Genomic DNA, 57,671 nt, shown 5'->3' on the forward strand with positions numbered 1-57,671 from the left:
AACTTGAAGCGATAGATACGAGAAACAATCCGACCATTGTAAAACACATTCCGATAATCAGCGAATACGGTTTAGAATTTTTATCGGTATACATTCCCACAAACGGCTGAAGAATTGAAGCAACCATTTGATAAGTAAGCGTGATAATTCCGATTTGCGTAAAACTCAAACCAAAATTGTCTTTAATGAGCGGATAAATTGATGGAACTACAGCTTGTAAAAGATCGTTAATCAAATGCGAAAAGCTGATTATAAATAAGATTGAATACGTGGTTTTTTTAATGACTTCTGGTTGTACTTTAACGGTTTCCATGAGTTATTTTTAGGTTTTTAAATGGTTTCAAAATAACAGCTGTATTATTTTTTACAAAATTGAAACAAATAACAATGTCAAAATTGCTATATTTGGACAATGAATAGTCAATATCGGACATATAGAATGGCAACGGATTTTGGATATCAGGTTGATTCCTCAATCCCAGTTGTTGGTTATACCGAAATGGTAACCAACGAAATGTGTATCTCGCACTCGCATCCTCGCGGTCAGCTTATCTATGCGACACGTGGCGTTATGAATGTTGTGGTAGGAAATCATATCTGGGTCGTGAATCCGTTGCAGGGTTTGTGGCTTCCGGGCGGGGTAGAGCATCAGGTTACTTTTCAGAAAGACGTTAATTATTACAGTGTTTTCATCGATCCGTCGGTGATGAAAGGACTGCCAGAAATGAGTTTTTCGTTTGATATTCCGATGTTTTTAAAACAGTTGGTTTTCAAAATTATTTCCTTTGGAACAAGCGGAAATTTAACCGAATCGCAATTAAGAGTCATTGGCGTTTTCTTAGACGAATTGGCTTTGATTGAACCAAGTGCCACATTTTTACCCACAACCAACAACGAAAGACTCCAAAAAGTAGTCGAACTTTTAATGAACGATGTTGCCAGTAAACACACCATCGATCATTACGCCGAACTTTCTTTTATGAGCAGTCGAACTTTGTCCCGTTTGTTTATAAAAGAATTGGGAATGAATTTCAGCGACTGGCGCACGCGTTTGAAATTATTGGAAGCAATTAAAAGATTAGGAGAAAAACAATCCATAAAAGAAATCGCTTTAGATTTAGGCTACGAAACAGCAAGTGCTTTTATTTTTATGTTCAAAAAACATTTAGGAAAAACACCTTCTAATTATATTTTGGAAGATGAGAATGAGGCGGAAAGGTTGATTGCTTAGATTATAGTTTTTATATAAAATAACCACAGTCATTGTCATTTTGACGAAGGAGAAATCTTCGCAAGTAACTCCGCAACGAAAGTCCAATCTTTGGCGAGCTTCTCGCGGGGATTTCTCCTTCGTCGAAATGACAAAAATGTGCAAACTGACTTTAAATTTCAGGCTTATAGAAGTTTTTTAGATTTTTAGTTCTTGATTATAATCAAAATCCGTTTTTGATCCGCGTCTTCGCGATAGCGAATCCGTGTCATCCGCGTACCATAAAAATCGTAACATCATTTTTTTTAGTACTAAAAAAGTGATAACTGATAATTTTTCCCTTAAAAAATTATCAATGATTCGTATTTTTTGCGAAATAACAGGATAGTGCAGGTTGTGAAATGTAAAAATAACACTTATCTTTAGTCCCAAAATAAACTCACTATGCTAAACCGCCCTTCCATTTTTAAGATTTTGTTTCTTTTTACTGCTCTTTTTTTCTGTTCGTTAGTATCGGCGCAGGAGAAACCGAAAAAAGCAACATGGATTTGGTATCCAGGCGATTTTGAAGTTTGGTTAAGTAATAAAATGCAGGTAAGACGTACAGAACGCGAAGCCGTATTTCCTCCGCTTTGGCAATATTACAGTTCGTATCCTTTAGTAACTTTTCAAACAGAAGTAGATATTCCGAAACCAGATGAAGTAAAAATTTACTCAGAAGGACCTTTTCAATTACTTTTAGATGGCGTTCAAATTTACGGACAGCCAAAATCGTTGGCAATTCCAGCTGGAAAACATAAAATTTCTTTTAAAGTTTACAATCAGGAAGTATTGCCAGCAATTTATATTGAAGGTAATTACGTTAAATCAGACGCTTCTTGGAAAGTAACCAACGAAGATAAACTTTGGATTGACGAAGCCGGAAAAGCACAACAATCTGGTACGCCTTGGGTTCCTGTTGGTTCATGGAATTTTGATTCGCCGGAAACTAAACCTTCAGAATTTAAATTGACAACGAAACCTTTATTCGCTAAAAAATCAGAGAAAACTGGAGCAGGTGAATTGGTAGATTTCGGAAAAGAAACTTTTGGTTATGTTAAAATTCACGGTTTAAAAGGCAAAGGAAAAGTAGCACTTTATTACGGAGAATCTCGAGAAGAAGCTCAGGATACTGCGAAATGCGAAACCTTAGATCATTTATCTTTTGATGGAAAACAGCCAGAAACCTATACACACGATGGATCAAAAGCTTTCCGTTATGTTCAGGTAAAAGCAGATGCAGGAATAAAATACGATTCGATTTCGATGCTTTACGAATATCTGCCGTTAGATTATCGTGGTTCATTCAAATCTTCAGACCAATTATTGAATAAAATTTGGGATGTGTCGGCTTACACGATGCATTTAACTTCACGCGAATTTTTTATAGACGGAATTAAACGTGATCGTTGGGTTTGGTCTGGAGACGCTTATCAAAGCTATTTGATGAATTATTATTTATTCTTCGATTCGCCTTCGGTTGAAAGAACGTTGCTAGCGCTTCGCGGAAAAGATCCTGTAACGGCTCACATTAATATCATTATGGATTATTCGCTGTATTGGTTTGTGGGAGTTTACGATTATTATCTGCATACTGGCGATACGAAATTCATCAAAACTTTTTATCCAAGAATGAAATCGCTGATGGAATTCTGTTTAGAAAGAAGAAACAAAAACGGATTCTTAGAACCATTAGAAGGCGACTGGGTTTTTATTGACTGGGCAGACGGATTACCAAAAACTGGCGAAGTAAGTTTTGAACAAATGCTTTTGGCAAGAAGTTTAGAAGCGATGGCAGTTAGCGCTAAAATTGCAGGTCAAAACGAAGATCAAAAACAGTATGAAAAATTAGCTTCTGACTTAAAAACTTCATTATTCGATGTGTTTTGGGATAAAAAAGAAAACGTCATGAAGCACCAGCGTATCAACGGGAAAATGCAGAATATTGTAACCAGATACGCTAATATGTTCGGTATTTTCTTCAATTATTTTAATGAAGAACAAAAACAAAGTGTAAAAAATAAGGTCTTGTTGAATAAAGATGTTCTTCAAATTACAACGCCATACATGCGTTTTTATGAGTTGGAAGCTTTGTGCGCAATGGACGAACAAAAGTTTGTTTTAGATGAAATCCGTGATTATTGGGGCGGAATGTTAAATCAGGATGCTACATCATTTTGGGAAAAATACGATCCAAAACAAAGTGGAAAGGAACATTTAGAAATGTATGGTCGACCTTACGGGAAAAGTCTTTGTCACGCATGGGGAGCAAGTCCGATTTATTTATTAGGGAAATATTATTTAGGCGTAAAACCAACCGCTCCGGGTTATTCAGAATATGAAATCAAACCCAATCTAGGTGGCTTAAAATGGATGGAAGGAAAAGTGCCAACACCAAATGGAGAAGTTGCCGTGTATTGCAGTACCAAAGAAATTAAAGTAAAAGCAGGAGAAGGAGAAGGGAAATTAATTTTTAAAAGTGTCAGCAAACCCAAAACAAACTCAGGAACAATTACAGAATTAGCAAAGAATAAATATCAGTTGATTGTAAAACCGAATGTGGAGTATAAGGTGAGTTATAAGGCTATTTAAGTTCTTAGTTTTTTAGTAATTAGTCTTTAGCGCTTAGTCCTTAGTTTTTAACGTCCAGTTTTTCATTTCTCCTTTCAGTAGAAATGACAAAAAAATGCTCAAAAAAATATAAAACCAATGTTTTCAAAAAATAACCAATACAATTTCAAATTAAAAACCGCTTTTCTAGCGCTGTTTCTTCTATGCCTACAAACAAACGCACAAACAGCATGGAAACCAGCTTCATTCGAAATTGTAAAATCCAATTACAAGACTTTCAAAACTACACAATACGCACATGTATTTTCAGGAAGCAAACACAACATTGTTCGTGTCGCTCCCGAATTGCAAGGTTTAACTGGAATTGCACTTCCTTTAGATAAATATAAAAATGGAACAAATGCTCCATTACAATTAAAGTTTAAAGAAGCTGTAACGGTTTTAGTTGGTGTTTTTCAGGATAAAAATTCGGAATATCTTCAATCTGAAAATATTAAAAATAGCAAGTTAATTTTAGAGAATGGAGTAACTATTACTGGTTTACCTCCCGTAAATATTTATGCCGTTTCTTACTCAAAAGGAACTCAAAACATCAATTTCGGAAAAGGTTTGTTTGCGATTTTAGGAGTTGTTAAAGCTTCTGAGAAACTAGAAAAAAGAGACGCCAAATTTCCAGATGGAAAACTTTGGAACCCGACTTTTATTGTGGAAGGATTTTCAGATGAAAAACGTCTTTTTGAAGTTATTGGAGGAGAAAATAAACCTGTTATCGACGAAGGGATGTCTGGAACGGAAGGAATTCAGGGAGGTTTTGAAGGCGGACGCGTGGTAAAAGTCGGCGATACCTATCATATGTTTCCAACGGAAAGAGCGGGAGAAAAAGGTGTTGATTATTATTACGACCGTGTAAAAACCAAAATCGGACATTGGACAAGTAAAGATGCAATTCACTGGAAAAGAGAATCGACAATATACCAAGCAAGCGGAGTTTACGCCGTAACCGAAGACGATAACCCTATGAATGATCGTCGTGCTGCAATCTGGTCGTATATGCCTGTTTTTAATGAAAAAGCAAACAAATGGTACGGCTATTATTTGGCGTATACCGTAAGTAAAGAAATAGAACCAAATCATTCTTTCGGAAGAATCTGGCGTTGTGAATCGACTGTAGAAGGGATCAACGGAATCGGCGGGCCTTATAAAGATATGGGAATTATTATGGAACCGGGATTGGATTCTCAACCTTGGGAAGGACGTCAGGGAGTTGCTTCCTTTTTTCCGTATCAAGTAGGCGACAAATTCTTCGGATTTTACAGCGGTGCGTATCCGTTTAATTCGTGGGCAGATTATCCGAAGAAATCAGGAAAAGGCTGGTTTGTGGCTTTAGCCGAATCTAAAAGTTTAGAAGGGCCTTGGTTGAGGATGAACAAAGGCTTGGAACCAATTAAAACCATGCATCCGCTTTTTGTTGAAAATCCAATTGTTAGTCAATTACCAAACGGAATGTACATTGCGATTTTCGACGGAGGTCCAGACGGCTGGGGACATCATTTACCAAACATGATAGCCTATTCATTATCAGCAGACGGTGTAAACTGGGCAGAAGCGCATTATCTTCCAATAGAAACTAAAGTGAATAAATGGTGGGATATTATGAGAACGCCTTTGTGTTTAATCCCCGAAGGAAATGATGTTTACACGATAGTGTATAATGCCATCGATCTAAAAAGAAGATTTCACCCAACAGGAATGGTAAAAGTAAAATTGAACAAGGATGTAATGGAGGATAGATTAGCTGAGTTGAAAAAATAGAACGCGGATGACGCGGATTTACTTCGTAAAAACGCTGATCTACGCTGATTTTTATTAGTTATAATAAAATAAAGTTTCCCGCAGATTTAGCAGATCAAGCAGATAAAAATATCAGCGAAATCTGCCAAATCTGCGAGAGAAAAAAAATCCGTAATAATCCGTGTCTTTACGAAGTAAATCCGCGTCATCCGCGTAAAAAATATACACAAAGAATATGAAAATTAAGTATTTAATTATTGCTGTAACTGCATTGTTATTAACAAGTTGTGCCACCAAATACAAGAAAAGAGAAATTACCAACAGCGTAATGCAGGAAATTTATGAGGAAATAAAAACACCTTATAAATACGGATTGGTGATGGTGCCAACAGACAACTCTTATAAAATGGATTGCCCAAGTGTATTCAGAAAAGACGGAAAATGGTACATGACGTATTTGATTTACGACGGAAGAGGTTACGAAACCTGGCTGGCGGAAAGTGATAATCTTTTAGATTGGAAACATCTAGGAAAAGTAATGTCCTTTTCAGAAAATGAAAAACACTGGGATGTCAATCAAAAAGCAGGATATATTTCGTTGCAAGATATGACTTGGGGCGGAAGTTACGAATGGGAAAAATACGAAGATAAATACTGGATGAGTTATTTTGGCGGAGATAGTAAAGGTTATGAAGCAGGCGTTTTGTCAATCGGAATGGCGTATACGAAAGAAGCACCGACAAAACCACATGAATTTCAAAGATTAGAAAATCCTGTTTTGACGCCAAAAGATAAAGATGCCAAATGGTGGGATAACAGCACGATGTACAAAAACAGTGTGATTCGTGATAAAGATAAAGTGACAGGACACGATTTCATCATGTATTACAATGCCCGTGGTGACAGTATTAACCCTGCAAAAGGAGCTGAGCGTATTGCAATGGCAGTATCAAACGATATGAAAAATTGGAAACGGTATGGTGATAAACCTTTAATCAATCATCATAAAGGAATTTCGGGAGATGCTTATATTCAGCGTATCAATGATACTTGGGTGATGTTTTATTTTGGCGCTTTCTGGACGGGATGGAATCAAGGTGCATTTAACCGTTTTGCTGTTTCAAATGATTTAGTAAACTGGACGGATTGGAAAGGAGACGATTTAGTTAAATCATCTGAACCTTATGATGATTTGTTTGCGCACAAATCTTTTGTAGTAAAACACGATGGCGTTGTTTATCATTTTTACTGCGCGGTTAACAAAGCAGAACAAAGAGGAATTGCGATTGCAACTTCTAAAGATTTAGGAAAAAGTAAATTGAATTTTGTGGCTCCGCCTGAGAAAAAGGAGAAGAAAAAGAATTAAGAAAATAGAGCAAAGAATATAGAATAAAGATCATAAAGATTGTCGACCATTGTTTGTGTCCCGAAGCTTCGGGATAGTGCGATTTCTCCTTTCAGTCGAAATGACAAAAAACTAAAAATAAAATAATGTTTCAACCAACTCAAAATAATCACTTTTCAAAGTTTCGATTTTCGATACCAAAATCAGTATTCACATTTTACATTTTACTTCTAACATTTTATGCAAACGGACAATCCGTAACAGGAGAGCCAGCAGGAGTTCCAGAATTGCATAAAAAATATCAATATGCACCTTGGGAAGATCCAACGATTACAAGCATCAACAGACAGCCTTCAAGAGCAACTGCGTATTCATACACAAGTGTTGAAGACGCTTTAAAAGGCGACAGAACCAAAAGCAGAATGCAGATGCTGACAGGAGATTGGGATTTTAAATATGCCATTAATTTGAAAGAAGCTTCAAAAGATTTTTATCAAAACAAGGTTTCAGGTTGGGATAAAATCGAAGTGCCTTCCAATTGGGAAATGAAAGGATATGATAATCCAATTTACAAAAGTGCCGTTTATCCGTTTCGACCAATAAATCCTCCTTATATTCCGAAAGATTATAATGGAGTTGGTTCTTATCAAAGAAGTTTTACCGTTCCAGAAAACTGGAAAGATATGACCGTGACTTTACATTTCGGAGCCGTAAGTTCAGGTTTTGAAGTTTGGTTAAACGGAGAATTTTTAGGATATGGAGAAGACAGTTTTCTACCTTCAGAATTCGATATTACGCCTTATTTGAAAACAGGAGAAAATGTAGTTTCTGTTCGCGTAATTCGTTGGACAGATGGTTCTTATTTAGAAGATCAGGACCATTGGAGAATGAGCGGAATCCAGCGTGAAGTTTTCATTATGGCTGAACCAAAATTACGTATTCAGGATTTCTTTGTTCAGACGAAATTAGACAAAGAATACAAAGACGCGATTTTCAAACTACGACCAAAAGTAGAAAATTTGACTGGAGAAAGAGTCCAAGTTAAAGATTATACGATGAACGTTCAGTTGTACGATGCCAATAATACGGCAATGTTCAAAGAACCACTACAAAGACCTGTACTTGATTTAATCAACGAAAGTTATCCTCGTCTGGACAATGTTCGTTTTGGATTCTTCCAAGAAAACATTAAAAATCCAAAGAAATGGAGTTCAGAAGAACCGAATTTATATACGATGGTCATTTCCATAAAGGATAAAAATGGAAACGTTACAGAAGCCAAAAGTTGTAAAGTTGGTTTCCGTTCGATTGAATTTTCGAAAGAGAATGGTAAAATGCTCATCAACGGAAAAGAAACTTATGTTTATGGTGTAAACCGTCACGATCATCATCCGACAAGAGGAAAAGCGGTTACGAGAGAAGATATCAAACAAGATATTACTACGATTAAAAAGTTTAATTTCAATTTTATACGTACAAGCCATTATCCAAACGATCCTTATTTCTACGAATTATGTGATCAATACGGAATCATGGTAATGGATGAAGCAAACCAAGAAACACATGGAATTGGTGGTAAATTAAGCAACGATCCGCTTTGGACAAACGCTTATATGGAAAGAATGATTCGAATGGTGGAAAGAGATAAAAACCATCCATCAGTCGTAATGTGGAGTTTAGGAAACGAAGGCGGAAAAGGACCAAATCACTCTGCCATGTCGGGCTGGGTTCACGATTTTGACATCACGCGTCCGGTACATTATGAACCAGCGCAGGGAAATGCAAAATTAGACGGCTATATCGATCCGCTTGATCCGAGATATCCAAAAACAATTGATCATGCTTACCGATTTGAAAATCCGCAAGATGATTCGTATGTCGACATGGTCAGCCGTTTTTATCCAGGCGTTTTCACACCGAAATTTTTAGTAGATCAAAAGAAAGATACACGTCCGATTATTTTTGTGGAATATTCACATGCCATGGGGAATTCAGTTGGAAATTTAAAAGAATTATGGGATGAATTCCGCTCGCTTCCTAGAGTGATCGGAGGCTGTATTTGGGAATTTAAAGATCAGGGAATTGTAAAATTCGACTCAAGATCAGGACAAAATTATTTTGCGCATGGAGGAGATTTTGGCGAAAAATACCATGACGGAAATTTCAATACAAAAGGAATTGTAGATTCTTACGGAAAACCAAAAGGTTCTCTTTTTGAAAATAAATGGGTGTATCAGCCAGCGGTTTCGACTTTAAACGGAAATCAGTTAGAAATTAAAAATCGTCAGGCGGTTAAATCTTTAGAAAGTTATATTCCGGTTTTAAAAATTTTAGAAAACGGAAACGTAATCAAAACTCATATTTTAAAACCATTAAAAGTTGAGGCTGGACAATCTACAACTTTGGATATCAGTCAATATCTTCCAAAAATGAAAAATGATGCAGAATATCTTTTGAATATTGAATTTCAGCTTTCAGCAGATGAACTTTGGGCTTCAAAAGGTTATGCTGTCGCGGAAGATCAGTTTGTGTTGAAAAAGAAAGAAATTTTGGTTTTAAATACCAAAAAAGGATCGTTGAATGTTTCTGAATCAGATTCAGATTATACTATTAAAGGAAAAAGTTTCGATATAAAAATCAACAAAACAAATGGAGCTTTGAGTTCATACATTTTCAACGGAGAAGAACAGGTTTTTGCACCGTTACTTCCTAACTTCGTAAGACCGCTTACGGACAACGATAAACGCGGATGGAAATCGCAAAAGTTGTTGAAACAATGGTACAAAGCAAAACCAAAATTGGTGAATGTGAAAATCGACAAATCGGCTTCTGAAATTAAAGTTATAAGCGATTACGAAATTATAAAAGACAGTGCGAACGTAAATGTAGTGTACAATATCAGTCCAGATGGGGTTATAAAAGTAGATTACAGTTTAAAAGCTTCAGATAAACTGCCAAACATTCCAAAAATCGGAATGCAAATGGGAGTTCAAAGAAAATTCGATCAGATTTCGTGGTACGGAAAAGGAGAATTAGAAAATTACAGCGACAGAAATTTCGGTTCGTTTGCAGGGAAATATTCGCTTCCAATTAATGATTTTATCGAGCATTATCCAAAACCACAGGAAAACGGAAATAGATGTGATGTAAGATGGATGGCATTAACAACTCCGCAGAAAAATCAAGGTTTTATAGTCGTAAATGACAATAAACTTTTGAGCATGAGTGCATGGCCTTATACGCAGGAAAATTTAAGTGCATCAGGTCATACTTATGATTTAAAAGATCCTGGATTTTTGACACTAAATATTGATTTAATTCAAATGGGTGTAGGAGGAAATGACAGTTGGACGATTGTAGCGCAACCAATTGAACAATATCAGATTAAATCAGGAAATTATCAGTATAGCTTTTATTTAATGCCTTTCAGTGGTTCAAAAAATCAGTTGGAAAGTAGTTTGAAAAAGTTTAAGTATTAAATTAATTAATAATTAAAAATTGAGAATTAAAAAATAAAGATACAGTTTGTCATTTCGAGGAACGAGAAATCACGCGCGCGATTCGCCACAGATTGAAGACAAGCTTTGAGGAGCTTCTAGTGTGATTTCTCGTTCCTCGAAATGACAAAAATGCGTGCATCGATATTAAACCCGGCAGGTTTTTAAAACCTGTCGGGTTTAATAGGAGAAAAAAATCTCTTATATCTGCCAAATCTGCGAGAGTAAATTTTTCCCGCAGATTTGGCAGATCAAGCAGATTATCAGAATTATAAAAGATCAAAATTGAATTAAAAATAAAAATGTTCAACAAAAAACACCTCTTTTTTATCCTTCTTTTCGCAAGTTTCGTCTCTGCGCAGGAAGTTCATAAAAAAGAAACCAATTTTCAGCCCACATTAGAATCCTCCAAAACCTGGGTGTATTGGTATTGGATGAAATCGGCCTATTCTAAAGCTGGGATCACAGCCGACTTAGAAGCCATGAAACAAAACGGAATTGCAGGTGCTTATTTAATGACAATTAAAGGCCCGGCAAATCCGCCGTTGATTGACCCGCCGATTTTACAACTGAGTCCAGAGTTTTGGGATATGATTCATTGGGCGTTTAAAGAAGCCGATCGTTTGGGGTTAAAACTCGCTTTTCATGGCGCAGACGGATTTGCGGTTGCTGGCGGTCCGTGGATTACACCAGAAATGTCGATGCAGAAAGTAGTTTGGTCAACCAATGAAATTTTAGGAGGGAAGAAAATCACTTCAAAACTGCCAGTTCCAGAGCATTACAAAGACTATTATAAAGACATTGCGGTTTTTGCAGTTCCAATTAAGGAATATCAAATCACTTCGCAGATTCAATTGCCAAAAGTAACGACATCAAATTATACAGATGCCTCGTTTTTGGCAGATCCTAAAAAAGACGAAAATTTCAAATTTGCCGATGCTGGCTGGATTCAGTACGAATTTGAAAAACCTTTTACCTGCAAATCAATTGTAATTGAAACTAAAGGAAGAGATTATCAGGCTCAGCGCCTGATTGTGCTAGTGAGCGATGATGGAATAAATTTTAGATTCCACGAAAGACTAATTGCGCCACGTCACGGCTGGCAGGACATGGATTTCCCAAATACACACACAATTACACCAGTAACAGCAAAATATTTCCGATTTGTGTATGATCCAAAAGGAACAGAACCAGGAGCAGAAGATTTAGATTTTGCGAAATGGAAACAGAATTTGAAAGTGAGTAAAATTACACTCTCGAATCAGTCTTTAATTAATAACTACGAAGGAAAATCAGGTGCAATCTGGCGTTTGACTCCACAGACTTCAGAGAAAGAAATTCCGAATATAGAAACATTTAAAAAATCGGAAATTATTAATATTTCGGGTTTTGTTGATGGGGATGGAAATCTAAACTGGAAAGCTCCAAAAGCGAAATGGAAAATTATCCGAATGGGACATACTTCTACAGGACACGAAAATGCGACGGGTGGAGCAGGAAAAGGTTTGGAAGTAGACAAATTTAATCCCGAATTAATTCGTTTTCAATTGGATCATTGGTTTGGAGAAGCGGTTCGTTCTGCTGGGCCGGAACTGGCTTCAAAAGTCTTGGAAATCCTGCATTTTGACAGTTGGGAATGCGGAAGCCAAAATTGGTCTTCGGTTTTTAGAGATGAATTTAAAAAGAGACGCGGTTATGATTTGGTAGAATATCTGCCAGTTATGGCGGGAATTCCGATAGAAAGTGCCGATTTCTCAGAGAAAGTTTTATACGATGTTAGAAAAACTATTGCCGATTTAGTTGCTGATAATTTTTATGGAACAGTTGCTCAAATTGCAAAAGAATATAACGTTAAGTTAAGTTCTGAAAATGTCGCGCCAACCATGATGAGCGATGCATTATTACATTATAAATATGTCGATTATCCGGGTGGTGAATTTTGGCTGAAAAGCCCAACGCACGACAAACCTTTTGATATGGTTGATGCCATTTCGGGCGGACATATTTATGGAAAAGATATTATTCAAGCAGAATCTTTTACGGCTTTACGAATGGATTGGGATGAACATCCCGGAAATCTAAAAACCACGGCAGACCGTAATTATGCTTTGGGAATCAACCGTTTATTTTTCCATGTTTTTGTTCATAATCCGTGGACGGATAGAAAACCAGGAATGACATTAGACGATATCGGAACTTTTTTCCAAAGAGACCAGACCTGGTGGAAACCCGGAAAAGCATGGTTTGATTATTGTCAAAGAGTTCAGTTTCAATTGCAAAAAGGAAAACCTGTAATCGATTTGGCGGTTTTTATTGGCGAAGATTTTCCGTCGCGTTCTTTTGTGCCGGATCGTTTGGTGCCTTTTATTCCGAATGTTTTTGGAAAAGAAAGACTCGAAAGCGAGAAAATCCGTTTAGAAAATGGAGGTCAGCCAACGGCGAAAATGCCAAAAGAAGTGACGTATTCTAAAAATATTACTGATTTATCACAATGGATTAATCCGTTAAACGGTTATCAATACGATTCTTTCAATTCTGATGTTTTAATCAATAAAGCTAAAGTTATAAACGGAAAAGTAACTTTCGAAAATGGAATAGAATACGGCGCTTTATTGTTTCCGGGAAGTCATAAAATGGCGCCGAACAAAATTTTGTCTTTGGCTTCCGCCGAAAAAATCCTGCAATTGCTAAAAGACGGCGCAACGATTTTTGTTGAGGATAAACCAACAATTCAGCCAGGTATTCAATCGGAAGAAAATCAAAAGAAATGGCAGAATGTAATTGATGAAATCTGGAATAATACCAACTCGTCTTCATGGAAAATCGGAAAAGGAAAGGTTGTTAAATTACCGTATTTAGGAGATGATTTTGCTTCGATCGGAATTACACAAGATGTTTATTTTCCAAATCTAAACAGAGCTGATTCTGAAACAATTGCTTGGGCTCATAGAAAAGCAGAAAATGAAGAAGTTTATTTTCTTTCGAATCAAAAAGAGCAAAAAAGAACTTTTGATGCTTCTTTCAGAATAGCTGGAAAAGTTCCTCAATGGTATAATCCAGTTACCGATAAAACTTCGGCTTTAGCCAATTGGAAAATAGAAAACGGCAGAACAATTGTTTCAGTAACTTTAGAAGCTAACGAATCTGGTTTTGTGCTTTTTAAAGAAGAAGCGAAAGAAGTTTTAGTTAATAAAAAAGAGTCTGAATTTGAAAAAGTTCAGGTTTTAGATGAAAACTGGGAAATGCAGTTTGATACTGAATTTAAAGGTCCAAAAGAAGTTGTAAAAACCAACAAGCTTTTTGATTGGAGTACTTCAGAAAATGATCAGATCAAGTATTATTCTGGAACTGTCGTGTACAAAAAAGAATTTGTTTGGAAAGGAAAAGACACCAACAAAATCTGGTTAGATTTAGGTGAAATTGCGAATATCGCTGAAGTTTCCATCAACGGAAAAGATTGCGGAACGCTTTGGACTTTCCCATTTAAAACAGATATTTCAAAAGCATTACAAAAAGGAAAAAATACAATTGTAATAAAAGTAACGAATACATGGGCAAATCGTTTAATGGGCGATCAAAAACTCCCAAAAGAAGAGAGATTAACGTGGACAACGGCGCCATTTAGATTGGAAGGAAATCCGTTGTTGAAAGCGGGATTGTTGGGGCCGGTTACGATTTTAAAAGAGAAATTATAGATATGTCGCTCCTCTGGAGCTTTTGTATGATGGTGATTTTTGTTCTATAAATATTTCGTCCCTCTGGGACTTGTTAAAAAAGCTCTGGAAGAGCGAAATATTTATAGAGAATAATAGTATAAGATTAGTTAAGCTCCAGCGGAGCGACACATTTTAATTAGAATAAAAAATAAGATCAATTGCCTCCAGCTTTAGCTGGAGGTTTAGGAATAACACAAGAATTGGGCTTTAGCCAAATGCGAAGTTTGGCTAAAGCCTAATAGAGAAAGAAACATTTAACCTCCAGCTAAAGCTGGAGGCAATTAAAAAAATAGAATAGACACAGATTAAAGAATTTTTACAGATAAACAATCCTCTTTAATCCTTTAATCTGTGGCAAAAAAACAAAATGATAAAAATGAAAAAATCAATCATTGCAATTTTAACGGTTTTTCTAAGCCTCCAAATCAATGCAAAAATAAAACTGCCAGCAATTTTTTCCGACAATATGATGCTACAGCAAAAATCAAATGCACCTATTTGGGGCTGGGCAGAAAGGAACGCGAATATCACTATTAAAACATCTTGGGATTCTAAAATTTACAAAGCAAAAGCTGATGCTTCGGGTAAATGGAAAACCGAATTGCAGACACCAACTGCAGGCGGACCTTTTACCATTGAAGTGACGGAAGGAACTGAAAAAATAACCATCAAAAATATTTTAATCGGCGAAGTCTGGCTTTGTTCCGGACAATCCAATATGGAAATGCCATTGAAAGGATTTCAAGGACAGCCGGTTAAAAACGGAAACGAAATCATCGTAAGATCAACCAATAAAAACATTCGATTGATTACGATTCCGCGTGCGACGGTTTTAGAACCAAAAGAGGATTTTGAAGGAAAATGGGAGGAAGCTTCTCCAAAAGCAACTTCTAATTTTAGTGCGACGGCTTGGTATTTCGGATCGCTTTTGCAGGAAGTTTTAAATGTTCCGGTGGGACTGATTCACGTTTCGTACGGAGGTTCGAGTATGGAAGCTTGGATGAACAAAGAAATGCTGAAAGATTTCGCTAGCGCTAAAATTCCGACTACAAAAGAAGAATTGGCAAAAGACCCAAATCGTGTTCCGACGACTTTGTTTAACGGAATGCTTTCGCCAGTTATTGGTTACGGAATCAAAGGCTGTATCTGGTATCAGGGCGAATCGAATTACGAACGAGCAAATGAATATACGGCTCTGATGAAGAAAATGGTAAGTAGTTGGAGAACGCTTTGGAATCAGGGAGATTTTCCGTTTTATTTCGCTCAGATTGCGCCGTTTAATTATGCTTCGTTTCATCCAAAAGATTATTTAGAAAAATACAATTCGGCTTATTTGCGAGAGGCGCAATTTAAGGCTTCAAAGGAAATTCCGAATTCGGCAATGGCGGTTTTAATGGATGTTGGGGAAGAAAATAACATTCATCCAATGGACAAGGAAAAAGGAGGAAACCGACTGGCTTTTCAGGCTTTGGCAAGAACATACGGAATTGAAGGTTTCGAGTTTGAAAGTCCGAAATACAAATCAATGGAGATAAAAGACGGCGCTGTAACGGTTTCTTTTGATGATGTTGCAAATGGAATTACGTCTTATGACAAAGAAGTTTTAGGTTTCGAAATCGCTGGTGAAGACAAAGTTTTTTATCCGGCAAAAACAGTCGTAAGAAGAAAATCTGTGGTTTTGACTTCTGATAAAGTCGCCAAACCAGTTGCGGTAAGATATTTATGGAAAGACTTCGCGAAAGCGGAATTATTCAGCGCGGGAGGTCTGCCGATTTCTTCTTTTAGAACGGATGAATGGTAGCACGCGAGTACTCCTGCAAGGTTTCCAAAACCTTGTAGGTGTTAGTTAATCTTGGAACTTAAAAATGATACCTACAAGGTTTTGGAAACCTTGCAGGAAACGTAAAAAATGAAAAACATACTACTTCTATTTTCTTTCTTCGTTACGCTTTGCCTAAAAGCGCAAATCCCTGTACTCGATACTTACAATCAAGTTTGGACGACTCAAAGCAATAATTCATCTGAATCTATGCCTTTGGGGGGCGGTGATATTGGTATGAATGTCTGGGTAGAGAAAGGTGATTTGTATTTCTATTTTTCGCGAAGCGGGACTTTTGATGAACATAATACGTTGCTGAAATTAGGTCGCGTGAAAATCACTTTAACTCCAAATCCGTTTGAAGGTAAAGACGGTTTTCGTCAGGAATTGAAACTGAAAGACGGTTATGTTTTAGTTGGACAAAATGATACGAAAATCAAACTTTGGGTGGATGTTTTTAAACCGATTATTCATGTTGATTTAGAAAGTAAAAACTCGTTGAAAATGACGGCTTCTTATGAAAGCTGGCGTTATCAGAACCATCATTCAAAAGGAAAAGAAAATAATGCGAATTCTTATAAATGGGCGACTCAGGGAGATTTATTTATTTTTAAAGATTCGATTGCTTTTGAAAATAACGGACTTAAATTCTACCACAGAAATCGTGAACAAACCGTTTTTGATGTGGCAGTAAAACAACAGAAAATGGAATCGGTTAAAGAGGAAATGATGAACCCGATTGCCAATCTGACTTTCGGCGGATTCATGAAAGGCGATAACTTAAAACCAGACGGAACGTATCTTGGAAAATATCAGGATGCAGATTTTAAAGGTTTTAATTTAACTAGTGTAAAACCTTCAAAAAAACATTCATTAGAAATTTACTTAAACACCAGCCAATCTAATTTTTCGACCTGGAATAATGGATTGAAAAATTTAGTTACTTCAAATAAAAACACAACCAAACAAGCCGAGAAAAACACAACAAAATGGTGGAATAATTACTGGAACCGCAGTTTTGTTTTTACACAGAAAAATCAATCGATTGAGAAAGATTCCGTTTATCAGATTGGACAGAATTATCAATTGTTTCGATATATGCTCGGATGCAATGCGTACGGGAAATATCCAACAAAATTCAACGGCGGACTTTTTACTGTTGATCCCGTTTACACCAATAAAGAACTGAATTTTACACCCGATTTCAGAAATTGGGGAGGAGGAACGATGACGGCTCAAAATCAGCGATTGGTTTATTTTCCGATGGTAAAAAGCGGTGATTTTGATATGATGAAATCACAATTGGATTATTACTTATCAATTCAAAAAAATGCCGAATTACGCAGTAAAATTTATTGGAAACACAATGGGGCATCTTTTACAGAACAATTAGAAAACTTTGGATTGCCAAATCCAGCCGAATACGAATGGAAACGCCCCGCAGATTACGATCCGGGAATGGAATACAATGCATGGCTGGAATACGAATGGGACACGGTTTTGGAATTCTGTCAAATGATGTTACAGCAGAAAGAATATGCAAAAGAAGATATTCAAAAGTATAATCAATTTATCATTAGCTGTCTTCGATTTTTCGATGAACATTATCAATATTTAGCCAAACAAAGAGGCAGAAAAGCGTTGGACGGAAACGGAAAATTAGTTCTTTATCCGGGGTCTGGAGCTGAAACTTATAAAATGGCGAATAATTCGAACAGCACGATTTCTGCTTTACAAGTCATTACAGAACAGCTTTTAAACCTTTCGCAGAAAGAATTGTCAAAAGAAGATATTGATTATTTAAAGGCGTTTCAAACCAGAATTCCGCCTTTGAATTTTGGACAGATTGACAATCATAAAGTTTTAGTTCCGGCAAAATCATGGGAACGCGTAAATAACTCAGAAGTTCCGCAATTGTATCCTGTTTATCCGTGGGGAATTTACGGTGTTGGAAAACTAGATTTAGAAACGGCTTTAAATACATGGAAATACGATTCTGATGCCATTAAATTCAGAAGTCATGTGGGATGGAAACAGGATAATATTTTCTCTGCCAGATTAGGTTTAACCGAAGAAGCAAGAAAATACAATCTGTTGAAAATGGCAAATTCAGAAAGACGTTTCCCTGCATTTTGGGGACCTGGATTTGATTGGGTTCCAGATCATAATTGGGGAGGTTCAGGAATGATCGGTATGCAGGAAATGCTTTTGCAGGAAGCAGAGGGTAAAATCTATCTTTTTCCGGCATGGCCAAAAGATTGGAATGTTCATTTTAAATTACACGCTACCCAAAACACAACTGTTGAAGCTGAGCTCGTTAATGGAGAATTAAAGGTTTTAAAAGTGATTCCGGAAGAAAGAAAAAAAGACATTATAAACCTGATTGGAAAATCAGAAACAGAAAAAATTACCATAAAATGATTAAGAAATTAGTAAGCTCTTTTGCTTTGGCATTGCTTTTGGCTGCAAACGGGCAGGCACAAAATGCTGATAAGCAGATTGTAAAAGTCGATTTTGACTTTTTTCAGAGAAGATTAGAAGAAGTTCACGATCCAAGTTATGAAGCCTGGGTAATTAATGAAGGCAAAGAAGATCAAAAAGCTTTTAACGGAGTGAGTTTTCAACTTAAAGGAAACTTTACTTCAAAGTGGTATAAAGTCGGAATGAGCGCTCCTTTTTATAACAGATTAGGAAGTGACGGATTGGTTACAGCTGAAAATTTAGAATTAAAAATAAGCGGTTTAACGGCAGGAAAACATACGCTTTTAACTTTTCATAATGCATTTGATGTGATTAACGGAAAAACTTTTTCTCCGATAAAAATCTTAGTAAACGGGAAACTTCAGGAAACGGTAAATGCAAGTCAGAGAGCCAATGCAAAGGTTGATGCTTCGATGGCTTATATTACTTTCAATGCAGAAAAAGGAAAAGACGTAATTGTTCGTTTTGAAATTGATCCGACAAACAATCTAGATATCGTAAAACAAATTGTGATTAATGGTTTTGAATTAGATACGCCAAATTTGATGAATCAGGCGCGAACTCCACAACCAGCAAACCGAGACGAACATGTTGAAGTAACCAAAAATGTGATTTTAAAATGGGATGCTTCAAAAAACGGTACCGCTCATAAATTGTATTTTGGTTTGGATAAAAATGCAGTAGCCAATGCAACAGAATCTTCAAAAGAATTTAAAGGAAAATTGACTGATAAAAGTTTTTCCGTTTCTGATTTGTACAGCGGTTCAACATACTATTGGAGAGTGGACGAAGTCGATAATAACGGTCAGGAAACTTTAGGAAATGTGTGGTCGTTTAAACCTGCTCAACTGGCTTTTCCGGGTGCAGAAGGTTACGGACGTTATGCTGTGGGCGGACGTGGTGGAAAAGTAATTGAAGTAACAAACTTAAACGATGACGGCCCGGGAAGTTTACGCGACGCCGTGAATCAGGAAATCGGCCCGAGAACAATTGTTTTTAATGTTTCGGGAAATATTAAACTGGCTTCGAGATTGGTTGTAAATCAGCCTTATGTTACTATTGCGGGACAAACGGCTCCAGGCGAAGGAATCACGGTTACTAGAGCGCCTATCGGACTGACTGGAAACGATGGTGTAATCCGCTTTTTGAAAGTGAGAATCGGCGGCGGTAAAACGTTTGACGGAATGGGATTAACGGGCGCCGATTATAGTATTATCGATCATTGTTCAATCAGCTGGACGATTGATGAATCGTTTAGTTCGCGCGGTGCGCATCATATTACGTTACAGCGCACTTTAATTTCTGAGGCTTTAAATGTAGCAGGACATGACAAATACGAAGCTGGAAAAATGCACGGATATGCTGCTACAATTGGCGGAGATATCGGAAGTTTTCATCACAACTTATTGGCTCATAATGAAGGTCGTAACTGGAGTATTGGTGGTGGTTTAAGTGGTGATGGATTTTACACAGGAAGATTGGATATTCGTAATAACGTAGTGTACAACTGGGGAAAAAGAGCCACTGACGGCGGTGCTAACGAAGTGAACTTTGTCAATAACTATTACAAACCAGGTGCTTCAACCAAAATTTTTGTGGCTTTGAATGCACAGCACGAAGGTGTTGGAAAAGGAATGCAGCGTTATTTCTTTGATGGAAATGTGATGCCGGGTTATTTTGATGAAAAAACACAGGATAAAGGACGAAAAATGACCGTTACCAATAAAGAAATGGTAGAATACGAAACGTTCGTAAAGAAAGCGTTTTTTGAGTCTTTCGTGGAAACACAATCGGCAAATGGAGCGTATAAAAATGTACTTTCGGATGTTGGGGCAAATCAGCCGTTTTTTGACAAACATGATAACCGAATTATTGAGGAAACTAAAAAAGGAACTTTTACGTATAAAGGAAGCAAAAGCGGTTACGGCGGTATGATCGATAACGAAGAAGATGCAGGAGGATGGCCGAATTTTCCGTCTGAAACTCGTCCAACAGATTGGGATACTGATCATGACGGTTTACCAAACTGGTGGGAAAAAGCTTTTGGTTTAAATGAAAATTCACCAGCAGGAGATTTCTCAGATGCGAATTCAGATACTGATAAAGACGGATTTACGCAATTGGATAATTATTTAGACTGGCTCGCTCAACCTCATTATTTTATCAATTTAAAAGATAAAAAGTCGTTAGCTGTTGCAGATTTTTTCAAAGGTTACGACAACAAACCAGTCTATACTTTCTCTGAAGTTAAAAATGGGAAAGCGAGTTTAAAAGGAAAAGAAATTCAGTTCACGGCTTCAGATAAAGGTTTTGCATCTTTCGTAGTAACTGTAAAAGATGCAGACGGAGATTCAATGAGTCGAAGCGTTAATTTCTTTGTTAAGTAAAATATATTAAACCATATAAGTCATGTAAGAATTTATAAGCTTGACTTAATAGAAATCAAAAAAATCATATAAGATTGATTAAATCAACTTTCAAATTAGAAAAGTTAGTTTAAATGAACTTATATGACTTATATGGTTCAAAACAATTATAAAATGAAAAATTTATTAAATGTTTCCTTGAGTTTGTTTTTAGTTAGCGCTGGAGTTGTGGCTCAGAATAAAGGTTTGGTTGCGAATTCACAAAGTCCGTATTCAAAACTTCAAAGTGTTGGACTTCAGGACGTAAAATGGACGAACGGATTCTGGAAAGAACAATTTGATGTAGAAACCAAAAATACGCTTCCGTATATGTGGGATTTGTATCATAGTGAAACTTCGCATGCATATCAAAACTTCGAAATTGCAGCAGGATTAAGCAAAGGAACTTTCAAAGGGCCTTCGTTTCATGATGGTGATTTCTACAAGATTTTTGAGGGAATGGCTGCGACTTATGCCATCACAAAAGACAAGAAACTCGATGCCGAAATGGATAAAGCGATTGCGCTTTTCGCAAAAGTACAGCGCAAAGACGGTTATATTCACACACCAGTTTTGATTGATGAACGCTGGGGAACTTTAGGTCCCGAAGAAGTGAAAAAGCAATTGGGTTTCGAGAAATACAATATGGGACATTTAATGACTGCAGCTTGTATTCATTATCGCGCGACTGGAAAAATCAATTTTCTGAATATTGCCAAAGGAGTTGCCGATTTCTTATATGATTTCTACAAAAAAGCTTCGCCGGAATTAGCAAGAAATGCCATTTGTCCGTCTCATTATATGGGAATTGTCGAAATGTACAGAACGGTAAAAGACCCGAAATATCTAGAATTGGCGAATAATCTAATTGACATTAAAGGAACGACAAGCGACGGAACCGACGATAATCAGGATAGAGTTCCGTTTAGACAACAGACAACGGCCATGGGACATGCCGTAAGAGCGAATTACCTGTACGCGGGTGTTGCCGATTTATACGCCGAAACTGGAGAAAAGAAATTATTAGACAATTTAGAATCTATTTGGGATGATGTAACGTATCGCAAAATGTACATTACTGGAGGCTGTGGTTCTTTGTACGACGGAGTTTCGCCAGACGGAACTTCTTACGATCCAACTGTCGTGCAGAAAATTCATCAGGCGTACGGAAGACCTTTTCAACTGCCAAACGCAACGGCTCATACAGAAACCTGTGCCAATATTGGAAATGTGTTGTGGAACTGGAGAATGCTTCAGATTACAGGAGATGCTAAATATGCTGATATTGTGGAGTTAGCACTTTACAATAGCGTACTTTCGGGAATGGATTTGGAAGGAGAAAAATTCTTGTATAACAATCCGCTGAACGTTTCGAATGATCTGCCGTTTCACCAAAGATGGGGAAATGTGCGTGAAGGTTATATTGCGTTATCAAATTGCTGTGCGCCAAACGTAACGAGAACAATTGCGGAAGTTGGAAATTACGCTTACAATCTTTCAAAAGAAGGTTTGTATGTGAATTTATACGGAAGCAACACTTTGAATACAAAAACAGAAAACGGAGAAGCTTTAGAAATCGAACAACAAACCAATTATCCTTGGGACGGAAAAATCACTTTAAAAATCGTAAAAGCGCCAAAAGATTTACAGGCTTTCTTTTTAAGAATTCCGGGTTGGAGTCAGAATGCTGAAGTTTCGGTTAATAATTTAAAAATTACAGATCAGATTGTTTCGGGAACATATTTGAAATTAAACCAGAAATGGAAAAAAGGAGATGTTATCGAATTGAATATGCCAATGCCCGTTGAATTGATGGAAGCCAATCCGTTGGTTGAAGAAGTTAAAAATCAGGTAGCTGTAAAAAGAGGACCTTTAGTTTATTGTTTAGAATCGGATCAGCTTCCTGCTAAAATTAGTGTAAATGATGTGGCTTTAAAATTAAATTCTAAATTTACCACTAACAACTTTACATTAAATAATAGAAATTTAGTGAGCATTGAGGCTGAAGCTGTTATCAATCCTAATAATTCTTGGAATAAGGCTTTATATAAACCTCTTTCATCGAAAGATGCAACTTCTGTTCCTGTAAAATTGGTTCCGTATTTTGCGTGGGGAAATAAAGGACAGGGAGAAATGACGGTTTGGATGTCGCGTTAAAATTATATGGACATTGTTTTTTTGTAGAGACGCACAGCAGTGCGTCTAACGCAACGTAACCACAATGTTTGATGCACATGGTGTAGACGCACTGCTGTGCGTCTCTACAGATAAACTTTGTCTAAAAACTTAAAATATTAAGAACTATGAGATATATTTTGGCTTTATTTCTAATAACATTTTCGTTATCAGCCCAAACCATTGATAATAAATTAGCCTTAACCGTTGCACAAGACGGTTCGGGAGATTTTATAACTATTCAGGAAGCGGTAAACAATGTAAAAGACAATTCAGAAAAACGAGTGGTAATTACGATAAAACCTGGCGTTTATAAAGAAAAGTTAGAAATTCCCGTTTCTAAAACCTTCATCACTTTAAAAGGAACGGACAGAAATAAAACGATTATTTCATTTGATGATTATTCTGGAAAACCACTTCGTGAGCCTGATCCGTCAGGAAAAACGGCTTTTGGAACAGGAACTTCGTATTCGTTTTTAATTAAAGGAAATGACTGTACGCTTGAAAATCTTACGATTGAAAATACAGCGGGGAGAGTAGGACAGGCGGTAGCGCTTCATATTAAAGGCGATCGTGTTATCGTAAAAAACTGCAATCTTTTAGGTAATCAAGACACGCTTTATTTATCTGAAGAAAAAACTCGAATCTATTTTGAAAACTGTTTTATTAACGGAACAACCGATTTTATTTTTGGAGCTGCAACGGCTTATTTTTATAAATGTACGATCGAAAGTTTGACAAACTCTTATATCACAGCAGCTTCAACTCCGCAAGGTCAGGCTTATGGATATGTTTTTGTGGATTGTAAACTTACTGCCAAAGATAAATCGGTCGATAAAGTATTTTTGGGAAGACCCTGGAGACCTTATGCGCAGACGGTTTTCATCAATACAGATCTAGGTTCACATATTATTCCAGAAGGCTGGAACGCTTGGATCGATACCCGTTTTCCTGATAAAGATAAAACAGCTTATTATGCTGAATTCGGAAGTAAAGGTTCGAGTGCGAAAAATATATCTCAACGAGTTTCATGGTCGCATCAGTTAAAGAAAGAAGAAATTAAAAAATACGATAGAGATTTAGTTTTAAACGGATGGAATCCAAATAAATAAGCTTATGAAAAAGTTTAAAATTTTTATAATAGGAATGTGCTCGGTTTTATTACTGGGCGCTTTTGGTTTTAAGTCAAAAGTAACAAAGATTTATTTAATTGGAGATTCGACGGTTGCTGATTATTCGTTAGAAGAAAATTATCAAACCAAGAAATTTCCACAAGTTGGCTGGGGACAGGTTTTTCAGCCTTTCTTTCAAAAAGACAGTTTAAAACTGGTTAAGAACATTTTAGGTAATGCTAAAGAAGTAAAAATTGATGATCGTGCAAAAGGCGGCAGAAGTACGAGAACCTTTTTTCAGGAAGGACGCTGGGCTTCTGTTTATAAATCTCTTCAAAAAGGAGATGTAGTCATGATGCAATTTGGACATAATGATGCTTCTGTGGAAAAAACAGAACGGTATGTCAATATTGAGGGTTATAAAGAGTTTCTTCGACTTTTCATTAATCAAACCAAAGAAAAAGGCGCGATTCCGATTGTGCTTACTCCTGTTGCTAGAAACTATCCTTGGAAAGATGGTAAATTAAGTAATGTTCACGGCGATTATCCACAAGCTGCGATCGAAGTAGCTAAAGAATTAAATGTGAAATATATTGATTTGAATGAATTGTCAATGAATTTCTTCTCATCAAAAGGACAAGATTATGTTACGACAAATTATTTTATGAATTTTGAAAGTGGTAAGTATCCTGCTTTTCCAGAAGGACAAAAAGACAATACACATTTTCAAACAGAAGGAGGTATTGAAGTGGCAAGATTAGTTTTTGAGGCTATGAAAAAGCTCTAGTTTTTCAATACTTGAACGAAGAAAATAAAAGAAACCGTCGAAATTTATTCTGACGGTTTTTTTGTGAATTAAGGTTTTTGGTATAAAAAATATAACTCAATTTTATTTGGTCAGAATTTACTTTTAAAAAATGTTTTTCTCTTAAAAAATGTTTAAATTTTTTTTAAATGCTTAACTAGGTGTTTTTGTAAGTTTTTTTAATAGGAAATAAATGTATTTTAGACAATTATTACTTCAATTTTGATAACGTTTTCGTACTTATAAGCTATTCTGTATCAGTAGTAACGAAAGAGTGTTTTACAGAATGTTTAGAAGAAGAAGAGTTTTGATGAAAATCCTGCGAAATTTTAATTCAAACGCGTTTGTATATTTTGTTTTATTCAAACTTTTGTTTTAAATATTCGATTACGCATATTTTTTTTCTTCATTTTTTATTAATATTGTTTTTTTTGAGTCTTTTTTTTTGAGATTACATGATTAAAACAGGATAGAGCAGGACGGTTGTAATGTAGCATCGTTATATTTTTGGGATATGAATAATAAATGTATTTTTAACATTTAATTACAACGATTTAGTTTCTTTAAATATATAAAGGTACATTTAAAACATGACTAACTAACAATAATAAACTAACCAAAACAAAAAAGCATTTATGAAACAAGCACTTTTAAAGAGATGTAGTTTTCTTTTGTTTACACTGATGACGGTGATGAGTTATGCTCAGAACTCAAATCAAGTTACGGTAACAGGAACTGTGACTGATAATGTATCAGGTCTGCTTCCGGGAGTTAACGTAACAGAGAAATCTACAAAGAATACAGTTACGACTGATTTTAATGGTCAATTTCAAATTAAAGTAAAACCAAATGCTACTTTAGTTTTTTCATTTATAGGAATGAGAAAACAAGAAGTGCCAATTGGAACAAGAACAACAGTAAATGTTAAACTAACGGAAGACTCAAACGAATTACAAAATATAGTAGTAGTAGGGTACGGTAGTCAAAAGAAAGAAAAGCTTACTGGAGCTATTGCTACAATCAGTGCATCAGATATTCAGGAACTTCCTGTTTCAAATTTATCTGAAGCTTTGAGAGGACAGGTGCCTGGTTTAAGTGTAATTGATGGCGGGGGTCGTCCTGGTGATGGTGCTTCTCTTGAAATTCGCCAAACTTATGGATTCTCAAAAGATGGTAGTTCAAAAACACCTTTAATTATTATTGACGATATGATCCAGGTGGATCCAATTAATGGTAGACCATCTCTAGATGCATTTAACAGATTAGATCCTTCGGAGATTGAAAGTATGACAGTTTTAAAAGATGCGTCTGCAGCTATTTATGGTTCTCGTGCATCTCAGGGAGCTATCGTTGTTAAAACTAAAAGAGGAAAAAGTGGTGTGCCAACGTTCTCATATTTTACTCAATTTGCAGTAAATGATGCAGTTAGTCATAGTAAAACGATGAGCGCATATGAATTTGGTGTTTTCTCTAATAGATTTTTTAGAGGAAATAATAATCTGGGTAATAATTCATCGAATCTTTTTACAGATAGAGAGTTAGAAGAGATGAAAGGCTTAGATTATGACTGGCTTAAAGAAGCTTGGAAGCCTGCAATTCAGCAAAAGCACACTTTAAGCGTAAGTGGTGGTACTGAAAAGGCAACTTATTTTGCAGGTATTAATTACTTTACACAAGATGCAAATTTAGGAAAACAAGATTATCAGAAATGGAACTTCCGTACGGGTATGACAGCAAAAATCACAAGTTCTTTAGATTTTTCTGCAGCAGTTTCTGGTAATTCTGGAGATATTGAAAAATCATTTACAAAAGCGTCATCAAGTATTAATGATAGTTATGCTTCTTCATCAGGAGGAGAACAAGCAGATTATGGACTTTTATTGCACATGCCTAAGTATATTCCTTGGGAAACTACAGTAAACGATAAACAATATTTTATGTCTCCGTTTGCACGTACAGATCGTACTATTGGTTCTCCAAATTCAAACAGCACAATTGCAGGTTGGAATTATTTTGCAGGATTAAACAATGGTTCTAAACAAATTTCAAGTGATTTTTCATACAATGTAAATATGTCACTTAACTGGAAAGTTCCATTTATAAAAGGATTATCTTTAAAAGGAACTTATGCAAGAACTCAAACTTCTGAAAGTTCAGAGCAAATTCAATTACCATATGATTTAGCAAGAATTATGGGGTATGAAAAATTAGACAGTCACTTAGCTAGTTCTGCTTTACCTACAACTGTAAATGATGGGGTTCACAATTACTATCAAATCGAAACTAATACTCGTGGATCTAGAGTTTATTACAATAGTTCACGTTCTAAATCTGTTCAGGCTAACTTTTTTATAGATTATAACAGAACTTTTGATAATCATGAAGTAGGAGCAATGTTCTCTGTAGAACGTTCTGAATCAGAATTTAACAGTTCACGTTTAGCATTTGAAAATACTGGAAAAGATTATGCAGGTTCTTATCAAACGGCAGGAACTTTAACTACTAACTCAACTGCATTAAAAGGTGAGCAAGGAACTTTATCATATTTAGGTCGTTTAAACTACAGTTACAAAGGACGTTATATGCTTCAATTCCTTTTTAGAAGTGATGCTTCTACAAAATTTGCACCAGAAAATTATTGGGGATTCTTCCCTTCAGTTCAGGCAGGATGGATTGTTTCTAAAGAAAAATGGTTTACTGATAATGTAGGATGGATGGATTTCCTTAAAATTCGTTACTCTATTGGTAAAACAGGAAATGACAATATTAATGCTTGGAGATGGATGAAACTTTATGATGTTGTAGCTGATAAAGGTTTCCAGTTTGGATCTAATGGAGGTGTTCTTGGAGGTGCTGTTACACCTAGAGTTGAGCCAAATAGAAATGTAGGCTGGGATACAACTATCAAAAATAACGTGGGTATTGACTTAGCTGTATTAAAAAACAGATTGTCTTTAACAACAGATTTCTATTATGATAGATCAAAAGAAATGTTAACAGGAATGGCAGGACAAGTTGGAGTGCCAATCTCTGTTGGAGGAGGATTTGCAGAAGAAAACTATGCTGCGGTTGATTCTTGGGGAGCAGAGTTTGCGTTAAACTGGAAAGATAATGTTAATAAAAACTTTAGTTATAATGTTGGAGTAAACTTTGGATTATCAGACAATATGGTTAAAAAATATCCAGATCCAGCTATATTACATCCATCAAACAACTTAACTCAGGCAGGGCAATCTACATTTTTCCCATCTTGGGGTTTCAAAACTTGGAAAGGAACTTCTACTGGAGACGGAATTTTACGTACTGATCAGGATGTTGCAAATTACTGGTCTTACTTAACTCAAAATGCAGCAGCTGTAGGCGGACAGCCAAATTATTTAGGAATTTCTAATGTTGCTGATATGAGAAAAGGAATGTTGGCTTATCAAGATGCAGCAGGACAATTTAATAGTACAGATGGAACTCAGGCTGGACCAAATGGACAAATCCAAAAGAATGAAGATTACGTTAAATTAGTGAATAAAAACAGATCGTATGGTTTTACTACTAACTTAGGAGGTAGATATAAATCATTTTTCTTTAAAACTCAAATAGCAACTTCTTGGGGTGGATTCCGCGCAATAGATGTTGTAAAACAAGGTACTGGTTCTTCTCACAACATGTGGGCGCGTGAAACTTTCTGGAATGATATGTATTCAGATGATAACGTAAATGGAAGATATCCTAATTTGAACTCTACAGGACAAGATTATCTTACAGTGCCTTCAGATTTCTGGCAATTAGATACTTTTAGATGTACAGTAAGAAACTTAACATTAGGATTTGATTTGCCTAAAGATCTTTTAGATAAAATTAAAATTTCGAAATGGTCAATTGGTGTAACAGGTAATAATCTTTGGGATTTATACAACCCATATCCTGATCATTACCGCAATATGTATGATACTTCTTCAGAGAATTATCCTACTCTTAGAACTTGGGCTGTTACTTTTAACATTACATTCTAATTCAATTAAAGATGAAACTAAAAATTAATAAATATGTAACCTTAGCACTTTTAGTAGTGCTAAGTGCTTCTTGCAGCGATAATTTTTTGGAAGAAAAGAAAAATTATGGAAGTGTTGACGATTCGTTTTACGAAAGTCAAGAACGTGCTAATTGGTATATTAATAATGTTTATTTCGATTATTACTCTGCTTTTAAATCTCCAGGACAAAGTCTTGTAGGTTCATTTACAGATACATATTCTAAAATGACTGAAGAAATAGGAGGAATTCAGCCTCTTATTAATCCAAACCTTACTTATGTAAATGCTGCAGATGCATCAGGTTACTACGGAGGTAAACTTGAAGATAAAATTAATAACGTTCCTTATAACAGAATTAGAGATTGTAACTCTTTTATTAGAGATATTGATGTTAAAGGAGCAAATTTAGATAAAACATTTCGCGATCAGGCAAAAGGACAATTATATTACTTACGTGCAGTTCAATATTTTGATTTAATGCGTGTTTATGGAGGTGTTCCTATTGTAACCGAAGTTCAGACTCCAAGTACAGAGGATGAAGCTATAAAATTACCTAGAGCTACAGTTGCCGAGGTTGTAGAACAAATTGTAAAAGATTTGGATATGGCAGCAAGCTTATTGCCTCCAAACTGGATTGCAGCAGAATATGGACGTGTTACAAAAGGTGCCGCTTTAGCAGTAAAATCAAGAGTATTATTAACTTATGCAAGTCCATTATTTAATAAAAACTGGGATGGTTCTAACGAACGTTGGGATGCGGCATTAAAAGCTGGTTTAGAAGCTGAAACTGCTTTAACAGCTGCTGGATATGGTTTATACGGAAATTCAGCAAAAGACTGGCAGAATATGTTTGCACTAGGAAGTAATGCATTTTGTTCTGAAGCAATTACAACACAGCTTTTATCTGCACTTAATACAAATCTAGGAGTTAATAACTCTTGGGAAAAAGCTATCCGTTTAGTTAGTCAAGGTGGTACAGGTGCTATGGAAGCTCCAAAAGAGATGATTGATTTATTTCCTACAGATAAAGGAGAAAGACCTACAGCGGCAAATGGTTATGATCCGTTCCTTTTCTTTCTTAAACGTGATCCAAGATTCTACAGAACGTTTGCTTTCTCTGGTGTAAAATGGGATTATAAAGAAAATGCTAAACCAGTTGTATGGGCTTACAGATGGGAAGATAAAGACAAAAAACTTTATTTTAGTGATTCAAATAATGAGCCAAGCCCTGCAATTGTTAGAAAAATGACAGATGTAACTGCTTCTAACACAAGTAATTTCCAATATTCTGGAAATGATATTTTAGAATACCGTTATGCAGAATTATTATTAAATATAGCAGAATGTTATGCGGCATTAGGTCAGACAAATAACACGATTGCTTATTTAAGCAGAATTAGAAAACGTGTTGGTATCGATGCAGCAAATAATTATGGTATTGGTACTTTAGTTGACAAATATGCGGCTATAGAAGCTGTATTGTATGAGCGTAGAGTAGAATTAGCTTATGAAGGTAAACGTTACTGGGATGTACAGCGATGGATGCTTTATGACAATACTGGACTTCCAGGTACAACAGCCGGAACTGTTGCAAAATTAGGTTTAACACCTATCAATGGTACACAGCGTACTGGAAATTATTTACAGTTTAAAAACATCACACAAACAGCAGCAGATCCTTTAACAACTGCCAGAGCAAGTATTTCTGTAGATATAGATGCTGCAAAAGCAACTTTTGAAGCACAATTAAATACATTGGCCACTTTTTACACAAATAATTTTGTATTAGCTGCGCCGCCAACTCCAATGGATCAGGTAAATAACGTTGCAGTTAAAATCAAATTTAATCCAAATTATTATATTCAAGGATTACAAAATACAGTGTTAGCACAAAATCCATGGTTAAAACAAACAATTGGATGGAAAGACGCTTCTGGTGGAGAAGGAGATTACAATTACCAACAATAAAATGCTAGTGAACTTTTTTAAATTCACTAAAGAACAATAGACATTAAATAGAACTTTTCACCTGTATTCGTCAAAAGATACAGGTGATTTGTTTAAAAAGAATTACCACAATTAAAAATTAACATGAAAAATTCCGCATTATTTATCGCATCATCGCTGCTTTTTTTAGGAAGTGCAAAATGTTTTGCCCAATATCCTAAAATAAGCCCGGAAGTTCAGGCACAAGAAAAAGCAATTAAAGAAGAAGCACAAAGACTTTCAGACGAAGCTTGGGCAAAAGCTTTAGTTGTTATTGAAGAAGAAGCAAAACATGGAAAACCATATATTCCGTGGGCATCAAGACCAACCGATTTACCTCAGGCAGAAATTCCTGCTTTCCCAGGCGCTGAAGGAGGAGGAATGTACACTTTTGGTGGACGTGGAGGAAAAGTTTACACAGTAACAAGCCTTGAAGACCGCGGACCAGGAACACTTCGTGAAGCTTGTGAACAAGGAGGAGCGAGGATAATCGTATTTAATGTTGCTGGAATTATCAGATTAAAAAGTCCGTTGATTATTCGTGCGCCTTATATCACAATTGCGGGACAAACAGCTCCTGGAGACGGAATCTGTATTGCCGGAGAATCAACTTGGATTGATACACACGATGTAATTATTAGACACGTACGTTTCCGTCGTGGAGAAACTTTTGTGGGAAGAAGAGACGATGCCATTGGAGGAAATCCAGTTGGAAACATCATGATCGACCACGTTTCTGCAACTTGGGGATTAGACGAAAATATGTCAATTTATAGACACATGTACAACCCAGGGCCAGGTTATCCAGATATTAAAGTTGGAACGGTAAACATTACCATCCAAAACAGTTTATTTGGTGAAGCTTTAGATACTTATAATCACGCTTTCGGAAGTACTTTGGGTGGAGAAAACTGCTCTTTCATGAGAAACATGTGGGCAAATAATGCTGGTAGAAACCCTTCTATCGGATGGAACGGAATTTTTAACTTCGTTAATAATGTGGTTTTTAACTGGTATAACAGATCTACAGATGGTGGAGATTACACTGCGAATTATAACATTATCAACAACTTCTACAAACCAGGACCAGTTACCGATTTAACACAGCCAATCAGCTACAGAATCTTAAAACCAGAATCAGGAAGAAGTAAATTACCTTACATGGTTTTTGGAAGAGCTTATGTAAACGGAAACGTTGTGAACGGAAACGAAAAAGTAACCAAAGACAACTGGGACGGCGGAATTCAAATTGAAAACAAAAAAGGAGAGTTGATGTCATACGACGAAGCAAAAGATTATTTCGCTAAAATGAAAAGCGAAAAACCTTTCCCAATGCCATGGTTTAATAAATTCATGACAGCTGAAGAATCGTATGAATATGTTCTTAAAAATGTTGGAGCAACTTTACCAATCAGAGATAAAGTAGACGAAAGAATCGTAAGAACAGTAAAAACTGGAGTTCCGGAATATGCGAAAGGTTTAGAGAAAAAAGAATTCTATCAATTCGAACACAGAAGACTTCCAATGGATTCTTATAAAAAAGGAATTATTACAGATATTTCTCAAGTTGGCGGATATCCAGAATACAAAGGAAAACCTTACGTAGACACAGACAAAGACGGAATGCCAGACGCTTGGGAGAAAAAATACGGTTTAAATCCAAACGATCCATCTGATGCGCAGGGAGACTTAAACGGTGACGGATATTCTAATATTGAAGATTATATCAACGGTGTAAACCCAGCGATAAAAGTAAACTGGAAAGATTTAGCGAATAACAAAGAAACTTTGGTAAGACCTTTGTTAGATTTAAAATAAAAACCGATAGGTTAAAGAAATAGAAAAATTTCTCGCAAAGTCGCTAAGACGCAAAGTTTTATTATAAAACTTAAGAAATAGCTTTGCGTCTTAGCGACTTTGCGAGATTAAAAAAATAAAGATGATGTTAATAAAAAAAATAAATATCGGCTTATTATCGGTTCTTTTCACATTTTCTACTTTAAATGCACAACAGCATTTAGATCCAGAATACGTAAAAGTTACGAATGAAAGAGCCGCTAAAATCGTCGCAAAATTAGATTTGAAAAACGAAGCAAAAGAAAAAGCAGTTTCAAATATTATTGCACAGCAATTCAGAGATTTAACGGAGATTCAGGACGGAAGAGACGCTGAAATCAAAAAAGTAAAAGAAGATACTTCTTTAGCTAAAGAAGATCAAAACAAGAAAATTGACAAACTGAAATCAAAAGCAGACGAATCAATAGCAAAACTGCATAAATCTTACATCAAGAAATTGGGTAAAGAATTATCAGAAGATAAAATCACAGAAGTTAAAGACGGAATGACATACGGAGTGCTTCCAATCACAGTTGCAGGTTACAACGATATGCTTCCAAATTTAACTGCAGAACAAAAAGATTATATATACAAAGCTTTAGTAGAAGCCAGAGAACACGCAATGGATGCTGGTTCATCTAAAGAAAAACACGGCTGGTTTGGCAAATACAAAGGAAGAATCAACAACTATTTATCAAAACAAGGTTACGATCTAAACAAGGAAAGTAAAGACTGGCACGAACGTGTTGAAGCGAGAGAGAAGGCCAAGAAAGAAGGTCAAAAAGAATAGTCCTTAGTCCTTAGATTTTTAGTCCATGGTGAGTTTTCGCTAAACTAAAGAACTAAGTACTAACCACGAAAAAACTAAGGACTAAAAACTAACTACTAAGTACTATTAACATGCAACATATTTCTCCAAGCCGAACTTTCAAAAGAACACTAATGGCATTTTCATTTTGTTCACTTGTTTCTTCGGCGTATGCACAATATCCCGTAATTCCGAAAGATGTTCAAGCAAAAGCAGATGCTGTTTTAGCTGATGAAGAAAAAAGACTGGCTGAAATCTGGAATGCTAATTATCATATTATCAAAGAAGAGGCAAAACAGGGAAAACCCTATTTACCTTGGGCTTCATATCCAAAAGATTTTGTTCAAGCTGATATTCCTGCATTTCCTGGAGCTGAAGGTGGAGGGGCGTATACACAAGGTGGACGTGGCGGAAAAATATTTGTAGTAACAAGTTTAGCAGACAGCGGAAAAGGAACTTTTCGTGAAGCCTGTGAAGCTGTTGGAGCGAGAACTATTGTTTTTAACGTTTCAGGAATTATTAAACTTGAAAAAAGAATCAGCATGCGTGCGCCTTATGTAACAATTGCAGGTCAGACAGCTCCGGGTGACGGAATCTGTATTGCGGGAGAAACATTAGAAATCGACACACATGACGTCATTATCAGACATATGCGTTTCAGACGTGGTGCAACCGAAGTTACAAGAAGAGACGATGCTCTTGGTGGAAACCCTATGGGAAATATCATTGTTGACCATTGCTCTGTAAGTTGGGGATTAGACGAAAATATTTCGTTATACAGACATCAGTTTGCAGCTAACGAAAAATCAAAACTGGAAAAACTGCCAGCGTGTAATATCACAATTCAAAATACTATTTCAGCAGAAGGTTTAGATACTTATAATCACGCGTTTGGAAGTACAATTGGCGGATTAAATAGTACTTTTATGCGCAATTTATGGGCCGACAACATTTCTAGAAATGCTTCTATCGGAATGTATGGCGATTTTAATTTTGTCAATAACGTAGTATTCAATTGGTGGAATCGTACTCTTGATGGAGGTGATTATCGCTCAATGTTAAACATCATCAATAATTATTTTAAACCGGGACCAATTACACCAGTAAACGAACCTATTTCACATAGAATCGTAAAACCGGAATCAGGATATATTCAGCCAAAACAATACGGAAGAGCTTATGTTTCAGGAAACTTTATCGTAGGATCTCCAGAAGTTACGGCAGATAACTGGAATGGAGGAGTTCAGTTGGAAAATCTTCCGGAAGCAGAAACAAAAGAATTTTTAGAAGCAATTAAACAGCCAAAACCATTTTCAATGCCTTCATTTAAAATCATGAGTGCAGAAGAAAGTTATGATTTTGTTCTAACGAATGTTGGAGCGACGATTCCGAAAAGAGATGCTGTAGATGAGCGTGTTATCAAACAAGTTAGAACAGGAAAAATCGAAGTTAAAGACGGTTTAGAAAATGCAATCGGAAAAGAATTTATAAAAAGAAGACTTCCAGCCGATTCATACAAAAAAGGAATCATAACACATCCAGATCAGGTTGGCGGATATCCAACTTATAAAGGAAAAGCTTATAAAGATTCGGACAACGACGGAATTCCAGACGCTTGGGAGAAAAAATACGGCTTGAATCCAAATGATGCTTCAGACGCCAATAAAGATTCAAACGGAGACGGTTACACGAACATCGAAAAGTATTTCAACAACATCGATCCAAATCAAAAAGTAGACTGGACGAAATTGGAGAATAACACCGATACATTGGCGAAGTTGAAAACTTTGCTGCAATAGTTCAACGCTAAGTAATAACATACAGTTTGTCATTTCGACGGAGGAGAAATCTCCGCAAGAAACTCCGCAAAGTTTGATTTAGATTGTCGAGCTACTAACGGAGATTTCTCCTTCGTCGAAATGACAAAAATTACGGAAATACGTAACTTTAGAAAATCTAAAATCTAAATTCAGAAATCTAAAATAATACAGAAGTGAACTTCATTCATTTTAAAAATATAATTTCCTTCAAAAACACATTAGTCATAATGTGTTTTGCTATGTCTGTAAATATCACAGCCCAAACTGCTTTTCCGGACATTGTAAAAACCAAAGAAGGAAAACTAACTTTCACAACAGACAATCAGGGAAATCAGATTCCGGATTTTTCTTTTGCTGGTTATATGTCATCAGAAAAAGCAATTCCGAATCTGGAGAACAAGATTTTTGTTTCGAAGCAGGAAGAAGACGCTACACAGAAAATCCAAAATGCGATTGATTATGTAAGCGGTTTAAAACCAGATAAAAATGGTTTTCGCGGAGCTGTTCTTTTAGATAAAGGAACATTCAAAGTAAGCGGCACTTTATACATCAGAAAATCGGGAGTTGTTCTTCGCGGAAGCGGAAATTCTGAAAACGGAACCGTACTTTTAGGAACTGGTTTAGAAAGAGAAGCTTTAATTAGAATTTTGGGTGAAAATGATAAAGTGTATAAAGATACTTTCGAATTCAACAATGCTTATACACCACTTGGAACACAGAAAATCCAATTAAAAAATACTGCAAAATTAAAAGTTGGAGACGAAATCGAAATCAGCAAACCTTTAACTGATAATTTCATTAAAGAAGTAAACATGCAGGATTTCGGCGGAGAAACTTCATGGATTGGCTGGAAAAAAGGCGACTGGATTACGACTTGGAACAGAATTGTTACTAAAATCAACGGAAATGAAGTTACTGTAAACGCTCCAATAACCATGTCTTTAGACGATGTTTTCGGAACTTCAAAAGTAACCGTTTATTCATGGGCAGGAAGAATTGAGCATATCGGTGTTGAAAACATGCTGATAAAATCGACTTTCAATCCTTCAAATGCAAAAGATGAAGAACACAGATGGCAGGCAGTAAGCATTGAGAACACTAGGAATGCGTGGGTAAAACAAGTTAATTTCAAACACTTTGCAGGTGGAGCCGTTACGGTTTTAAAAACAAGTCAGCAAGTTACGGTTGAAGATTGTATTGCAACAGAACCGGTTTCTGAAATCGCTTCATTCAGAAGACATACCTTTTATACAGAAGGTCAGCAGACGCTTTTCCAACGTTGTTATTCTGAATTTGGCTATCATGATTTTGCTGTGGGCGGATTTGGTACAACGGGTCCAAATGTATTTGTGCAATGCGAATCGCATCTGCCATTTGAAAATAGCGGTGCAATCGGAAGCTGGGCAACCGGAGTTTTATTCGACATTGCAAATATTGACGGAAAAGCGTTAAGCTACAACAACAGAGAGCAGGCAGGAAGAGGTGCAGGATGGACAGCAGCTAATTCGGTTATTTGGGAATCATCAGCTTCAAAAGTAGAATGTTATAATCCGCCGACAGCACAAAACTGGGCTTTTGGAGTTTGGGGACAATTTGGAGGAAACGGACATTGGAAAGACGTAAACGGACACATTAGTCCAAGAAGTTTATTCTACACTCAATTAGAAGCCAGATTAGGTAAACTTCCAGTTCAGCCTTTTATTTACGATTTAGGCTCAGAACCATCTTCAAGTCCAACAATCGAAGTTGCACAAGAACTGACTAAAAACTCAGTTACAACATCAAAAAGTCTACAAGAATGGATTGCAGAAGCTTCAAAAGCAAATCCAGTAAATACGGATAGTAAAGGTTTAAAAAATGCAAACGATTTAAAAGTTGTTGCAGATAAAACAGAAAAATCAACGTCAAAAGTAATCACAGAAAATGGTTGGTTGACTTTTGAAGGAAAATTAATTGCAGGAAAAGAAACCAATGTAGCATGGTGGAGAGGTGATCTTACAGATGATTTCGTAAACAAATCTACACCGCATTTAACCCGTTTTGTACCAGGAAGAACAGGAAACGGATTAACAGATAAAGTTCAGGAAACAGTAGATTATTTAACAAAAAATAACATCGTTGCTTTAGAACACAACTACGGTCTATGGTACGAGCGCCGTATGGACGATCACGAACGCGTACGCCGATTCGATGCCGATGTCTGGCCTCCGTTTTACGAACAGCCTTTTGCAAGAAGTGGGCAGGATTTTGCTTGGGATCATTTAAGCAAATATGATTTAACGAAATTCAACGATTGGTACTGGAATCGTTTAGCGCAGTTTGCAACGTTAGCAGAACCAAACGGACAATTGTTAATCAATCAGCAATATTTTCAGCATAATATTTTAGAAGCTGGAGCGCATTGGGCAAGTTCGCCTTGGCGTTCGGCAAACAATATCAATAGTTCTGGATTTCCGGAGCCACCGCCGTACGCAGGAGACAAACGTATTTTTATGGCGGAACAGTTTTATGATATTACGAATGCTCAAAGAAGAAAATTACATGAAGGTTTCATTAGAAAATCATTTGAGAACTTTCAGGAAAACAGCAACGTAATTCAGTTAACAAGTGCCGAATATACAGGTCCGCTTCACTTCATGGAATTCTGGATTGACCAGGCTCAAAAATGGAAAGACGAAACTGGTAAAAAAGGCTTAATCGGTTTAAGTGCTACAAAAGATGTACAAGACGTGATTCTTAACGATGCCAAAAGAAACAAAACCGTTGATGTAATCGACATTAGATATTGGTATTACAAAGAAGACGGTTCAGCTTATGCTCCACAAGGAGGCGTAAATTTAGCACCAAGACAGCACGCCAGAAAATTAAAAACCGGAAAAGAAACCGACAATCAGGTATATCGTGCAGTTAGAGAATACCGCGAAAAATATCCAGAGAAAATAGTTTTATATTCAACAGACGGTTCATCAAGATTTGGCTGGCCAGCTTTAATGGCAGGAGCTTCTTTACCAAACATTCCAAAAATTGAACTGCCTCAGTTTTATGCCGCTTTAATCGAAATGAAATTAGTTGAAGGAAACACGTTTTCAGACAATCTTTGGAAATTAGAAAACAAAGGCAAAAGCTATCTTTTCTATTTGAAAAATGACCATGATATCACAATCGATTTATCAAACGAAAAAGGAACATTTGAAGTATTTGCAATCAATGCTTCAACAGGAAATACAACAAAAAAAGCCAACATCAGCGGAGGAAAACAAATCACAATTCCACAAGCCGAAATAAAAGAAAAAGTGCTTTTTGTAGTGAAGAAATAGTTAGCCACAGATTACAAAGATTAAAAGGATTAGAAAATTAGAATTAAAATAATCTGCCCAATCTGCGAGCGAAAAAAATTTCACGCAGATTTAAAAAGATCAAAGCAGATTTTACAGATTTTTAAAATTTAATCTGCGCAAATCCGCTAAAATCAGCGAAATCTGCGTGAAATAATAAAGACAAAGCTTGGAAAATCCATTAAATCAGTGAAATCTGTGGCAAAAAAATAAGAACAAAATTCAAAAACAACCCAAAATGAATCTGAAAATAAAATCTTTCTACGCTCTAAGTATACCCTTTTTGTTGACAGCACAAAGCGGATTTTCGCAATCTGCCAAAACAAAAGCTCTGCCTCAAATCAAAGTATCTAAAAATCAGCATTATTTTGTTACCGAAAACGAAAAACCATTTTTTTGGTTGGGTGACACAGGCTGGCTGGCATTCGGAAAACTGGACAGAGCAGGAGTAGAGAAATACTTCAAAGACAGAAAAGAAAAAGGATTCAATGTAGTTCAGATCATGGTTTTGCATAACATCAATGCCGTGAACGTTTATGGCGATGCAGCTTTAATCAATGAAGACGTATCAAAACCGTTGATTACGGCAGGAAATGATTTCAAAGACGCAAAACAATACGATTATTGGGATCACGTAGATTACACTTTAGACGTGGCTCAGAAAAACGGAATTTACGTAGCAATGGTTCCAGTTTGGGGAACCAACGTATCAAAAGGAAATAAAGTAAGCAAAGAACAGGCAACAGAATACGCTCAGTTCTTGGCCAATAGATATAAAAGCAGAACCAACGTAATCTGGTTAAACGGAGGAGATACACACGGAAACGAGTTTCAGGATATCTGGAATGCCATTGGAAATACTTTAAAAACTAATAATCCGGAGCAGTTAGTGACTTTCCACCCGTTTGGAAGAACCGACTCTTCAGAGAATTTTCACAATGCAAAATGGCTGGATTTTAATATGTTCCAATCGGGACACAGAAGATACGATCAGGATTCGATAAAAACCAATTTCAAAGAAGACAATTACAAATTCGTTCTTAGAGATTTCGAATTAAAACCAACCAAACCAACATTGGACGGAGAACCATCTTACGAAGGAATTCCACACGGACTCCACGATACTTTACAGCCAAAATGGACTGCAAGCGACATACGTCGTTACGGATATTGGTCGGTTTTATCTGGAGGAGCAGGTTATACTTACGGACACAACGCTGTAATGCAAATGTTCAGAAAAGGCGACAAACCAGCCTACGGAAATAAAGAATTATGGACATCAGCCATAAATGCGCCGGGAGCTAAACAAATGGTTTACATTAAAAAGTTAATGGAAGAATTTCCATTTTTAGAAGGAGCACCAGATGTTTCTTTAGTAGTTAACCAAGGAGAAAAATACGATTACATTCCGGCAATAAGAGGAGAAAAATATGCTTTGCTGTACACTTACAACGGAAGAATAATAGAAGTAAAACTAGGAAAAATTTCCGGAGATAAATTCGAAGCAACCTGGTACAATCCAAGAAACGGAAAGAAAACCAAAATCGGAACATTTGACAATAAAGGAACTCAAAACTTCCAGCCAGCAGGAAACAAAGAAGACGGTAATGACTGGGTTTTGATTTTGAAATCTGTTTAAAAAGTAACCCCATTTTTGTCATCCCGAGCAACGAGGGATCTCCGCAAGAAACTCTACAAAGTTGCTCAAGCATGACGAGCTACTCGCGGAGATTTCTCCTTCGTCGAAATGACAAAAATTGAGAATAAAACAACACAACAATGAAAAAATACATACTAATAATATTCTGCTTCATCACCAGTTTAGCCACATTCGCAAACGACGGCTGGATTAACATCCTAAAAGAAGGCGGAAATAACAAAGGAATCAAATGCACGCAAGCCATTCAGAATGCAATAGAAAAAGCATCTAAAAACGGTGGCGGAACCATCTTTTTTCCTGCAGGAGAATATTTGACAGGAGCTTTAACACTAAAAAGTAACATCACGATTCACTTAGATTCTGGGGCGCTTTTAAAGTTCTCTGAAAACTTCGATGATTTTTTACCGTATGTTGAAATGCGTTACGAAGGAATTGTAATGAAATCTTTCCAGCCTTTATTTTACGCAAAAGATCAGCAAAACATCACGATCACAGGAAGAGGTGTAATCGACGGACAAGGAAAAGCATGGTGGAACGAAGTGTACCGAATTGAATCTGCCAAAGGTCCAATTCCGGAAACGAAATATCAAAAAATGTGGGAAGAGCAAAACAAAGGGCTTTACACAGAACCGTATTACAAAAGAACCGTTGATAAGAAATTTTTCAGACCTTCTTTTTTTCAGGCATACAACTGCAAAAACATTTTGATTGAAGGCGTTACATTTCAAAATTCACCTTTTTGGACGATTAATCCAGAATTCTGCGATAACGTTACTGTAACCGGAATCTCGATTTTTAATCCGCATTCGCCAAATACAGACGGGATTAATCCTTCTTCTTGCACCAATGTTCACATTTCAAATTGTCATATAAGCGTTGGAGACGACTGCATTACAATCAAATCGGGAAGAGACGGCGACGGGCGTAAATACGGAAAAGCAACCGAAAATGTTACCATCACAAACTGCACCATGTTAAGCGGTCACGGTGGAGTTGTAATCGGAAGCGAAATGTCGGGCGGAATCAAAAAAATTACCATTTCAAACTGCGTTTTTGACGGAACAGATCGTGGAATCCGTATCAAATCGGCTCGTGGAAGAGGCGGAGTGGTAGAAGATATTCGTGTCGATAATATCGTCATGAAAAACATCAAAGAAGAAGCCATCGTATTAAGTCTTTTCTACGACAAAGGCACTACAGTCGAGCCAGTAACCGAGAAAACGCCGATTTTCAGAAACATTCACATGAGCAATATCACGGCTTCAAACGTAAACAAAGCCGGACAGATTTTAGGAATTACAGAAATGCCGATTCAAAACATTACGTTCTCCAACATCAACATGGACGGAAAAGAGGGTTTTACCGTAAATACGGCGACAGATGTTGAATTTCATGATGTAAAAGTAAACGCGACAGTTGGTTCATCTTTCAAAATTTCAGATTCAAAAAATGTTATTTTAGACAACGTTGGTTCGTTAACTGCCATAAAAGGAGTTCCGGTGATCAAATTAGATAACGTTTCAAATACATTAATCAACAATAATTTTCCATTCAATGAAACCGATATTTTTATCGAAGCCGATGGAAAAGAAACCAAAAATATTTTCCTGAAAAACAATGTTTTTAATAATGTGAAAACAGCGATTAAAAAAGGCACTTCTTTAGATAAAAGAGTAATTACAGAATAATATGTTCGCTCTCCTGCAAGGTTTTCAAAACCTTGTAGGTGTTAAAATAAGTTATTAGATAAATTTTAGAAGCAGAAACAAAAGGCATTTTTGCAAACATAGTCCCGCTTTCCGTTACAATCTTTTTTGTCTCGTTAAAGAAACGATACAAAAAAGGATTTCCACTGCAATCGGGGCTAAAGAGAAAGATTAGGCTTTTTTGGAATTAAAATTAGTACGCGTATCCTGCAAGGTTTTCGAAACCTTGTAGGTATTAAAGTTTAACATCAATGAAAAAACATACCTACAAGGTTTCGAAAACCTTGCAGGAAAGAAAAAAGATGAAGAAAATATTTATAGTCATAATAATTGCAGTTTGCACGCTCAGCTATTCTCAAAAGAAGAAAGAAATCTATCTTTTTACGTCGTTTAGAGAACCAGCAACAGAAGGTTTATATCTGGGGTACAGCGAAGACGGTTACCATTGGAAAGGCTTAGAAGGATCGTTTCTAAAACCAGAAATCGGAGCCAGTAAAATAATGCGTGATCCGTCAATCACAAAAGGAGCAGACGGAACCTATCACATGGTTTGGACAACCGACTGGAAAGGCGGAAACGGTTTCGGCTACGCGAGTTCAAAAGACTTAATTCACTGGTCAGAACAGCAATACATTCCCGTAATGAAAAACGAACCCGAAGTGGTAAACGTTTGGGCGCCCGAAATTTTTTATGATGATGTAAAAAAAGAATACATTGTTATCTGGGCATCGACTATTCCGTTCCGATTTCCAAAAGGGGCTGAAGAGGAGAAAAACAACCACAGAATGTATTATGTAACGACAAAGGATTTTAAAACCTTTTCAGATACAAAATTGTACTACGATCCAGGCTTCAGTGTAATTGACTGTGTGATCGTAAAAAAAGCAAAAAAAGATTATGTTTTGGTTTTAAAAGACAATACAAGACCAATGCGAAACATAAAAGTAGCTTTCGGAAAATCGCCTTTAGGTCCGTTTGAGAAAAGTTCAGAACCTTTAACCGAATATTTATCAGAAGGCCCGACGGTGGTAAAAGTGGGTAAAAATTGGCTGTTGTATTATGACAATTACGGTTCAAAAAATTATAAAGCATTAAGTACTCCAGATTTTGTTCATTTTAAAGATGTTTCATCCAAAATAAGTCTTCCGGAAGGTCACAAACACGGAACGATTACAACAATTTCTAGCGAAGTTTTAAAAGGATTAATTGATAGGAAATAAGTTAAAGCCATAGATTACACGGATTAAAATGATTTTTTTCAAATCTGTGAGAATCTGTTTAATCTGTGGCAAAAAATAAAAAAAAAATGATTGCTTTCCAAAACATAAAAACCAACATCATCACCGCTTCTGCAATTCTTATGACTTGCACAGCGGTCAATGCACAAAACGATACCGTGCGTTATGTTGGCAAAACACTTTCAAACATCGATTACCATCACGGACAGTTAAGCCTGGCAGTTGGAGTTCACGCGACGCAGATTATGCGTGCGAGCCGTGAACATCCCGAAAAAGCAGACGGATTCGGATGGACATACAATCACCAGCCAATGATGGCGTATTGGAACAACACCTTTTATCTGCATTATTTGAGCGATCCTTCGGGCGAACATATTCCGCCGAGCCAGACTTTATTAATGACTTCAAAAGACGGTGTTACCTGGACAAAACCAGAAGTAATTTTTCCGATTTACAGAATTCCTGACGGATGGAAAAAAGAAGGAGTTGAAGGCGTTGCCAAAAACCTGGATGCGATTATGCATCAGAGAATGGGCTTTTATACGTCAAAAGACAAACGACTTTTTGCCTTAGCGTATTACGGAATTGCAATGGATGAAAAAGACGATCCGAACGACGGTAAAGGAATTGGGCGTGTCATTCGCGAAATTAAAAAAGATGGAAGTTTCGGCGAAATTTATTTCATCAGATACAATAAAACATGGGACAAATCGAAATCGAAATTCCCTTTTTATACCAAATCAAAAGACAAAGGTTTGAAAAAAGCTTGCGAAGAAATTCTGTCTGAACCTTTAGTTTTACAGCAATGGGTTGAAGAAGCTGACCGTGACGATGAGTTAATTCCGCTTCAAAAACCTTATAAAGCTTTCAGTTATTACCATTTGCCAAACGGAAATGTGGTTGGATTATGGAAACACGCTTTAACCTCAATCAGTCGTGACGGCGGAAAATCATGGGATTATATGCCGTTGCGTGCGCCAGGATTTGTAAACAGCAATGCTAAAATCTGGGGACAAAAAGCATCTGACAATCGATATGCAACGCTTTATAATCCGTCAGAATATCGCTGGCCTTTGGCAATTTCAACGAGTGACGATGGACTGAATTACAAAGATTTATTATTGGTTCACGGCGAAGTAAGTCCGATGCGATATGGTGGAAATTACAAATCAGCCGGCCCGCAATACGTTCGCGGAATTACAGAAAAAAACGGAACTCCGCCAGACGGAAAAATCTGGGTTGGTTACAGCATGAACAAAGAAGATATTTGGGTGGCTTCGATTCCCGTTCCGGTAACTTCAATTGTCACAGAAAATGTAAACGATGTTTTTAATACTTTACCTGATGGAGAAGAATTGAAGTTTTGGAACACTTACGATCTTTCGTGGGCATCAACTAAAATCGAAAAGAAAGACGACGGAAAAAAATGGCTGACTTTAAGAGATCAGGATTATTTTGATTATTCACGTGCCGAAAGAGTAATTCCTTTTGCCTCAAAAATGGAAGCTGTTTTCACAGTTAAACCAGAACAGAACAATCATGGTTTATTACAAGTTGAATTTCAGAACAAACAAGGTATGCCTTCGGTACGATTGACTTTTGACTCAGACGGTCAGATTAAAGTGAAAACTGGAGCTCGTTCTAATGGAGTTGGAAAATACGAAGCCAACAAAACGTACAAAATAACGGTTAAATTAGACGCTAAAAACCGTTCATACACGATAAAAGTAAACGACGAAAAAGAATCAACAAAGATATTCTACGCGCCAACTGACGGATTTGAAAGAATCATGTTCCGAACAGGAGAACAGAGATTTACTCCAAATGCAGACACAGCGCCAGACACAGACGATTACGACGATCTGCCTCAAACTGGAAAATTAATCCCTGAAGCAGTTTTCAATATCGAATCTTTGGTTACGAAAAAGTTATAGAACGCGGATGACGCGGATTTACTTCGTAAAGACGCGGATAAAAACGGAATTTTTTATTTAAAAAGAAGAAAAAATCTGCGAAAATCCGCGTCTTCGCGATAGCGAATCCGCGTCATCAGCGTTCAAAAATCTCAACAATAAGAAATGAAGAATTTCAAAAACATATTAATTACCTTTTGTCTTTTAGTAACCCTAGTTTCTAAAGGTCAAATTCTGCCTGTGCATCTCACAACAGAAATGGCTGAAAATCCTTTAGCAGTTGTTCAGAATCAGCCAAGATTAGGTTGGAAATTAGTTTCAAAAGAATCTGACGCCTCGCAAATTGCCTATTTGATTTTAGTGGCTTCTTCCGAAGAAAAACTAAACAATGACGACGGAGATATCTGGAATACAGGACGAGTAAATTCAGATAAAAACCTTCATATTGTTTATAACGGAAAACCATTAAAAAACGAAACCAAGTATTTCTGGAAAGTCAAAGTTTGGAATCAGGAAGGAAAAGTTTCTAAATGGAGCAGAACCGCTACTTTTAGAACAGCACCTTTAGAATCCGAACTAAATCCCGTTTGGATTGGAGCCATTACCAAAGCCGACAGTCATTTTCCGGAAGGTCGAAACTTCCATAGCGCCACTTATAAAAGAGAAAAAAAAGATGCAATTATCAATGCTTCCGATTCGCTTTCAAGAAGAAGTATTATGCTTCGTAAGCCTTTTGAAGTAGAAAAACAAGTCAAAGAAGCGGTTGTTTATATTTCGGGTTTAGGACATTACGAATTGATGATCAACGGTAAAAAAGTGGGTAACAGTCAGTTTGCGCCTTTGTGGACAGATTATGACAAAACAGTGAATTACAATGTTTACGAATTAAGCGCAAAAGAATTTCAAAAAGGCGATAATGTGATTGGCGTTTTGTTAGGAAACGGAATGTACAATACACTCGCTGAACGATATACCAAATTTTTTGTAAGTTTTGGTCCGCCGACTTTATTCTTCAAAATGAAAATCAAATACAATGATGGTTCTGAAGAAATTATAAATTCAGATAAAACCTGGAAATACAGCAAAAGTCCGATTACGTACAACAGTATTTTTGGAGGAGAAGATTACAATGCCAATTTGGAACAAAAGGACTGGAATAAAAAAGGTTTTAAAGATAGAGATTGGAAAAAAGTAGTCGTTCAGGAAGCACCAAAAGGCGTTTTAAGACCGCAGACTGCAACACCAATTACGATTCAGAAACAATACGAAGTTAAAACGGCAAAAGAACTTAAACCAAATTTCTTTGTTTTTGACATGGGACAAAATCTTTCGGGATTTCCAACTATCAAAGTAAAAGGTAAAAAAGGACAAACTGTTCGCGTTTGGGTTGGAGAAAGTTTAAACGAAGACGGAACAGTTGGTCAGGGAAAATCGGGAAAACCGTATTATTACGACTACACTTTAAAAGGAAAAGATGTAGAAGAATGGACTCCAAAGTTCAGTTTTTACGGATTTCAGTTTGTTCAGATTGAAAACATCAATTACAAAGAAACAAAAGATAAAAGTCTGCCGACTCTGGTAGAATTAAAATCGAATTTCATTTACAATTCTGCTGGAGAAGCGGGAAGTTTTACGTGTTCAAATGAGCTTTTCAATAAAACGCATGAATTAATAAACAATGCTATAAAAAGTAATTTTCAGAGTGTTTTTACAGATTGTCCGCAACGTGAAAAATTAGGCTGGCTGGAAGAAATTCACTTAAATGGTCCAGGTTTGATGTTTAACTATAATCTGGAGAATTTCATTCCGGCAACCATGCAGAATATTTCAGATTCTCAGAGAGATGGTGGTCTAATCCCGTCGATTGTTCCTGAGTATATCATTTTTGGAGGCGATTTTACCGATTCACCTGAATGGGGTGTAACGGGCGTGATTCTTCCTTGGATGTATTACGAATATTACGGAGACTCTTCTTTAATCGAAAAATATTATTCGGTTATGAAAAACTATGTTGATTATTTAGAATCAAAATCTAAAAATCACATTGTTTCACACGGTTTGGGCGATTGGTACGATTACGGAACACATCCCGCAGGATATTCTAAAAACAGTCCGATTGCGCTTTCTGCAACTTCTCATTTTTATTACGGTGCGAGTCTGGTGGCTAAATCAGCTAAATTATTAGGTAAAACAGAAGATATTGAGAAATACGAAACTTTGACTGCTGAGATTAAAACGGCTTTTAATAATGAGTTTTTTAACGCAGAAACCAAACAATACGGAACAGGAAGTCAGTTTAGTAATGCTGTTCCGATTTTTATGAATATTGTTGAGCCACAATATAAAGAAGCGGTAATGCAGAATTTATTGGCAGACATCAAAGAAAAAGGGGATCGTTTAACAACGGGAGATGTTGGAAATCGCTATTTATTTCAGGCTTTGGCACGAAATGGCGAAAACGAAACGATGTTCAAAATGAACAATCATTACGATGCGCCGGGTTACGGTTTTCAGATTAAATATGGCGTAACGACTTTGACGGAACAATGGGATCCGAGAAAAGGAAATTCGTATAACCATTTTATGATGGGACAAATCGAAGAATGGTTTTACCAAAGTTTAGCGGGAATTGTAGCCGATCCCGAAAAACCGGGATTCAAACATTTCTTTATTCAGCCGGAAGTGGTTGGCGATATGACTTTCGCAAAAGCGGATTATCAATCGGTTTATGGAAAAATTGTTTCATCTTGGGAAAAGAAAGACGGCAAATTTATTCTGAGTGTTCAGATTCCGGTAAATACGACAGCGACAATAAAACTGCCAGTTTCTAAAAGCTCTGAAATAAAAATTGATGATAGAAAGGTTCGAGTTGGTAATGATGGAATAAAACCAGTTTTAGAATTAGGTTCAGGAAAATATATAATAGAATGCAAATTATAGAACGCGGATGACGCGGATTTACTTCGTAAAGACGCAGATAAAAACGGATTTTTTTATTTAAAAGAGTAAAAAAATCCGTGAAAATCCGCGTCTTCGCGATAGCGAATCCGTGTCATCCGCGTACAAATTCACAACAATGAAAAAAATAAAATACATCTTCTTAGTTTCCATTTTTGCTTTGACAATCGCCAATGCACAGACTTCTGATACCAATTTTAGAAAACCGGTTTCAGAAACGCTTAAGAAAATTGAAACTGTTTTTAACGTTACGATCAACGACGACCGAGGTTTATTAAAAGGAAAAGAACTTGACTATGCCGACTGGAGAATTGAACCTGGAAATCTGCCACTTTCGCTGACTAATATTTTGGCACCGTTCGAATTGATGTATTTTAAGCAACCCGATGGAACCTACATCATACGCAAGTATGAAAACCATAAAGTCTCAGTCGATAAAGGAAAAGAACGCTTGTTTTACTTAGAAAACCTTTATTCGACGAAAGAACAATGGGAAAAACGCAAAACGGAGTTAAAAGCTTGTATGATCACATCATTTGGATTAGAAAAGGCTCCCCCAATGCCTAAATCTAAGCCACTTTTAACTCCAAAAAGAATTTACAGAGATTATAGCGTCGAGAATATAGCTTTAGAAATTCTGCCGGGTGTTTACGCCACAGGATCGATTTATAAACCGTATCCGTTAAACAAAAAAGCAGCAGTTATTATAACTCCAGACGGACATTTTGGCGATGGAAGATATAGAAAAGATGAGCAATACAGATGTGCGATGATGGCTAAAATGGGAGCAATCGTTGTTGGTTATGACTTATTTGCATGGGGAGAATCGTTATTACAGTTTCCAGAAGAAACGCACAGAAACAGCATTGCATCGACAGTTCAGTTGCTGACAGGAATTCGTTTACTGGATTATTTGGCAACGGTTAAAAATGCTGATATGACAAGAGTCGGCGTTACAGGTGGTTCGGGCGGAGGATCGCATACGATGTTTTTAGCAGCGATTGATGAAAGAGTAAAAGTTTCGGCGCCTGTTGTAATGGTTTCGTCTCACTTTTCTGGCGGATGTCCGTGCGAAAGCGGACGCGGAATTCACCTTTGCGGAAACGGAACAAACAATGCCGAAATCTCAGCTATGATGGCTCCAAAACCGCAATTGATTGTTTCGGATGGAAAAGATTGGACACTGGCAGTTCCGGAATTGGAGTTTCCGTTTATTCAGAGAACTTATGAATTATACGGGAAAAAAGATTTGGTGGAAAATGCTCATTTTGCAAAAGAAGGACATGATTTCGGAATCTCGAAACGTATGGCTTTATATCCTTTTATGGCGAAATATCTAAATTTAGATTTGAAAAAAGTTCAAAACGAAAAAGGTGAAATCGACGAATCGACTTGTGTAATAGAACCGAAAGAAAAGTTGTTTGTTTTTGGAGATAAAGGAGAAAAACTTCCTGCAAATGCACTGAAAGACATCAACAAATTATATGAAATGTTCGGAGAGAAAAATCTGAAAGTTTACGAGGTTAAGAAATAAAATTAGTTGCCACGACCCGAGCGATAGCGAACAGGTGAAGCAATTTCACAAATTATACTAATTTTTTTATGCCACAGATTAAAGGATTTCCATAGATTATGCAGATAAAAAAAATCATTTTAATCTATGGCAGAAAATTAGAGAAATTGAAATAAAAATTAAAAAAGAAATTAGTGCAATTCGTGGCGAAAAAAAATATAAATATGAATCTAAAAATTAAAATAACCGCAATCTGTTTAGGGATTTTTTCCTTTGCATCAGCGCAAAGCGATTTAAAACTTTGGTACGATAAGCCAGCATCAATCTGGAACGAGGCCTTACCATTAGGAAATGGACGTTTAGGCGCGATGGTTTTTGGCGATCCAGCTGTGGAACGTTTGCAATTGAACGAAGAAACAATTTGGGCGGGTTCTCCAAATAGCAATGCACATACGAAATCGATAAAAGCTTTGCCGATTGTTCGTCAGTTAATTTTTGACGGAAAATTTGATGAAGCGCAGGATTTGGCGACGCAGGATATTATGTCGCAAACCAATGACGGAATGCCGTATCAGACTTTTGGAAGCGTTTATATTTCGTTTCCGGGGCATCAAAAATATTCCAATTATTATCGAGATTTAGATATTAGCAATGCTTCCGCGAAAGTGAAGTACACCGTTAATGAAGTGGAATTTACGCGCGAAATCATAACTGCATTTTCAGATCAGGTTATTGTTGTGAAACTTTCTGCGAGCAAACCAGGACAGATTACATGTAATGTTTTTATGAACAGTCCGATTGATAAAACGTTGGCTTCGACGGAAGGTAACCAGATTATCCTTTCGGGAGTAGGAACTAATTTTGAAGGCGTAAAAGGAAAAGTAAAATTTCAAGGAAGATTAACCGCTAAAAATAAAGGTGGAGAAATCGATGCCAGTAATGGTGTTTTAAGCATCAACAAAGCCGATGAAGTAACTTTGTACATTTCGATTGCGACTAATTTTAAAAACTATCAAGATATTTCGGGAGATGAAATTGCGAAAAGTAAATCGTTTTTAGAGCAGGCTTTACCAAAAAGTTTTGACGAAATCAAAAAGTCGCATGTAGAATATTATCAAAAATTCTTCAATAGAGTTTCTTTAGATTTAGGTTCGAATGAAAATGCTAAGAAACCAACAAATGAGAGAATTAGAGATTTCTCCAAACAATTTGATCCTCAATTAGCTTCGCTATATTTTCAATTCGGACGTTATTTATTGATTTCGAGTTCACAGCCAGGCGGACAGCCAGCGAATTTACAGGGAATTTGGAACGATATGGTTACACCGCCTTGGGACAGTAAATACACAACAAACATCAACGCTGAAATGAATTACTGGCCAGCACAAGTAACCAATTTGCAGGAAATGCACGAACCGTTTTTGCAGATGGCAAAAGAGTTAAGCGTTACGGGTGCAGAAACCGCAAAAATGATGTACAATGCCAGCGGATGGGTTTTACACCACAATACCGATATTTGGCGTGTAACCGCCCCAGTCGATTCAGCGGCTTCGGGAATGTGGCCGACTGGAGGTGCTTGGGTTTGTCAGGATTTATGGGAAAGATATTTGTACACGGGAGATAAAAAATATTTATCAGAAATTTATCCGATTATGAAAGGTGCTGCCGATTTCTTTTTGGATTTCATGATTATAGATCCAAACACGGGATATTTGGTTGTTGTGCCTTCAAGTTCGCCCGAAAATACACATGCGGGAGGAACGGGAAAATCGACCATTGCTTCGGGAACAACAATGGATAATCAGCTTATTTTTGATTTGTTTACGCATGTAATTGAAGCTTCGGCTTTGGTTTCGCCAGATGCTGTTTATGTAAAAAAAGTAAGCGATGCTTTGGCAAAAATGCCTCCAATGAAAGTCGGAAAACACAGCCAGTTGCAGGAATGGCAGGACGATTGGGATAATCCGAAAGACAATCACAGACACGTTTCGCATTTGTACGGATTGTATCCGAGCAATCAGATTTCGCCAATCAAAACGCCTGAATTATTTGAGGCTGCTAAACAATCTTTAATTTACAGAACTGATGAATCGACCGGTTGGTCAATGGGATGGAAAGTGAATTTATGGGCAAGACTTTTAGATGGAAATCACGCTTATAAACTGATTCAGGATCAATTGCATTTGGTTACAGCCGATCAGAGAAAAGGCGGAGGAACGTATCCGAATATGTTAGATGCGCATCAGCCGTTTCAAATTGACGGGAATTTTGGATGTACTGCTGGAATCGCAGAAATGCTGATGCAGAGTCAGGAAGATGCGATTCAGTTATTGCCAGCATTGCCAACCGTTTGGAAAGACGGAAGTATAAAAGGTTTAGTGGCAAGAGGCGGTTTTGTAATTGATATGACTTGGAAAAATAACAAAGTTTCGACTTTAAAAATCTATTCAAAAATTGGTGGAAACTGTCGTTTAAAAGTGGAAAATACTTTGAAAGGTTCGTCAATCAAAAAAGCAAATGGTAAAAATTCAAATGCTTTATTTTATGATGTTGAAGTGAAGAAACCGATTATTTCTCACGAAGCGAATTTGAAGAAAGTGGTTCTGCCTAATTATAATGTTTATGATGTAAATATGAAAGCAGGGCAGACGTATACTTTTACAGGAATTAATTTTTAAACCATATAAGTTATATAAGAATATAGTTATTACGTCAGTTTTGTCATTCCGAGGAACGAGGAATCTCCGCGAGTAACTCCGTAAAGAGAGTCGCCAATCTTTGTCGAGCTACTTGCGGAGATTTCTCCCTACGGTCGAAATGACAAAACTATGAGGTTAATCATTGAAGACTTATATAATACCTACAAGGTTTTGGAAACCTTGCAGGAGTGGTAAAACTGAAACGTCTCTTGCGTGAGTGATGGAAGTGGAGCTCTTTTTTATGAGGCTTTTTAGCCGAATAAAAAAAGCGGGAACGGACAGCACGACCCGGAGGGGCACGCCCAAAATATTAAATTAATAGAATTAAAATGTTACGAGATTTTAAATACAAAATAATAGCGCTTTCGGTTTTAATAGCTTTAAATACAAGCTGTAAATCGGGTGTAAATCATTCACAGAAAGGAAAATCGGCTGTTTTAAAATCGGCAGATTACAAACATTATGTTGATTATTTCAACACTATGGAAGATGAGAATTTAAAATTTGCGATTCCGAATGACAGTGCTTGGGCTTGGATGGAAAAGAATATTCCGTTGTTTGAATGTCCACAGCAGAATTTTGAGGAGATTTATTATTTCAGATGGTGGAGTGTTCGCAAGCACATCAAAAAAACACCACAGGGATTTGCGATTACTGAATTTTTGGTAGATCGTTCGTATGCCGATAAATACAATATGATCAGCTGTGCTTTAGGACATCATATCAATGAATTCAGATGGGTTCATGATCCGCAGTATATTGAGCAGGATGTGAAAATTTGGTACCGAGGAAATGAGGGAAAACCGATGAACAAATTGTATAAATTCAGCAGTTGGACGGCCGATGCTTTATACAATCGTTATTTGGTGAATAAAGACGAAAAATTCTTATTGAATCTATATCCAGACATGGTTACGGATTATGCTGTTTGGGAAAAAGACCGTCAACGAAAAGATGGTTTATTTTGGCAGCATGATGTAAAAGACGGGATGGAAGAATCTTTAAGTGGCGGGCGAAAAGTGCAAAATGCAAGACCAACCATTAACAGTTATATGTATGGGAATGCTGTAGCAATTTCTAAAATGGCTGAAATGAAAGGCGATAAAGAAGCAGAAGCAAAATTTAAAGCCAAAGCCGATGTTTTACAGCAATTAGTAGAAACAAAATTGTGGAATCCTAAGAGTGAATTCTTTGAGACTTTCACAGAAAAAGATACTTTGGCGCAGGTTAGAGAAGCAATCGGGTTTATTCCATGGTATTTTAATCTTCCTGAAAAAGGAAAAGGATTTGAAAAAGCTTGGGAACAAGTAAAAGACGAAAAAGGATTTTCGGCACCATTTGGATTAACAACGGCAGAAAGAAGAAGTCCGCGTTTTAGAACTCACGGAACCGGAACCTGCGAATGGGATGGCGCTATATGGCCTTTTGCAAGTTCGCAGACTTTGACTGCAATGGCAAATGTTTTAAATGGTTACGATCAGAATTTTGTTGGAAAACCAGATTATTTTAAACAAATGGAATTATATGTTCAGTCACAATATTACAGAGGAAAACCTTATCTTGGCGAGTATTTAGACGAAACTACGGGGTATTGGTTAATGGGCGACAGAGAGAGAAGCCGTTATTACAATCATTCGACTTTTAACGATTTGATGATTACGGGAATGGTTGGTTTACGTCCGAGAGCAGATGAAAAGATTGAAGTGAATCCGTTGATTCCACAGGAAAAATGGGATTGGTTTTGTTTGGATAATGTTTTATATCACGGTAATATTATTACGATTCTTTGGGATAAAACCGGAGAAAAATATAAAAAAGGAAAAGGATTTAGAATTTATAAAAACGGAAAAGAGATTGCGTTTTCTGAGAAATTGGAAAGGGTGATTTCGGAGTAGCTTTTAAATAAAAAGAAAATTTGGAGAAAACTGTACTAAATTATTCAATCAAAGGCGGATTATTAAATATTGTGTGGAATCTGGTGTTTGTGGCATTGGGTTTTTATCTTTTGTCATTGATAAATTTCGAAAAGATTACATTTAAGTTTGCTGATTTAGCTTTGCCAGTTGTTGCGGTTGTCTTTATTATCGTTTACGGTAAAAAAGCGGTCATGACACTTTTCAATTTTGATAAAAGAATAATATTTTCACAAGAAGGAATAGAACTCAACAAGACATTTTTTGAATGGAAAGATATTATTTTTCCAAGAGTTATTGCTAAAACAGAACATACGGCAAAGTACAATCTGTCATATAAGGAGTTTTATTTGTGTTTTGTTTACAAGCAGAAAACGATCGAAATAAAAATAGACGATTATAATGTAACTGAAAATGAAATAAAAGAACTCATAAAAAAGTATACTCCAAAATTTTCTCCAGAACCAATAATTGAAAACACAATGACTTATAATCCAATACACAATTTTGACCAGATTATAACTCTCGATCATTATTATGATCTTGAATACGAAGATTCTGAAGAAGCAATAAAAGACGTTCAGAAATTAGCGGTAAAAGATCTGGAAGCGGTAAAGCGTTTTTGTGAAAATAATCTTTATACACAGCCCGATAAAGTTAAGTTTGTCTACTACGCCTTGAGTGAGGATGAAGATCTTGATAAATGGGCAGATTTTCTTTCGGACGAATTCAGCAGGGTTTATCAAATAGGATTGGACAAGAATCGTGTTATAGAACTTTCTTCTGTTATTAATGAAATTTTAGTCGAAACTCTAGATACGTATCCTGCAGAAAGAGTTAGAGAAACATTATTGAAAGGTTTGGATCATAAAGATGTTGCCACTCGTTTAAATGCTTTAGAATTTTTGGAATATTGGATTGATGACTCCGTTTTGAAAAATAATCCATCTATAGTATCGAAACTGAGACAAAAGTTGAAAGATCCTGAATGGAAAATGCGTTGGAAAACCAGTAAATTATTAGAACAAAATAAGATTGCATTTGAAAGTTTGAGTACGTTGGATAAATTGAAAAGGTTTATTAATCCTTAAACTGAGAATTAGCTTCGGAGAAGCTTAATATTTATAGCAAAATATATCTCCGAATAACACAAGCTCCAGCGGAGCGACACATTTTGAAAATATATGTCACCCCGCTGGGGCTTAATAAACATATCTTTGTAAAATCTATAAATATATCGCCCCGCTGGGGCTTATGAAACATACTATTATAATATTCTATAAATATGTCGTCCCTCTGGGACTGAATGTACTTACGATTATTAAATCTATAAATATTTTATCCCTCTGGGATCTGACATTATAATACCATGAAAAAGTTTTTTTTACATCTTACCCTAATCATTTCACTTTTCACCCTTTCGGCGAAAGCTCAAAACAAAATTATTGTAAGTGATTTGAAATGCGAAATGCTTAGCAATCCAGAAGGAATTGACGTTTTACAGCCAAGACTAAGCTGGAAAATAAAAGCCGATGTAAAAGATGTAAAACAAACTGCTTATCAAATTATTGCTTCTTCCAGTTTAGAAAAACTAAATGCCGGAAATGGCGATTTATGGAACAGTGGAAAAATACAAAGCGACGCATCTGTAAATGTAATTTATAATGGAAAAAAACTTGAAAACAGACAAGACGTTTACTGGAAAGTGACGGTTTTTACAAACAAAGACGAAATTCAATCGAAAGAAAATGCACATTTTAGCATTGGAATTCTGACTTACGCGGATTGGAAATCAACACGATGGATTGGGTATGAAAAAACTTCGCCAGGCGATAGCATTTCGCAGTATTCTCGATTATCAGCACGTTATCTACGAAAAGAAATCAACCTGAAAAAGAAAGTCAAAAATGCTAAAGTCTATATCATGGGAATGGGCTTATACGAGCTTTATATTAACGGAAATAAAATCGGGGATCAGGTTTTAGCGCCCGTTCCGACGGATTATACGAAGAACGTAAAATACAATGTTTTTGATGTGACTTCGCAGTTACAGGAAGGTAAAAATATGCTTGGAACGATTTTAGGAAACGGACGCTTTTTTACCATGCGTCAGGATTATAAACCGTATAAAATCAAAACATTTGGGTATCCTAAAATGGCTTTGCAGTTATTTTTAGAATATACAGATGGAAGCAAAGATGTAATCCGTACAGATGATTCGTGGAAAATTACAACTGACGGCCCCATTTTATCGAACAACGAATATGACGGTGAAGAATACGACGCTCGCAAAGAAATGGAAGGCTGGAACACCATTAATTTTGATGATAAAAAATGGCTCTCTGCTGAATATGTACAGGAACCAGGCGGATTTTATGAAGGTCAGATGTCGGCAAATATGAAGGTTAAACGTGAAGTAAAACCGATTTCCATCAAGCAGACACCAAAAGGAACTTATATCTTGGATATGGGACAGAATATGGTGGGCTGGTTACAATTGAAAGTGAAAGGAAAAAGCGGAGAGAAAATTACGATGAAGTTTGCAGAATCGCTTCAGCCGGACGGTTCGTTATACATTGCCAATTTGCGTGATGCGAAAACGACTGATATTTATACGTTAAAAGGCGAAGGCGAAGAAGTTTGGGAACCACGTTTTATTTTCCACGGATTTCGATTTGTTGAAATTTCGGGTTTTACAACCAAACCGACTTTAGAAAATTTCGTTGGAAAAGTCGTTTACGATGACATCCAAACAACAGGAACTTTCGATTCTTCGAACCCGATCATGAATCAGATTTTTAAGAATGCTTGGTGGGGAATCAGCGGTAATTACAAAGGAATGCCAATTGACTGTCCGCAAAGAAATGAGCGTCAGCCTTGGTTGGGAGACAGAACAACGGGCGCTTATGGCGAAAGTTTCTTGTTTGATAACCAGACTTTATATGCAAAATGGTTAGACGATATTAAATATTCACAAACTATTGACGGCGGACTTCCAGATGTAGCACCTGCTTTTTGGCGTTATTATGGCGATAATGTGACTTGGCCTGGAACTTACATTACAGTTGCAGATATGCTGTATCAGCAATTTGATGATGCAAAAGTGGTAGAAAAACAATATCCATACATGAAAAAATGGATGGATTATATGGAAGAAAATTATTTGGTTGATGATATCATGACCAAAGATAAATACGGCGATTGGTGTGTTCCGCCAGAATCGTTAGAATTAATCCGTTCGAAAGATCCAGCTCGTTTAACAGACGGCGAATTGATTTCGAGTGCGTTTTATT

Annotated in this window: 29 protein-coding genes (2 of these 29 running past the window's edge); 28 read left to right on the forward strand and 1 reads right to left on the reverse strand. The window is 36.5% G+C overall.

Features of this window, described 5'->3' with window-relative positions; genetic code table 11:
* Positions 1-313: the 5' portion of an MFS transporter gene (locus ABD859_RS23350; protein ID WP_345147230.1), read on the reverse strand. It extends 896 nt beyond the left edge of the window; 313 of the gene's 1,209 nt are visible here — the first part of the coding sequence; it begins with the start codon at positions 311-313; its stop codon lies beyond the left edge, outside the window.
* A gap of 126 nt (positions 314-439) precedes the next feature.
* Here ABD859_RS23350 and ABD859_RS23355 point away from each other — a divergent pair, with 126 nt between their 5' ends.
* The 28 genes from ABD859_RS23355 to ABD859_RS23490 form a co-directional block, all read left to right on the forward strand.
* A complete protein-coding gene (locus tag ABD859_RS23355; RefSeq protein WP_345147232.1) occupies positions 440-1,231 on the forward strand; it encodes an AraC family transcriptional regulator in 792 nt (263 codons plus the stop codon).
* A 423-nt stretch (positions 1,232-1,654) separates the two neighbouring features.
* Complete coding sequence (locus ABD859_RS23360; protein ID WP_345147234.1) at positions 1,655-3,841, forward strand: alpha-L-rhamnosidase-related protein; 2,187 nt, start codon at positions 1,655-1,657, stop codon at positions 3,839-3,841.
* 117 nt (positions 3,842-3,958) lie between these two features.
* Positions 3,959-5,632: a glycoside hydrolase family protein gene (locus ABD859_RS23365; RefSeq protein ID WP_345147235.1), complete on the forward strand. Its 1,674-nt coding sequence runs from the start codon at positions 3,959-3,961 to the stop codon at positions 5,630-5,632.
* A 214-nt stretch (positions 5,633-5,846) separates the two neighbouring features.
* Positions 5,847-6,977, forward strand: a complete 1,131-nt coding sequence (locus tag ABD859_RS23370; RefSeq protein WP_345147236.1) for a glycoside hydrolase family protein — start codon at positions 5,847-5,849, stop codon at positions 6,975-6,977.
* A 125-nt stretch (positions 6,978-7,102) separates the two neighbouring features.
* Positions 7,103-10,435: a glycoside hydrolase family 2 TIM barrel-domain containing protein gene (locus tag ABD859_RS23375; protein WP_345147237.1), complete on the forward strand. Its 3,333-nt coding sequence runs from the start codon at positions 7,103-7,105 to the stop codon at positions 10,433-10,435.
* 320 nt (positions 10,436-10,755) lie between these two features.
* The gene (locus tag ABD859_RS23380; protein WP_345147238.1) at positions 10,756-14,148 is read left to right on the forward strand and encodes a glycosyl hydrolase; all 3,393 of its coding nucleotides are present in this window, start codon (positions 10,756-10,758) and stop codon (positions 14,146-14,148) included.
* Between the two features lie 397 nt (positions 14,149-14,545).
* A complete protein-coding gene (locus tag ABD859_RS23385; RefSeq protein ID WP_345147239.1) occupies positions 14,546-15,970 on the forward strand; it encodes a sialate O-acetylesterase in 1,425 nt (474 codons plus the stop codon).
* A gap of 108 nt (positions 15,971-16,078) precedes the next feature.
* On the forward strand, positions 16,079-18,409 hold the full coding sequence (locus ABD859_RS23390; protein WP_345147240.1) for a DUF5703 domain-containing protein: 2,331 nt from the start codon (positions 16,079-16,081) through the stop codon (positions 18,407-18,409).
* Positions 18,406-20,856, forward strand: a complete 2,451-nt coding sequence (locus ABD859_RS23395; protein ID WP_345147241.1) for a pectate lyase family protein — start codon at positions 18,406-18,408, stop codon at positions 20,854-20,856. The genes ABD859_RS23390 and ABD859_RS23395 overlap by 4 nt, the downstream gene beginning before the upstream one ends.
* A gap of 153 nt (positions 20,857-21,009) precedes the next feature.
* Positions 21,010-23,031 carry an aceric acid hydrolase gene (locus tag ABD859_RS23400; protein WP_345147242.1) on the forward strand — a complete coding sequence of 674 codons (2,022 nt, stop codon included), beginning with the start codon at positions 21,010-21,012 and terminating at the stop codon, positions 23,029-23,031.
* 146 nt (positions 23,032-23,177) lie between these two features.
* Positions 23,178-24,161 (forward strand): pectinesterase family protein, encoded by a 984-nt coding sequence (locus ABD859_RS23405; RefSeq protein ID WP_345147243.1) that lies wholly within the window; start codon positions 23,178-23,180, stop codon positions 24,159-24,161.
* Between the two features lie 4 nt (positions 24,162-24,165).
* The gene (locus tag ABD859_RS23410) at positions 24,166-24,948 is read left to right on the forward strand and encodes a rhamnogalacturonan acetylesterase (RefSeq protein ID WP_345147245.1); all 783 of its coding nucleotides are present in this window, start codon (positions 24,166-24,168) and stop codon (positions 24,946-24,948) included.
* A 653-nt stretch (positions 24,949-25,601) separates the two neighbouring features.
* A complete protein-coding gene (locus tag ABD859_RS23415) occupies positions 25,602-28,973 on the forward strand; it encodes a SusC/RagA family TonB-linked outer membrane protein (protein ID WP_345147247.1) in 3,372 nt (1,123 codons plus the stop codon).
* A gap of 11 nt (positions 28,974-28,984) precedes the next feature.
* Positions 28,985-30,961 carry a RagB/SusD family nutrient uptake outer membrane protein gene (locus ABD859_RS23420; RefSeq protein ID WP_345147249.1) on the forward strand — a complete coding sequence of 659 codons (1,977 nt, stop codon included), beginning with the start codon at positions 28,985-28,987 and terminating at the stop codon, positions 30,959-30,961.
* Positions 30,962-31,084: 123 nt separating this feature from the next.
* The gene (locus ABD859_RS23425) at positions 31,085-32,797 is read left to right on the forward strand and encodes a polysaccharide lyase (RefSeq protein WP_345147251.1); all 1,713 of its coding nucleotides are present in this window, start codon (positions 31,085-31,087) and stop codon (positions 32,795-32,797) included.
* A 121-nt stretch (positions 32,798-32,918) separates the two neighbouring features.
* A complete protein-coding gene (locus ABD859_RS23430) occupies positions 32,919-33,605 on the forward strand; it encodes a DUF3826 domain-containing protein (protein ID WP_345147252.1) in 687 nt (228 codons plus the stop codon).
* Between the two features lie 110 nt (positions 33,606-33,715).
* Positions 33,716-35,422, forward strand: coding sequence for a polysaccharide lyase (locus ABD859_RS23435; protein ID WP_425554267.1), 1,707 nt, complete (start codon positions 33,716-33,718; stop codon positions 35,420-35,422).
* Between the two features lie 260 nt (positions 35,423-35,682).
* A complete protein-coding gene (locus tag ABD859_RS23440) occupies positions 35,683-38,760 on the forward strand; it encodes a DUF6298 domain-containing protein (protein WP_345147255.1) in 3,078 nt (1,025 codons plus the stop codon).
* Between the two features lie 256 nt (positions 38,761-39,016).
* Positions 39,017-40,417, forward strand: a complete 1,401-nt coding sequence (locus ABD859_RS23445; protein ID WP_345147257.1) for a glycoside hydrolase family 140 protein — start codon at positions 39,017-39,019, stop codon at positions 40,415-40,417.
* A gap of 140 nt (positions 40,418-40,557) precedes the next feature.
* Complete coding sequence (locus ABD859_RS23450) at positions 40,558-42,126, forward strand: glycoside hydrolase family 28 protein (RefSeq protein WP_345147259.1); 1,569 nt, start codon at positions 40,558-40,560, stop codon at positions 42,124-42,126.
* Positions 42,127-42,395: 269 nt separating this feature from the next.
* Positions 42,396-43,364, forward strand: coding sequence for a glycoside hydrolase family 43 protein (locus ABD859_RS23455; RefSeq protein WP_345147260.1), 969 nt, complete (start codon positions 42,396-42,398; stop codon positions 43,362-43,364).
* Positions 43,365-43,450: 86 nt separating this feature from the next.
* Positions 43,451-45,316, forward strand: coding sequence for a six-hairpin glycosidase (locus tag ABD859_RS23460; protein ID WP_345147261.1), 1,866 nt, complete (start codon positions 43,451-43,453; stop codon positions 45,314-45,316).
* Between the two features lie 144 nt (positions 45,317-45,460).
* Entirely contained in the window at positions 45,461-48,235 is a 2,775-nt protein-coding gene (locus tag ABD859_RS23465; RefSeq protein ID WP_345147262.1) for a glycoside hydrolase family 78 protein, read from the forward strand.
* 136 nt (positions 48,236-48,371) lie between these two features.
* Positions 48,372-49,787 carry an acetylxylan esterase gene (locus ABD859_RS23470; RefSeq protein WP_345147264.1) on the forward strand — a complete coding sequence of 472 codons (1,416 nt, stop codon included), beginning with the start codon at positions 48,372-48,374 and terminating at the stop codon, positions 49,785-49,787.
* A gap of 203 nt (positions 49,788-49,990) precedes the next feature.
* Positions 49,991-52,444 carry a glycoside hydrolase family 95 protein gene (locus ABD859_RS23475; RefSeq protein ID WP_345147266.1) on the forward strand — a complete coding sequence of 818 codons (2,454 nt, stop codon included), beginning with the start codon at positions 49,991-49,993 and terminating at the stop codon, positions 52,442-52,444.
* Positions 52,445-52,794: 350 nt separating this feature from the next.
* Positions 52,795-54,360 (forward strand): MGH1-like glycoside hydrolase domain-containing protein, encoded by a 1,566-nt coding sequence (locus tag ABD859_RS23480; protein ID WP_345147268.1) that lies wholly within the window; start codon positions 52,795-52,797, stop codon positions 54,358-54,360.
* Positions 54,361-54,380: 20 nt separating this feature from the next.
* A complete protein-coding gene (locus tag ABD859_RS23485) occupies positions 54,381-55,469 on the forward strand; it encodes a HEAT repeat domain-containing protein (protein WP_345147270.1) in 1,089 nt (362 codons plus the stop codon).
* A 278-nt stretch (positions 55,470-55,747) separates the two neighbouring features.
* Positions 55,748-57,671: the 5' portion of a glycoside hydrolase family 78 protein gene (locus tag ABD859_RS23490; protein WP_345147271.1), read on the forward strand. The gene runs 827 nt beyond the window's last position; the window shows 1,924 of its 2,751 coding nt (coding positions 1-1,924); its start codon is at positions 55,748-55,750; the stop codon falls past the right edge of the window.

It is taken from the genome of Flavobacterium ginsengiterrae (assembly GCF_039539785.1).
Taxonomy (GTDB): domain Bacteria; phylum Bacteroidota; class Bacteroidia; order Flavobacteriales; family Flavobacteriaceae; genus Flavobacterium; species Flavobacterium ginsengiterrae.

What these genes read in the sequence shown, in the direction of transcription:
- ABD859_RS23355 (WP_345147232.1), top strand. Translation starts at nt 440, where the DNA reads ATGGCAACGGATTTTGGATATCAGGTTGATTCCTCAATCCCAGTTGTT.
- ABD859_RS23360 (WP_345147234.1), top strand. Translation starts at nt 1,655, where the DNA reads ATGCTAAACCGCCCTTCCATTTTTAAGATTTTGTTTCTTTTTACTGCT.
- ABD859_RS23365 (WP_345147235.1), top strand. Translation starts at nt 3,959, where the DNA reads ATGTTTTCAAAAAATAACCAATACAATTTCAAATTAAAAACCGCTTTT.
- ABD859_RS23370 (WP_345147236.1), top strand. Translation starts at nt 5,847, where the DNA reads ATGAAAATTAAGTATTTAATTATTGCTGTAACTGCATTGTTATTAACA.
- ABD859_RS23375 (WP_345147237.1), top strand. Translation starts at nt 7,103, where the DNA reads ATGTTTCAACCAACTCAAAATAATCACTTTTCAAAGTTTCGATTTTCG.
- ABD859_RS23380 (WP_345147238.1), top strand. Translation starts at nt 10,756, where the DNA reads ATGTTCAACAAAAAACACCTCTTTTTTATCCTTCTTTTCGCAAGTTTC.
- ABD859_RS23385 (WP_345147239.1), top strand. Translation starts at nt 14,546, where the DNA reads ATGAAAAAATCAATCATTGCAATTTTAACGGTTTTTCTAAGCCTCCAA.
- ABD859_RS23390 (WP_345147240.1), top strand. Translation starts at nt 16,079, where the DNA reads ATGAAAAACATACTACTTCTATTTTCTTTCTTCGTTACGCTTTGCCTA.
- ABD859_RS23395 (WP_345147241.1), top strand. Translation starts at nt 18,406, where the DNA reads ATGATTAAGAAATTAGTAAGCTCTTTTGCTTTGGCATTGCTTTTGGCT.
- ABD859_RS23400 (WP_345147242.1), top strand. Translation starts at nt 21,010, where the DNA reads ATGAAAAATTTATTAAATGTTTCCTTGAGTTTGTTTTTAGTTAGCGCT.
- ABD859_RS23405 (WP_345147243.1), top strand. Translation starts at nt 23,178, where the DNA reads ATGAGATATATTTTGGCTTTATTTCTAATAACATTTTCGTTATCAGCC.
- ABD859_RS23410 (WP_345147245.1), top strand. Translation starts at nt 24,166, where the DNA reads ATGAAAAAGTTTAAAATTTTTATAATAGGAATGTGCTCGGTTTTATTA.
- ABD859_RS23415 (WP_345147247.1), top strand. Translation starts at nt 25,602, where the DNA reads ATGAAACAAGCACTTTTAAAGAGATGTAGTTTTCTTTTGTTTACACTG.
- ABD859_RS23420 (WP_345147249.1), top strand. Translation starts at nt 28,985, where the DNA reads ATGAAACTAAAAATTAATAAATATGTAACCTTAGCACTTTTAGTAGTG.
- ABD859_RS23425 (WP_345147251.1), top strand. Translation starts at nt 31,085, where the DNA reads ATGAAAAATTCCGCATTATTTATCGCATCATCGCTGCTTTTTTTAGGA.
- ABD859_RS23430 (WP_345147252.1), top strand. Translation starts at nt 32,919, where the DNA reads ATGATGTTAATAAAAAAAATAAATATCGGCTTATTATCGGTTCTTTTC.
- ABD859_RS23435 (WP_425554267.1), top strand. Translation starts at nt 33,716, where the DNA reads ATGCAACATATTTCTCCAAGCCGAACTTTCAAAAGAACACTAATGGCA.
- ABD859_RS23440 (WP_345147255.1), top strand. Translation starts at nt 35,683, where the DNA reads ATGTCTGTAAATATCACAGCCCAAACTGCTTTTCCGGACATTGTAAAA.
- ABD859_RS23445 (WP_345147257.1), top strand. Translation starts at nt 39,017, where the DNA reads ATGAATCTGAAAATAAAATCTTTCTACGCTCTAAGTATACCCTTTTTG.
- ABD859_RS23450 (WP_345147259.1), top strand. Translation starts at nt 40,558, where the DNA reads ATGAAAAAATACATACTAATAATATTCTGCTTCATCACCAGTTTAGCC.
- ABD859_RS23455 (WP_345147260.1), top strand. Translation starts at nt 42,396, where the DNA reads ATGAAAAAACATACCTACAAGGTTTCGAAAACCTTGCAGGAAAGAAAA.
- ABD859_RS23460 (WP_345147261.1), top strand. Translation starts at nt 43,451, where the DNA reads ATGATTGCTTTCCAAAACATAAAAACCAACATCATCACCGCTTCTGCA.
- ABD859_RS23465 (WP_345147262.1), top strand. Translation starts at nt 45,461, where the DNA reads ATGAAGAATTTCAAAAACATATTAATTACCTTTTGTCTTTTAGTAACC.
- ABD859_RS23470 (WP_345147264.1), top strand. Translation starts at nt 48,372, where the DNA reads ATGAAAAAAATAAAATACATCTTCTTAGTTTCCATTTTTGCTTTGACA.
- ABD859_RS23475 (WP_345147266.1), top strand. Translation starts at nt 49,991, where the DNA reads ATGAATCTAAAAATTAAAATAACCGCAATCTGTTTAGGGATTTTTTCC.
- ABD859_RS23480 (WP_345147268.1), top strand. Translation starts at nt 52,795, where the DNA reads ATGTTACGAGATTTTAAATACAAAATAATAGCGCTTTCGGTTTTAATA.